Below are 57,671 nucleotides of genomic sequence, written 5' to 3'. Positions count from 1 at the left end.
TATACGAAATCACGCTCCTGGAAGAACTTGTGAATAGCGTATGCACAAAGAGAACGCACTCTAAATACAGCCTGGAATGTGTTTGTACGTGCACGAAGATGTGTCTGTGTACGAAGGTATTCCATTGTGTGTCTCTTTGGCTGGATTGGATAATCTGGTGTAGACTTTCCTTCAACTACAACCTTTGTAGCCTGGATTTCAAATGGCTGCTTAGCCTCTGGTGTAAGTACTACAGTACCTGTTACATATACTGCTGCACCTACATTTAAATGACGAACTTCATCGAAGTTATCAATCTTATCCTGGTTGAAAACTACCTGCACTGGGTTAAAGAAAGTACCATCTGCAAGTACTAAGAATCCAAATGTCTTTGAATCACGCATGTTGCGAACCCAACCAGAAACTGTAACTTCCTTGTCACCGTATTCCTTGAAGTTTCTAGAAAGAGTTCTTATGTCTGTTGTTTTAACGCTCATAATTTTCTCCTTTTCATTCATAAAAAAAGCCCCACCAAGCAGTACTTGATGAGGCTCTCTAATTCTTACTTATTTGAAACAACCATCAAATCTCATCAACGCAATAAAATTAAATCCCCTGATTATTATTCACGGAATTATTATTATTGTTATTGAGATTATTAAGCATAGATGTGAATGCCATGATTGTCTCCTTTTCTTTATTTGAGTAAAGTATAGTTATTTACGATTTTAATGTCAAGCTTTTCATGTCAATAGTTAAGTTTTTTCTGCATTCTCATATTCTCACTTAAAAATCGGAAATGAGGTTAAGTGTGAGAAAAATTTTTCAAAATAAACTTAAGTTAGATTAAATAATTTTAGGTATTCTTAAGTTTATTTGGAGATTTTCATTTCTTCACTTAACAAATTCTCCCGACTCCTCAGATTTATATAAGTGAAAATGATTTTTTGCTATTTCACACTTAACTCTGTTAAGTTTTTAAAATTTTTTTCTAGATTCACTTAACAGCATTTTGCAATTTTAAGTGAAAAATCTATTATGGTATATACACTTAACTCCATAGTGAAATTCCCTTGCGAAGATTTTTAGCATTTGTATAATTAAATAGGTAAGAAAAAATTAGGGGTGACATATTAATATGAATAAAAAAGAAGTAAATGAAATAAAAAGACGCTTCAAAAAGGATTCCGTTAACTTCGACAAGATGGTTGGCTGCTACGTTGATGCCAACAAGGAAATCGTGCTCACATTCAAGGAGACTTTCCTTAATCTTGAGGATGAGGAATTCCACAAATATCTTGAGATTGCTAACAAGGCCATGTCTGGAACTATTGGCAACAACTTGCTGGAGCTTCCATTTGATCCTGAATCAGAAATCGAAGGCAGCGGTCATGATTTGTTAATGAGACTTCGCGAGACAGGTCTTAAGGATGAGAAGCTTCTTATTGAATATTACAATCGCATTATTGAATCTTATGATTATGTAGGAAACTATCTTATCGTGCTTTTCCACGATACATATGATGTTCCTATGAAGACCAGCGATAACTTAGCCTTAGATGAATCAGAGGAAGTATACGAATACATCATCTGCGCTATCTGCCCTGTTCAGCTTTCAAAGGCTGCCCTTGGTTATCGCGAGCAGGAAAACCGTATTGGCGCTAGAGACAGAGACTGGGTTGTAGGACCTGTTGATACAGCCTTTACATTTCCTGCATTTACAGAGCGTTCTACTGATTTACATGCATGCCTGGCATACACTAAGAACACTAAGGAGCCTCATGTAGAATTCTGGGAAAACTGCATTGGCTGCGGCACTAGAAAGACCACTACTCAGAAGAAGAATGCCTTCAACAACATGCTGAACCAGGCGCTTGGCGAGGAAACAGAGGAAACTCTTGAGACAAAGCTTGATATTCAGCAGAACCTTTCAGATTTCATTACTGTTGAGGCCGAGCGTTTAGGACCTGAAGAGCCAATCATTCTTGAACCACAGGATGTTGCAAATATCCTTACTGATTCTGGACTTTCAGATATGAAGGTTGAAAAGATTCAGGCTAATTTCGAAAACTATTTTGAAGAGCAGCTCCCACTTGCTGAGGAAATCTTAGATGAGAAGGCTCTTAAGAATAATGAAATAAGAGTTGAGAAAAATGTTCTTAAGGAACGTGTTGTAGACCTTACAAAGCAGCTTAAAGAAGCCACAGGAGAAACAGCCGATGGCAAGATACCTGACATTGTTGTAAAAGTATCTGAAAGCAAGGCAGCTAATGTTACTACAGCTTACGTAGATGGTAAGAAGTGCGTATGCGTACCAATCGAACCTGACGAAACATTCATGCTTAACGGGGAAGAAATATAAAAAAAAGGCACTATGTTACCTACATAGTGCCTCTCTATATTTATTATAAATTATTTTTCTAACTCATCAAGATGTGGAATAGCAACCTCAGGCATAAGCTCGTTAGACATATCCTCTAAGATATGGTTAAGAGTTGCGATCTCTTCCTTAGAGAAGTGTTCCTCAGAACGCTCAGCTACTGTGCTTACGTAGCCTGTTGAAAGATTGAGATAATCAAGATACTTGTCAGTAACGTGAAGATGGTATTCTCTTCTATCTGTTGTTGACTGTACCTTCTGAAGATATCCCTTTTCAATTAAGCAAGCAACCTTATATGCTGCATTAGGTGATGAAATACCGATGAAATCAGCAAACTCTTTAACAGTAGGATTGTTTAAGCAATATATAATTTCTACACAGAATAATTCAACTATAGTAAGTGATGTTTCTCTTGAGTGTAGCTTGTTAAACATCTCCTGATAAAAGTGAATTTTGAATTTGGTATAAACCTCTGTAAGATTTTTTTCTAACATTATTATACTCCTATCTTTCTTTAATTTAATTCCCACAGAATACTATACTCAATTTATTCACTGATGGCAAAGGAAATTTCAGCTTTTGCAACAATTTTTTCGTCGATTGTGGCAATAGCCTCACCAAATCCTATTGGCCCCTTCCTTGCTGTAAGGGTGCATTCGAGGTTTAAAACATCACCCGGCTCAACCTGCCTTTTAAACCTCGCATTTTTAATTCCGCCGAAGAATGCAAGCTTACCTTTATTATCTTCCTCAGTCAAAAGCGCAACAGCTCCCACCTGAGCTAATGCTTCTATTATAAGTACACCTGGCATAACAGGGTGACCTGGGAAGTGTCCCATGAAATGCATTTCGTTTGCGCTGACGCATTTGATGCCCTTGGCATATTTTCCTGGCTCACATTCCACTATCTTATCTACCAACAAGAAAGGATAGCGATGTGGCAAAATCTCCTGAATCTCTGAATTACTTAACTGCATGTAGTCTCCTAGTCCGGCGTTACGTAAACAATCATTAATACAAGCCGTCGCGAGATTGGCTCCTTGCTTGTATTAATAATTGTTTACTACGCCTCATCTAAATTCTCTACGCTTCGTATTTACGAAGTACGATTGATGCGTTGTGGCCTCCGAAGCCGAGGGCGTTGGAAAGGGCCACTTTGATATCCGCCTTGCGTCCAATATTTGGAACGATATCAAGGTCGCAGGCTTCGTCTTTTTCAAGGTAATTAATAGTTGCTGGTACAAATCCATCCTTAAGGGCAAGTGAGGTAATAATGCCCTCTACGGCACCTGCTGCACCAAGAAGATGGCCTGTCATAGATTTTGTTGAGCTTACCATAAGCTCATAAGCATGGTCGCCAAAGGCCTTCTTAATAGCCAGTGTCTCACCTGCATCATTAAGACTTGTAGATGTTCCATGAGCATTAATGTAATCTACATCCTTCATCTCAAGGCCAGCATCCTTTACTGCCAGAGCCATGCATTTAGCACCGCCTTCACCCTCTGGGTTTGGTGCAGTGATGTGGTATGCGTCACAGTTAGAACCGTAGCCTACTATCTCTGCATAGATTTTAGCTCCGCGGGCCTTAGCGTGCTCCAGCTCCTCAAGCACAAGGATGCCAGCGCCTTCGCCCATTACGAATCCATGTCTTTCTTTATCAAAAGGAATAGAAGCTCTGTTAGGATTTTCGCTAGTGCAAAGAGCCTTCATAGACTGGAAGCCTCCGATGGCAAGTGGCATAACTACGCCTTCTGCACCACCACAAACCATGACGTCCTCGTATTCATCTCTGATTCTGTGGAAGGCATCACCGATGGCGTTGTTAGAGCTTGCGCAGGCTGTAACAACACAGGTACACATACCTTTAAGACCATACATGATGGCAATCTGACCTGCTGCCATGTTACTGATAGACATAGGGATAAAATAAGGAGAAATCTTTCCATAGCCCTTCTCTTCACCCTTGCTATGTTCCTCCGCAATAGTAGATAGTCCGCCGATTCCAGATGAAACAATACAGCCTACTCTGTCTGCATTTTCCTTTTCCATATCAAGTCCTGAATCCGCGAAAGCCTCCTTGGCTGCTGCACATGCATACTGAGTATACACATCCATACGTCTGGCTTCCTTTGGTCCAAGTACCTCAGCTGCATCAAAGTTCTTTACCTCGCCTGCAAGCTTTACCTTTAATTCACTTGTATCAAAATGAGTAATAGGAGCGATTCCACATTTGCCTGCCTTTACAGCATTCCATGTTTCCTCTACAGAATTTCCCAAAGGATTTACTGTTCCCATTCCTGTGATTACAACTCTTCTTTTCATTTTACATTCCTCCAGTAACCTCAATCACCTGTCCAGTGATATAAGAAGCCTTCTCTGATGCCAGAAACTCTACTGCATTTGCCACATCCTCTGGCTGGCCAAATCGATTTAGTGGTATTCTCTTTAAATAATCCGCCTTAACATTTTCTGGCAGTTCATCTGTCATTGCTGTCTGAATGAATCCTGGCGCTATCGCATTTACGATAATTCCCTTACCACCATATTCTCTTGCAACTGACTTCGTAAATCCGATAATTCCAGCTTTGCTAGCAGCGTAATTTGTCTGACCTGCATTACCATTAACACCTACAATAGATGTGATGTTGATGATACTTCCATGGCGTTTTTTCATCATATCCTTTATAGCAGCCTTTGTGCAAAGGAATGTACCCTTAAGATTGATGTCGATAACCTTATCAAAATCTGCCTCACTCATTCTGATAAGAAGACCATCTTTAGTAACTCCTGCATTGTTTACAAGTACATCCACAGGACCAAACTTTTCTTTTACTGCTGCAAACATTTCTGCTACGTCTGCTTCGTTGCTAACATCGCATTTGATGGCGATTGCATTTACGCCGTGCTCTTCGCAAAGCTTAACTGTTTCTTCTGCTGCATTTTCATTTCCTGAATAGCAGATGGCAATATCAAAGCCTGTCTCTGCAAGCTTATCTGCAATCACTCTTCCTATCCCACGACTTCCGCCCGTAACAAGTACTGTACTCATGCTCTTAACTCCTTTATGGTGTTTTCAAAATCCTCAACTGTGTCGATGGAATATACCTTTACATCATCAACTGTCTTATTTATAAATTTACTTATTGCCTTGCCTGGGCCGATTTCGATGATAGTATCAACACCTGCATCTACCATGTATTTGATAGAATCCTCTAAATATACTGAGGACTGAACCTGCTTTTCTAAAAGTGCTGGGATAGATTCCTCATCTGTCTTCTCTCTACCTAGACAATTAAATACAATCTTTGATTTTTCTTCGTTAAATGAAATGTCCTTAAGCTCCTTAGCCAGTTTGTCTCCTGCAGGCTTCATAAGCTTTGTGTGGAAAGGACCGCTAACCTTTAATGGAACGATTCTTTTTGCGCCAGCTTCCTTAAGATAAGCACTGGCTTTATCAACTGCAATGGCATCTCCTGAAATAACAATCTGACCTGGGCAATTGAAGTTTGCCGCCTGAACAATCTTTTCTCCCTTAAGCTCTGAATTAGCCTTGTCGCAGCACTCCATAACTGACTCTCTGTCAGCGCCCATAACAGCTGCCATTTTTACATCTAAGCCTTCAGATGCTTCCGCCATGTACTTACCTCTTTTTGCGATAAGCTCTAGTACCTGATTTTCATCTAAAGTCTCTGATTCATACAGCGCTGAATACTCTCCCAAGCTAAGACCGCAGGTGTAATCCGCATTTATTCCTGCTTCCTTTAAAAGCTTAGTAACGCCGATTGCAAAAGCAACCATAGCTGGCTGTGTATACTTAGTCTGAGACAACTGCTCCTCTGGTCCTTCAAAACACAGCTTTGCAACATCCATATCTGTAACTGCGCTAACTGTTTTTGTAGCACCATCAATTGTCTTTCTAAAGCTCTCATATTTCTCATAAAAATCCTGGCCCATCCCCACTCTCTGAGAACCTTGGCCTGCATATACAATTCCTAACATATTCTCAAACCTCTAATCCGCCTGTACTATCCAAGCTATAAAAAATTATCATTCGCCCCGCTTTCGCTCATTACGTAACGTTGCCACACTAAGTTCGCGCAAGCGCTCACTAAGTGTAGACGTTACTCGAAGGGCTCATTGATAACTTTTTATAGCTTGGCTAGTTCAGGCTCATCTAACCTTTCATAAATATCTAATAATTTACAATTCAATCGATGCAGCTTTAGATAACGCGCTCTTAGCGCCGGTGACCATTTCGTCTAGTATTTCTACTACAGGACGCACAGCTGTAAGCTGACCGCAAACCTGTCCAGCCATTACAGAACCACGAATCATATCGCCATCGCAAACGGCACGTCTAAGACCCCCAAGTGTGATGTGCTCCAATCGCTCTCTGTCTGCTCCCTGGGCTTCAAGCTTAAGATATTCTCTAGCCATTTCGTTTTTGATGATACGAACTGGTGCACCCTGGGAGCGGCCTGTTACTGTAGTGGCATTATCCTTTGCCTTAATTAATGTCTGCTTATAGTTTTCGTGTATCGGACATTCTTCAGATACAAGCAAACATGTACCTACCTGAACACCGCAAGCACCTAACATCATTGCTGCTGCCATCTGCTTGCCACTGGCAATACCACCTGCTGCAATAACAGGTACATCCACTGCAGCTACTACCTGTGGAAGCAATGTCATGGTAGTCATGTCTCCCACATGGCCGCCTGATTCTCCGCCTTCTGCAATGATCGCATCAGCACCAGCACGAACCATTATCTTGGCAAGAGCAACTGAGGCAACAACAGGAAATACCTTAGCTCCCATTTCCTTCCATGCCTTCATATACTTTCCTGGGTTACCGGCACCAGTTGTTATGAACTGTACCTTTTCCTCTACAAGCATCTTTGCGATGTTATCCACATCAGGGTTCATCAGCATCAGATTTACACCAAATGGCTTATCTGTTTTGCTCTTGCAAATTCTTATTTGTTCTCTCAAGGCTTCTGCATCCATGCCGCCACTGGCTACAAGGCCCAGCGCCCCAGCATTTGAACAAGCTGCTGCAAATTCTCCTGTAGCAATGTTTGCCATGCCGCCTTGGATTACACTATATTTAGTTCCTGTTAAATCTCTAAGTTTCATCTCTACCTCTAAGTCCGCATATGCCTATCTAGAATTAAAAAATTATCATTCGCCTCGCTTTCGCTCTATACGTAACGTTGCCACACTAAGTTCGCGCAAGCGCTCACTAAGTGTAGACGTTACTCGAAGGGCTCATTGATAACTTTTTAATTCTATCTAGTCATATGCTCATTTAAATATTTTAAGTACCTATGTAATCCACCTACGCTTTTACGGATTACATCTCCAGCACTACCGCGCCCCAGGTGCGGCCTGCTCCGAAGGCGCATAGAAGTACTTTGTCGCCTGGGTGTATGCGGCCTTCTGTCAGAGCTTCATCTAATGCTAAACCAACGCTGGCTGCTGAGGTGTTACCATATTTTTCTATATTTACAACGAATTTATCCATAGGCTGCTTTAGCTTTTTGGCTATGGATTCAATTATTCTAAGGTTGGCCTGATGCATCACATAATGGTCGATGTCATCATAGGTTAAGCCTGCCTTTGCTACCACTGACTCTATTACCTTTGGTACTGTTGCCACTGCAAATTTATAGGTAGCCTGTCCATCCATGTGGATATATCCATTTGGTGTTTTGATGTTAATCATGTCCTCATCTCCATCAACACCAATCACTGAGGAATATAAACCATCGGAAAGTTCTACTACAGCAGCTGCTGCACCATCGCCAAACAGCACGCAGGTTCCTCTATCAGTCATATCCATTTTCTTGGATAATACCTCAGCCCCTACTATCAATCCGTATTTGGCATCTCTTGCCATCAATAGAGCTCTCATAGTTTCAATACCAAATACAAATCCGGAACATCCTGCTCCCAAATCAAAGGCGATAATGTCTTTGCTAAGTCCAAGCTTCCCCTGAACAAGGCAGGCAGCAGATGGTGAATAATAATCAGCAGATACTGTGCATACAATAACTGCCCCAATTTCATTCTTATCAATTCCAGCTTTTTCAATAGCCTGTCTTGCAGCTTCAACTGCCAGGCCTGTGTGATTTTCATCATCACTAACATGATGTCTTACGCTCATGCCAGTTCTTTGTTTTATCCATTCATCGCTTGTATCAACAATGCGAGCCATGTCATCATTAGTAACTTCCTTCTTTGGCACAGCCTTTCCTGTTGAAAGTATTCTAATTCCAGTCATTTATACAACTTCCATTTCCTTTTGATTTTCTGTGGCAAGCAGTGCTTCATCAAAGTATCTGAATTTATCATATCTAGCATCAGCAAGCTCTTGTCCTGACAGCTTATCAAGCTCCTTTAAGGCGGATTTAATCTGAACATCTACCGCTGCCATCAAATCATCTTCACTTATGATTCCATCAATTACTCCAAAGCCATACAAATCCTTAGCTGTGAGCTTCATTACTTCTGCAGCTTCATCTCGTCTGGCACTGTCGTGCCAAAGAATAGATGCAAAGCCCTCTGGAGATAGTACAGAATAGATGGCGTTTTCCAGCATGTAAACCTTGTTAGCAACAGCTATTCCAAGTGCGCCACCACTGGAGCCTTCACCTGTAACTATTGTTATTACTGGCACCTTAAGTGCGCTCATTTCTGCAAGATTTGCGGCAATGGCCTGAGCCTGACCATACATTTCAGCCTCAAGCCCAGGATATGCACCTGGTGTATCAACAAAAGTGATGATTGGGCGATTAAACTTTTCAGCCTGCTTCATGATTCTTAGGGCCTTTCTGTAGCCCTCAGGACCAGGCATACCGAAATTACAGGCCATGTTTTCCTCAACCGTCTTGCCCTTTCTGTGTCCCAGTACAGTTACCGGTCGGCCATGAAACAATGCTATTCCGCCATAAATACTTCCGTCCTCTTTCCCCAGAAAATCTCCCTTTTGCTCAAAGAAATCTGTAAAAAGATTATCGATATAATCTGTGATTTTTGGTCTATCCTTATCTCTTGCGATAAGTACCTTTTCTATAGCACTCATAATTATCTCCTGGAATAAACATTCCCATGCAAACGCAGCAATTTTGCCAACTGTTCCTTCATATCTTCACGTCTTACAATCTTATCTACAAAACCGTGCTCCTGAAGGAATTCTGCTCGTTGAAAGCCTTCAGGCAGCTTCTGACCTATTGTCTGCTCTATAACTCTTGGGCCTGCAAAGCCTATCAAGGCCTTTGGCTCTGCAAGAGTGATATCACCTAGGGTTGCAAAGCTGGCACTGACGCCGCCTGTAGTAGGATGAGTTAAAACTGTAATGTAAAGACCTCCATCATCCTTGAAGCGTTTTACCACTGCACTGGTTTTTGCCATCTGCATCAGGCTTAAGATTCCCTCCTGCATTCTGGCTCCTCCACTGGCAGTGAAAACAATAAATGGAAGATGGTTTTCATTTGCATATTCCAAAGCCTTACATAATGTTTCTCCTAGCTCCATTCCCATGGATGCCATCATGAACTTTTTGTTCATTACTGCAATTACTGCAGGCCAGCCATCTATTTCGCAGGTTCCTGTAATAATCGCATCATGGCAACCATTTTCGCCTCTAAGGCTTTCCTTCTTCTCAACATATCCATCAAAATCAAGTGGATTAGTTTCAGGAAAATCAAATTCGAACTGCTCAAAAGTACCTTCATCTGCAATATCTTCTATTCTGTCAAAGGCATCATATTCCTTCACAGGCTTTATGGCTGGTTCTAACAGCTCTGTAGGGTTTTCTCGCAAATCCTTATATCTATTAAATTTGCTTTTTCTTCTATCTACTATACTTATCATTATTCTTCCTCATCGGCTGTTGCCGCTTTGTCCCAGGATAGGATTTCCTCTAAATGATTTTCGATGAAGCTGACGTTATAATTACCTTTTACAAAATCTGGATGATGTAAAAGCAGATAATCAAAATCACCATTTGTAGTAATACCTTCTGTTACAAGCTCTAAAAGCGCTCTTCTCATTCTTCGTATTGCTTCTAACCTTGTTGGGGCGTGGACAATGATTTTTGCCATCATTGAATCATAGAATGGACTTGTTTCGTAGCCGTTATAAAGAAGAGTATCTACTCTTACTCCTGGACCACCTGGCACATTCAGGAATGTTATTTTGCCTGTGTTCGCCATAAAACCTTTTGCTGGATCCTCCGCGTTGATGCGGCACTCCATTGCGTAACCTCTTAAGCTAACATCCTTTTGTTTAAGCTTAAGTGGTTCATGGAAGGCAATTCTTATTTGTTGTTTTATAAGGTCGATACCTGTTACTGCTTCCGTAACGCCATGCTCCACCTGGATACGTGTGTTCATTTCGATGAAATAATAATGGTTCATTTCATCTAATACGAATTCCACCGTTCCTGCATTGGTGTAGCCTGCCGCTTTTGCTGCCAAAACAGCTGCCTTACCCATGGCTTTTCTTAAGTCGTCATCTATAAACATACATGGGCTTTCCTCTATCAGCTTCTGATTCTTACGCTGGATAGAGCAGTCGCGCTCCCCAAGATGAATCACATTGCCATGTTCATCTGCTAAAATCTGAAACTCAATATGCCTTGGATTTAGGACAAGCTTTTCAACATACATTTCATCATCGTTAAAACATGCTTTAGTTTCTGCAATGGCCTCTTCATAGAGTTTTTTCAAATCTTCCTTTTGATAAACCCGCCGCATTCCACGTCCACCGCCACCTGCCGATGCCTTTATTAATACTGGATAGCCAATCTTTTTGGCTATGTGTTCCAGTTCCTTATAATCCTTAACCGGGCCATCAGAACCTGGAACAACTGGGACTCCAGCTTTCATCATCATCTTTCTAGCCGCCGCTTTGTTTCCAAGAGCATCCATTGCTTCAGCCGTTGGTCCGATAAAAACAATTCCTGCTTCATTACACTTTCTTACAAAATCTGAATTCTCTGATAAGAATCCAAATCCTGGATGAAGTGCATCACAGCCTGTAACCTTTGCTGCCGTAATAATTGCATCCATGTTTAGATAACTGTCAGCTGCCTTTGCAGGGCCTACGCAGATGCTTTTGGTTGCAAGCTTTACATGTAAAGAATCCTTATCAGCAGTTGAATAAATAGCTACTGTTTCGATATTCATTTCCATACAGGCTCTGATGATTCTAACTGCAATCTCACCACGATTAGCTATCAAAATTCTTTTAAACATATCTAATCTCCTATGAGAAACAGTGGATCTTCAAATCCAACTACGTCCTGATTCTTTACATAGATTTTTTTGATTATGCCATCCTTTGGTGCAGTGATTTCGCTCATCATCTTCATTGCCTCTATCAAACAAAGAATCTGACCTTCTTTAACCTTATCACCGACCTGCACATAAGCGCTGGCCTCTGGAGTAGGTGCTGCATAGAACACACCAACAAGTGGGGCTAATACCTTAGTTCCATCCGTTGGCTCCTGTGGTGTTTCAGGCTTTACTTCCTTTACCTGATTAGTAACTTCTGCTTTTGGAAGGCTTATTTCCATTTCAGATGGCTTTTTTAATTTGATTTTTACTCCATCCTGCTCAAGAGCGAAATAAGAACTTCCGCTTTCGTCAAAGGCTTTAAAAAGCTCTTTTATTTCTTTTAATTCCATGATTATTTATGTGCCTCAAGATAATTAACAATGTCTGCAACTGTTTTGATATTTTCCATAGCTTCTTCTTCGATTGTGATGCCTGTCTTTTCTTCAACTGCAAGAGAAAGCTCTACTGCATCTAAAGAATCTGCTCCTAAATCCTCAAAAAGATTTGCTTCCATAGTTACCTTTTCTGCTGCACAGCTTAATGTGTCAATGATTACTTCCTTTACAATTTCAAACATAATTATTCTTCCTTTCTTTTTGTCTAAAACTCATTAGCTAAATTTATTTATCTAACTTTTTAATATAATAACCATTTTTGATTTAATGTCAACGTTTTTAGTAAAGTTTTTTAGATAAAATTTCTCAACATGGTAGTTATTGCACTTTTTTATTTGGTTTAGAGTAACATTTTTATAACATAATTAGAGTATATTATTATTCGGTGTAATATTGACATTACGCTCATTTCGTGGTAAATATTAAAATTGCGTAGTTTGATTATGCTAACGCATTAATTAAGGATTTTTTATGTTAGAAGTTTTACAGATATATTGGCCTAAGTTCATTACAGCAGCTTGGTTCCCTATTTTAAATTTGATACTGGTTTGGTACTATAAGCAAGAGAAACTCTATCTTTTCGAAAGAATTCTTTCAGGCTTTTTTGTGTCGCCTTCTTTTGTTGCCATCATTGGACAAGAGCTTTGTATATATATATATAAATTTATACTTTCTTGCGGATTTAACGATAAGCACTATACCTTTTTTATTATTTTTAACATCGCTATGGATGCTTTAACAATAATAATAGGAGGTATGCTTTTTTCCCGTCTTACTCAACTTAATAAATTTCTTGGTGCTACCATATATATGCAATACGTCTGCATTGAAAGACTTGCAATGGTAATATCTATTTCTTATTTCAGCTATATTGCATGGTACTTATTACTGCAATTTATAGTCGGCTTTTTCACTATAAAAGACATGCCATATATGTTTAATTCAGAATCAATAAAGTGGAAGAATATTTTCTTTTATCTGGTTGGATTATTCTATGTTTTAGATATGCTATATGGAGCTTTTTTCCTATTTCCAGAATTAGCTAATGATGTAATTAATATTGGCACTATTTTTTGGTTAGATACACTTGCCTTCATAAACAGTGCCTTTGTTTTGGGTTACCAAAAAGTGGCCATATCTGTTGCTCACGAATATGATACAAACATAAAATATTATGAGCGTCTCCAATCTGGTCAGGAAAATATCATTATCAGATTAACAGAAATATCTGAAGCTAAATCAGGTGAAACTGGCCAGCATGTACGTAGGGTTGCCGAATATAGTAAGCTTTTAGCTTCAACTATGGGAATGAATACAAGCGATATAGAAAACATTAAGATTGCTGCAATGATGCATGACCTTGGAAAGCTTCTAATCAGTCACGACATTATTGAAAAGACTGACAAGCTTACAGAAGAAGAATATGAAATCATGAAACAGCATGCAAAATATGGTTGGGATATTCTTTCTAATTCTGAGGGTGAAATTATTGCAATGGCTCGTGTGATTGCTTTAGAGCACCATGAAAGATGGGACGGACAAGGATATCCACAGGGTCTTAGAGGCGATGATATATCCATTTATGCGCAGATTGTTTCTGTCGCAGATGTTTTTGATGCCCTTAGTAGTGAACGTGCATATAAGCCTGCATGGGACTTAGAAAAATCTAAAAATGAAATCATCAAACAACGGGGCGAGCAATTCTCGCCCGCCGTTGTTGATGCTTTTATTAAATGCTTTGACGGCATTAAAGCCATCCATGAACAATACGAAGATTAATACGATATTTTTATACTGTAAAATCTATTGTATCAATAACTTCTTTAAGAGTTTTTGCTGATTCCTGAAGAGCCTTGATTTCGCTTTCATCCAATGAAATAGGAACCTTTGTCTCTAAACCATCAGCGCCTACAATAGCTGGCATTGAAAGACAAATGCCATCAATTCCGTATTCGCCGTGCATCATTGATGATACAGAAAGAATAGATCTTTCATCTCTGATAATAACTTCGCATATACGTTTTACGGCAACTGCAACACCATAGTATGTTGCATGCTTTCTTTTGATAATTTCATATGCTGCGTTCTTTACACGCTCTGCGATAATCTTTTCTGATTCATCATGATTGAAATGACCTCTCATTTCGCAGAAATCATTTACTGGAATACCAGAAACGTTCGCACTTGAGAATGCAGCAATTTCACTATCGCCGTGCTCACCAATAATGAAAGCATGAACTGAACGGCTGTCAATTCCTAAATGCTCTCCAAGCTCTGTCTTAAGTCTTGCTGAATCAAGAACTGTACCAGAACCGATTACTCTGTTTTCAGGAAGTCCTGAAAGCTTAAGTGCTGTAAGTGTAAGAATATCAACAGGGTTTGCAACAATAAGAAGGATTCCTCCGAAATCTCTCTTTGCAATCTCTGGAATGATTGATTTGAAAATACCTACATTCTTATGAACCAGATCAAGTCTTGTTTCTCCTGGCTTCTGTCCTGCGCCTGCTGTTACTACTACGATAGCTGCATCTGCAACATCATCATAGTCGCCGGCATAAATTTTGATAGGCTTTGTAAATGGTGTTCCGTGACTAATATCCATAGCCTCACCCTCTGCCTTTTGATAGTCTGCATCAATAAGAACCATCTCTGAAAATAAACCACTCTGTGATAATGCGAATGCTGTTGCTGAACCAACAAAACCTGCTCCGATTATCGCTACTTTTCTTGGATTTACTTCTACTGCCATATTACACCTCCTTGGCCTGCAAGTTAAAACTTGCACATCTTACTACTATACTTGCATTATAAACATATTTCAATACAAATTTATTTTATTGCTTCAATCAGGGTGTCTAATTGAGACTCGTTTTCGGCACTTAATGTGGATTTGATGGTTACCACTGGTTCAACAAATTCAATGTTTTTCATTGGCTCTAAAATAGCCTTCATACATTTTGCCGCCTGTGGCGCCCATGTGCCATTTTCTACGAAAGCTACCTTTCGGTTTTGGTATGCCTTTGCTGTAAGATGATGTAGGAAATCCTGCATTGGTGGGAATAATCCTCCATCATAAGTAGCTGCAAGGCAAACCATCTTATCCCAATAAAATGCCTGTGCAACAGCCTCAGACATACTATCTCTTGTAATATCGATAAACTGTGTTTTTACACCTGCCTGCTGCAGCTTTTCATTGAGCCTTAATGCTGCTCTTTTTGTGTTGCCGTGGATTGATGCTGATACGATAAGTACTCCTTCCTCCTCTGGCTTATAACTGCTCCATGTATCATAAAGATTAATATAATAACCTAAATTCTCTGTCAAAATTGGTCCGTGCAAAGGACAAATTTTTTCTATATCAAGTGTAGCAGCTTTTTTCAACAATGCCTGAACTGAAGCGCCATACTTACCAACAATATTTAAATAATATCTACGTGCCTCATCTATCCATGGTTCTTCTGTATCTAATGCTCCAAACTTTCCAAAGCCATCAGCTGAAAATAGAATCTTTTCTGTTGATTCATATTCAACCATAACCTCTGGCCAATGAACCATCGGTGCCATTACAAATGTAAGCTGATGCTCACCAAGTGAAAGAGTATCTCCCTCTGCCACAACATGCTTTCTGTTTTCGAAAAGCTCAGCCTCTACGAACTGTGCCATCATAGGAAATGTCTTTGCATTTCCCACCAATGTTGTTTTAGGGTATTTCTCCAAAAATGCCTTTAAAGAACCGGAATGATCTGGCTCCATGTGAGATACCACCAAATAATCTGGTGTACGTCCATTAAGTTCCACATCCAGATTATTAAGCCATTCGTCTGTAACACGTGGGTCTGCTGTATCCATAACAGCAATCTTTTCATCCAAAATTACATACGAATTGTATGATACCCCGTTAGGCACTGGATATTGGCTTTCAAACAAATCTATGGTCTTATCATCGCAGCCAATATATTTAACTGAATCAGAAATTTCGATTTCCATTTATTTATTTCCTCCTTACTCACTCTACTTCTATCTTACCAAATACTGAATGTATACACTATTAAAAATTTGTGAACAAAAGGCCTTGGCGTATCTGCCAAGGCCCTTTGCAGGATATTATCATTCTATTTTGAAATTTAAACTTCCATAATCTTTTTGAATGCTGGTATGATTTGTGCGGCAACAACTGCCTTTACCAAATCAAGTGGAATAAATGGTATGAATCCTGTTAAAAAAGCTGTCTTAAAATCGTAGCTCATAGAATGCTGTAAATATAACATTCCGATTACATCTATAATAAGCACACCGATTATGGCGCAGATTGTATACCAAATTCGATTATATTTCTTTCCTCGAATAAGTGGCAGGACAATTAGAACAACCACAAATGCCCATGTATATGCGCCGTATGGGGCTATAAGATAACCTATTCCGCTACCACCCCCAATGAATACAGGAAGGCCAACAGCACCAAGTAAAAACCATACTAAACCGATTAAAAATGATTCTGTCTCAGGGAACAAAAGTGCAATTAAGAAAACCACAAAGTTCATAAGAGTAATCTTTGGAGCCATTGGAAGTGGTGTTGGGATGCTTAAATAAGCAGACACGCAAAGAATGGCTGCAAACAATGCACAGATTACCATACGCTTTGTGGAAAGCAACTGCTTTGAATTTGTTTGATTAAAAGTGTTATCCATTATATCTTCTCCTTGTGCATTAAATTTTAGCATTTATAGAATAATCAATCCGTTACCGAATGTCAACCTATAAATCGTATCAGGTTGACAAACTTGTTAATTAGGTTAAGATTATAAAAGAATATTATATGTAAAATGGAGAATAATACTATGGAAATCAAAGAACTAACAAACAAAATTATGGCTGGGGGCAGTATTACAAAAGAAGAAGCACTTACTCTCGTTGATGCTCCATTAGAAGAACTATGTGCAGGGGCTGATATGCTTAGAAAGCACTTCAATGGTGACGAATTTGATATGTGCGCAATCCTCAGCGTAAAGGGAGGTCGTTGCTCAGAAAACTGCAAATTCTGTGCACAGTCCAGCTGCTCTTCGGCTAACATCGAAAGCTTTGCAGTAAGAGATGCTGACTATGTATCTGCCGATGCTAAAAGATATGATGGCTTGGGAGTAGCCAGATACTGTCAGGTATCCTCTGGCCGCCGTCTTAACAAAGCTGAAATCAATCAGATTGCAGAAAATATCAGACGTATTGTAAAGGACACAAATCTTAAACCATGCGTTTCACTTGGTCTTATTGATAAGGAGGATTTGGAATTACTAAAAGAAGCAGGCCTTAAGCGTGTTCACAACAACATCGAAAGCAGTCCTGAATTCTTTAAAAATCTTTGCAGCACTCACACCACAGATGACAAAATCAAAGTTATGAAAATGGTTCATGAGGCTGGCTTAGAGCTATGTAGTGGCGGTGTTTTTGGTGTAGGTGAAAGCTGGGAGGATAGAATTGATATGGCATTTGCCCTTACAGATATTCAGCCTGAATCAATCCCTATCAACATGCTAAAACCAATCAAGGGCACTCCTATGGAAGGCCGTGAAATGCTTGATGAGGATGAGCTTCGCCGTATAATTGCTATCTTTAAATTCATTCTTCCAAAGTCATTTATAAGATTTGCCGCTGGACGTGACGTATTAGAAGATTCCGGTATGAAATGCTTCACTGGTGGATGCAATGCAACCATCACCGGAAACATGCTTACAGTCAAAGGCGTATCTATGGAAGAGGATTTAAAAAATATAAGAAACTTAGGGTACAAATTAGCGTAATATGCAAAAGAAAGAGTGGTAAACAAATAGTTTACCACTCTTTTTAAATACTATTATTTAGAGAGTCTTTCTACAATCTTATCAAGCGTTTCGCTAGGGACTGTGCCATCACGATAAAGCTGATTGATTGTGCTTTCGCTTCCGAGTAAGGCTGTAGCATCAAGCCATGTGCCTTTTTGAAACTCTTCATCAAATACAGCAAATATTTTTCTGTTTTTTAAAAGCTCTGAAAGCGGGTATTCTCTATAATCCATATCAAATATTATCAGATTTAATCATTAAGATTAAACACGTGATAAGTACTCTCCTGTTCTTGTATCAATCTTGATTGTCTCGCCGTTCTCAACGAAAAGTGGAACGTAAACAACTGCGCCTGTTTCAACTGTAGCTGGCTTTGTAGCACCTGTAGCTGTATCACCCTTGAAACCTGGCTCTGTATCTGTAATCTGAAGCTCTACGAACATAGGTGGCTCAACTGAGAAGATAGAACCGTTGTGAGAAAGCATCTTAACGATTTCGTTCTCCTTAACAAACTTAAGAGCGTCACCAATCTGATCAGCTGTAAGAGCTACCTGATCGTATGTCTCAACATCCATGAAGTTGTAAAGCTCACCATCATTGTAAAGATACTGCATATCCTTGCGGTCGATACGAGCTGCTGGGAACTTCTCTGTAGGACGGAAAGATGTTTCTGTAACACCACCGTTCTTGATGTTCTTAAGCTTTGTACGAACGAAAGCTGCACCCTTACCTGGCTTTACGTGCTGGAATTCGATAACCTGATAAACCTGATTGTCCATCTCGATTGTCATACCGTTTCTGAAATCACCGGCTGTAATCATTATAAAATCCTCCTTTAATGACTCCTCTGAGCCTTCTAAACCTAAATCATTTGGCAAATTGCCACACTTGTATACATGATTTTACCCCAAAATCAATTTCATTTCAAGACATTTATATAATTCATAGCTATGATACCATAGATTCGGAGGTATACCATGGAAATCGAAAGAAAATTTTTAATTAAAGAATTACCTGATCTATCAAAGTATGATTATGTTGAAATAGAACAGGGTTATCTTTGCACACACCCTGTTGTTAGAATCAGAAAAAAGAACGATAAATACATTCTTACATATAAAGGTAGCGGCCTTATGGCCCGGGAGGAAATAGAGGCAAATCTTACTGAGGAGGCCTATCGCCACCTGGCAGAAAAGATTGATGGACACCTTATCACTAAGCGTAGATATCTCATCCCCCTTGACCCATATACTATCGAATTAGACGTATTTTCAGGTCATATGAAAGGGCTGATTATGGCTGAGGTGGAATTTCCATCTGTGGAGGAGGCTAACAGCTTTACTGCACCTGGTTGGTTCGGGGAGGATGTTACCGATGACAGACGCTATCATAATTCAGAAATGATTTACGACAATCCACTAAAATAAAATTGGGGAACCAGCCTAAACTGGTTCCCATTTTTTTACATATAATTCTTTGCGTTTGATCTATCTACCTTTTCAAATGGTACCCAGATGTATATTCCATCATCTGTTAAACCATCTAAGCCTTCTGCTGTTCCCTTCGTAACAAGAGCCTTAACACACTTGATTGCCATCAAGCCCTGCCCAGTTGCTGACTGGAAAACAGAAAACTGCATCTTGCCATCTACCATAGACTGGCAACCACCAACTGTGGCATCTACGCCAACTACAGGAATCTTATCAAGGTCATAACCGTGGCTGGCAAGATAATCTGCTGCACCCACTGCCATGGAATCGTTGTTGCAGAATACTGCGTCAAATGGCTGCTTTGTCTTTTCAACAATGGCCATCATATCCTTTGCTATTCCTTCGTCCCAGCTTGCACTATCATCGAATGTGATATTTACTGTTACACCATTTTCTTTGAAATATCTATATACAGCAACAGAACGTGCAATAGCTGCATTATGAGTTAATGGACCTCTTAGCATAACAACGTTTATGCTGCTAGGCTTTCCTAAGGCATTCCAAACATATTCTGCCTGATATGTACCGGCATCCTGCTCATAGCTGCTGACAACCATGTATTTGTCCTTTTCAAGGAATTCCTCGTCAGGAGCACCATTTACATAGATAATAGGAAGATTGCCTGCTGCAACCTCTAGCTGTAATGCTGTGCTTCTATCTACTGGCAAGCAGATGATTGCATTATATCCACTGCTTACAGCCTGTCTAATCTGCGCAACCTGTTCATTAACGGAAGCACATCCCTCACCTATATCAAAGGTTACGCCTTCAGCTGCAGCATTTTCCTGCAGAGCCTGCTTAAGCAGTAACTTGAAGTCATCATCTGGAGGAGCTGTGTAAAATACCTTTACACTCTTTCCTGATCCTCCTGAGCTGCCACCACTGCTACCACAGCCCGAAAACATCATTCCTATTCCAAGCACAACTGTCAAAAGAAGTATGGTTAATTTTTTTAAATAATTATTTGCTCTCATTATTCATCCACCTCCTCTTTAACAATCTTGAACTGCTGTACATAATCTGTAAGCGTCTGAGAGGTGTTTGCAAGCTCGTGAGAGTTATCTGCAACATCCTGACTGCTTGCTGTGATTGACTGAGCCTGCTCAACCATGTGCTTAGAAGTCTCAAGGATTTCATCTGCACTGGCTGCCTGCTCTTCTGATATTGCTGCAACGTTTGTTGATACCTCATCAACCTTCTGCACATCCTGAATCATCAAATCAAGCAGCTCGTTTGATTTTTCAATATTCTGATAAATCTTATCGAATGTTTCTACCGCTGTATTAATCAGCTCACTGTTTGCTTCGATGTTCTTAGCGCTATTTTCAGCCTGTTCCACAACCGAATCAATGGCCTTTCCTACATCATTGATAAGGCTTGCGATATTGTCTGCACTAGCTGCGGAATTCTGTGCAAGCTTTCCGATTTCTGTTGCTACAACTGCGAAGCCCTTACCAGCTTCACCAGCACGTGCTGCCTCAATTGAAGCGTTAAGTGAAAGAAGATTTGTCTCATCTGCAATCTCTGCAATAAGACCTACAATCTTTGTAATTTCTTCTGACGCCTTACCTACCTCGTTGATAGATTCAACCAAAGCATCATTACTATTCTTAATTCCTTCCATAGCTGTTGAAAGCTGTTCCATATCGGCACGACCCTGCTTACTAATTTCAACAGTTTCTTTCATGCTTTCATTTGCCTGGTCAGAATTTTCTCTTGTATCAGAAACTACCATTGCCAAGGTAGTTGCGTTTTCTGCAATTTCATTTACAGCAAGTGCTAACTCATCAACAGTATTTTTCAGGTTAACCATAGCATTCTCCTGAGACTGTGATGCATCAAACATGTCACGGCTAACCTTATCACTGTTGTCAGATTCAATCTTAAGCTTGTCAGATTCGTCGCTGATGCTGGAAAGCATCTTTCTCATCAGAACTACGAACCTACCAACCTGTTCACCCATGACACCGATTTCATCATTAGATTCCTTAGCAACCTCAATTGTGAAATCACCATCAGACATTGCTGAAATATTTTTGGTAATGCTAGAAATTGGTCGGATAACTCTTCCAATGATTACACTAATCATTATGCTAATCAAAATAACTGCTACAGCACCTATTCCTATTAGAATTAATCCTAGCTTTTGAATATCTGCCATAATAATGCTGTTTGCTATATAAGAAACAAGCACCCAGTTTGTTCCAGATATTTCGCTAAAAGCAACTGTGTATCCAGCAATCTCTTCTGTACTGTAATCACCTGCTGCAATCTTCTTGTAGGCACCCTTCAGGATTGGGTCGCTACTGCTATCACTAATAGTAGTAGAAACCAAATCGTCATCTCTATGTGCAAGAATCATCATATCATCTGTATCTACCAAGAATGAGCTAGCATTCTTCATTTTTACACCAGAATTAACGATGATAGAAATCTGATCAAGAGTAACATCTGCTGCTGCAACTCTTAAATCTTCGCCACCGTCATTTACAATACCTGATGCCGAAATAACATACTGACCTTCTTCGTTTTTATATGGTCTTCCGTATGCCATGTTTACCCTTGACATACCTTCTATGAACCATTGTTGTTCTGTTGGATTTGAAATTGATAAATCAGCGCCACGGCCATGTACTACCTGACCTGATTGAGATGCTACATATACACTGTTAGGTGAATTATCATTGGTTCCAACGTATGTGGAAAGGTATTCAACCAAGACTTCATCATCTGGATGCATACCTTCAATTCCCTTTTTGATAGCAGCAAAATTTTCTAGATTTTCGTTTAACCATGAGCTGATATTATCAGCCTGGTTTCCGATAGAACTTTCCAGATTTGACTCTGCCATTTTCTGCATACTATTTTTTGATAGTATTGAAGAAATGGCAACCAGCACGATAATCATTACGATAACGGCTGGAATGATAAGTAAGAGAAGCTTATCCTTAATCTTCCTTACCTTCGCCTTCTTTTCCTTCACTTCACTTGCCATAGTACCCCCCATCAAACTCAACTATAACAAACTATAGTTTATTTTATTATCTGCGAAAACGTTGTGTTTCGTATTTCGCTCTGGTGCGAACGCAAACCTTTAGCTCTTGAACTCTTGTATCAATATCGCCATCATCGATAACAACATCAATTGATGATGCCATATTGTCAATTAACAGATTATCAAAATCCATAATTGGTGTTGCTACTAAGATCTTGTACTTCTCCTCGAATGAATCTGTGTCTAAAAACTCTAGTAGAATTGGGTTTACCTGCTGTTCCATTTCTTTTTCCATATATTATGCCTCCTATATTGTGTTGTCTATTATGTCATTTTAAAAAACATTTGTGTAATAAATATGTCTAGCTAGTGTTTTATCCCCAAAATCTACAATAATTACTCCATAACTTGTTTCTGGCTTAAGCTCATAGTTTAATAATAATTCATTAAGAGACTTTGCATAGCCTCTTGGATGACCAACTTTGCCATCACCACTAGTGCTTGTAAAATTGAAAAACCAGGTGTTTTCATCTGCCTCACAGTTTTCCAATCCATCTACTACTGCTTCATATTTATCTTCTACTGAATACTTATATCTATCCTGAACCCATAATCTATAGTTATCAAAAACATATAACTCATATGGGATATCAGCTGCAACTCTATTGTCCTGCTCTGCCCAAATCATATTAATTCCTGTGGTGCCACTGGCCATCTCATCGTTAAAACGAGTAGCAAGAACAGCTCTCCCTCTAACGTCTCCCAATGTTGGGATTTCGTCTTCTGTATACCAATAATCCTTATTGGCTTTAATCTCAGCTAATAACTCCTTTTGAATGTCACTAGTTGAATGATTATCATCTTCTATTTTAATATTTACTATTACTGTTTCTGTTGGATGCTGCTGTAAGAAATCATATAAATCATTAGCCACATCTTCAAAATATATATACTCAGAAAATAGATTGCCCGCCTTGTGGCAATTAGCGAATTTATGCACAAGCTTAAGCTTGCCATCACTTTTCTTATCATCTATCGCAACTCGTAAATCCAGATATCTGTAACCATCTTCAAGCTGGGTGCTAATATCTGTATCCTGGCAACGCATTACATAACCTAACATAACGTTTCTAGCGCAGGAATTATGGGTACCAGGTATGGTAATTTGAGACAAATAAACATCATCATTAATGTGTCCCATCCACTCTGTTGTATCAGCATATGGCAAGGTTGTATCAATTGCCACATTGCTTACATTGTTGTCATCACTTACAAAAATTGCAATTAAAATCACTACGATAATTGCAATCATTACTCCACAGATGATTCTAAATATGCGTCCTTTGTCCATATGCATGCCCCCATTCTGTTGTTTTTCTTATATTTATATTTATTTTAGCATTAATTAGTGACAAAGTCTTTTAGTTTCTTTAAAATAAGAGCTATGATTGAACGAAAAAGATTACTATCAATAGGTTATTACAAAAAAGCTCCCTCTTTCACAGGGAGCGATAAAAACAAATGTTATAAGATTGAGAAATTTTTAGAAGAAGGTTCAGAAGAGCCTGTTTTCAAGGCCACAATGTGGCCAGGACCTTACAGCTCAGAAAACACTCCCGACGAACTAAAGATTTCTAATACAGCTCCATTTACAGAAGAGGGCCTGCAGGAGCTGGTAGACTGGATGAACGCTACGACAATTTAACTGTCCTCTTATTTTCGTACATATCTGCGTCGGCTCTTTTTACAAGTGATCTAAAGTTAAAATCCTTTGAGGGGTCATAACATGCGTCACCTATAGCTACGCTGATATCATAAGCGTAATTTCCATTCACGTTTTCAGTGTATATTTTTGTTAAGAATATACTCTTTAGTCGCTCTAGGTTCACTGAATGCTTGTAAGATATAATACAGCAGAATTCATCTCCACCAATACGATAGCAGTTGCCATACTTTCCGTATACATCATTAAAAATCTTCGCAACAATTGTAATGTATTCATCACCGGCCTCATGACCATAAGTATCATTACACTGTTTTAATCCATTGGCATCTGCCACTACCGCTATTAAACCATCTAAATTATTCTCACTTCTTGCTTGTCTTTCAAATGCGTTTCTGTTTAAAAGCCCTGTCATGCTATCTGTAAGCGCAAATACCTCTAACTGCTTAACCTGTTTACCCTTTGCAATTATTTCATTGGCTTCATTTATCATGTCCTTCGCAAGGATAGCTACGAAAAAGAAGAATATATAACGTCCTATTCTATCTGCATCCCCTGGGCCCTTATAATACTGCTTAATATCAACAACAACAGATATCATAAAAACGCCCAGTCCAACAGCGCATATCTCAATATGCTGTGTCATGCGATGTTTTGCAATTTGTGTAATCATTCCTACAATCAGATACAATACCGCAATGCAAATCATAGCTTGCACAAAAACTAAAGTTTCACGATATTCAGCAATCTTTAAGAAATGAAGTGCGGTCAATACTATAAACTGAAGCATCGATGCGCATATAATTAATCTTTTAATTACCTTACTGTAAATGTTAAGGTAGCTGTCAAAAAACATAATAAATGGTGGAACCAACAACATTAAACAATAATATGGTATTAGGGAATTTAAAATCTTGTTTTGAAATATCAGATTCGCAAAATTTGTCTCATTAATAGACCAAATACCACAAAAGTTTGTAAAGGAACCTAAATACAGTAATTCCTTCGAAAGCTTTTGTCTTTTATGCATAAAGGCATAATAAATAAGAATTATAAGACTCATGATTACAATCAAAAGACTGATAAAGAATCTAGGCATAGATTCTAACAATATGGAATTATACATTGAGTTTGGACTTCCAATATAAAACTCCGTAGGTTGGTCTGAGACAACATTATAAACAGGCTTCAAAACAACTGTCACAAAATGCATATTATCATTTATGTCTACAAAATTATATTTGGAACCAACTGAAGATGTCCAGAAACCACCTGGTTTGGTAAATGAGTAAATTTCCTTGCCTTGACTATAGGCTTTGACTGTCTGATGCGAAGTTAGAAACATTAATCCCGTTTTATGATAATCATAATTTGAAAGATTAAAAAAATATTCTTTAGAACCATCGGCTAATAAAGCCTCTGAACTAGGTTCTATTCTATCCATTGATATAGTTAGGTTATCTTGTGTATCAAAATAGCAAGCAATTAAAACCATTGCGGCGCTAACAATTAGTACCCTATTTACTTGTGTGATTACTTTGTCCATGAAGGATTTCATATAATCCAATATAGCTCCTTGTTGCGTTATAAAACTATGATATTTTGTTCTTGTTCACACTTTAGTAACAATTTTATCATGGTTTTTTCACTAACACAACTATTAGTTTCACACCAAGAAAGTCGCAATGTACCTATATAATGCATCAGTACCTTCTATGTAGCTACTATGGTTTTCGCCTTCAAGTATCAGCATTTTAGAATTACTTATATTTTCAGCTATTCTTTTGGTTTCTTTTTCCTTTATGCAGTCTTTTTCTCCTGCAATAATCATAGCTGGAACCGTAATTCTGTTTAACTCAGAAGGATCTATATCCGGTTCAACAAGCATCATACGAGTTATTGGATCATTTGTCTTTTTATACTCTTTTTTTATTTCTCTTAAATCCCTATGGTGAATACCTGCAGGATTTAGATTAGCTCCACAACAAACAATGGATGAAAGCAGTCTGCTTGCCTTAATTGCTACTAAAAGTGCTATTATTCCTCCGTCAGAAAAACCTATTAATGCAGGCTTTTCTATATTAAGGGCTTTTATAAGATTAATGACATCATTTGCCATATCGGTATAGTGATATTCCTTTGGCGTAGCACTTTCTCCATGGCCTCTTGTGTCCATGGCATACACAGTATGATATTTACTCATGGTTTCAGCAAGAGCATCAAAAATATGATGATCCTCATTATTTCCATGAATAAGAATAACCGGCTTCCCCTGGCCGGTCTTCTCATAACATATAACCTGTGAATTAAGCTGAATGTACATAATCTACCCTCATTACCTTCTCTTTAATTTAAAGTAATCTATTTGTCTGCGATTACTTGTTTCATGTCATATAAACCTGCTGGCTTTCCTGCTAAATACTTAGCAGCCTCTACCGCACCTTTTGCGAAAACGCTCTTAGAATAAGCTGTATGCTTGATTGTGATAACTTCATCAAGACCAGCGAATATAACTTCGTGCTCGCCTACAATGTTGCCACCTCTTACAGCTGAAATACCGATTTCGTTCTTTGGACGCTTTTCTCTTCTGTCTGCTCTGCCATAGCAATATTCGTAATCCTCTTCAAGAGCCTCGTTACATGCATCTGCAAGAGCAAGAGCTGTTCCACTTGGCGCATCAAGCTTTTGGTTATGATGCTTCTCTACTATTTCAATATCAAAGCCTGCATCTGCAAATACCTGAGTAGCCTTCTTACATAGATCAAAGAGTGTATTTATCCCCAATGACATGTTTGCTGAGCGAAGTATTCCACATGCTTTGCTGGCCTTATCCACGTGAGCTATCATTTCGTCTGTAAGACCTGTTGTACATAAAACTATGTTCTTTTTGTTAGCTTCACAATAATCAAGCAAGCCATCAACTGCAGCTGCATTAGAAAAATCTATAATTACATCAAAATCTACATCTACTTTATCTATAGAATCGAATACTGGATAATCATTGTCTATTTCGTTAAATTTATCTACTCCTGCAACGATTGTGATGTCGCTATCATTCTTACACAAATCTGTGATAACTCTTCCCATGTGTCCGTTGCATCCATTCATTACTGCTTTAACCATCTTAATCACCTCTACTTCACGTTTTAATAAAAGTTTATTAAAACTCTCCATAAAATACAAGAGCCAGAGATTATTTCTCTGACTCTAATTTTAATACATTATCGGCTATTTCAAATAAGCCCTGGGACATGTTTTGTCCTGTCAAAATAACATTTGTAATAAGGGATTTACTTTGAAGAGCACTTATAATATCCTCTTCATCAACTATGCCCTCATCTATAACTCCTAAAAATTCATCCAAGATAAGCAAATCACATTCTCCAGTACCAAGTACCTTTTTAGCATAGTTTAAACCATTGAGAATGTTGATTTTCTCCTCTTGTTTCTGTTCTTCGGTAAGATTTTCAAATCCTTCCTTCGAACGCTCAAATCTGAAAAGCTTGATTTCAGGTTCAAGCTTTTCAAAATAATCTGTATTAGTCTCTGATTTAAGAAACTCTATAATAATGCATTTCTTACCCTGCGACGCAAAGCGTATTGCATTTCCAAGCGCTGCTGCGGATTTACCCTGTCCGTTTCCGTAGTAAACTTGTATAGTTCCCTTTTCCATGACTCTCCTACTTTCTGATGCTAGCTCTCTTTCTCATTAATGGATCAAGAATTCTCTTTCTAATTCTGAGAGATTCAGGAGTTACCTCCAAAAGCTCATCTACATCGATAAAATCAAGTGCCTGCTCAAGACTTAAGATTCTAGGTGGTACAAGTGTAAGTGCTTCATCTGCTGATGATGAACGAGTATTTGTAAGATGCTTCTTCTTACATACATTAAGCTCGATATCTTCAGCACGTGAGCTCTGTCCGATAACCATACCAGAATATACCTTCTCGCCTGGTCCAATGAATAATGTACCACGCTCCTGAGCTGAGAATAAACCATAAGTAACTGACTCACCACTTTCGAATGCAATAAGTGAACCCTGCTTACGATAAGCAATGTCTCCCTTGTATGGCTCATAGCCTTCGAAAATAGTATTGATGATACCATTACCCTTTGTATCTGTCATGAATTCTCCACGGTAGCCAATAAGACCACGAGCTGGAATCTTGAATTCAATACGTGTATATCCACCTGTGATAGGTGTCATGTTCTGAAGCTCACCCTTACGCTGTGAAAGCTTCTCAATAACTGCTCCTGTAAATTCATCAGGAACATCAACATAGGCGCGTTCCATTGGCTCAAGCTTACGTCCCTTTTCATCTGTATGATAAAGAACCTCTGCCTTTGAAACTGCAAATTCAAATCCTTCACGTCTCATGTTCTCGATAAGAACTGAAAGGTGAAGCTCACCACGTCCTGATACCTTAAATGAATCAGGTGAATCTGTATCTTCTACTCTAAGTGAAACGTCTGTATTTAATTCCTTCATAAGACGCTCACGGATGTGACGTGATGTTACATACTTTCCTTCCTGACCAGCAAGTGGGCTATCATTTACAATGAAGTTCATTGAAATAGTAGGCTCAGAAATCTTCTGGAATGGGATAGGATTTGGTGCATCAACTGCACAAATTGTATCTCCAATGTGGATATCTGAAATACCAGATATAGCTACGATTGAACCAATCTTTGCTTCATCTACATCCACTTTATTTAATCCATCATATTCAAAAAGCTTTGAAATACGAACCCTGTTATTCTTGTTCTCATCATGAGCATTAACAACGATAGCGTCCTGGTTAATCTTGATAGAACCATTCTCAACCTTACCGATACCGATACGTCCAACGTATTCGTTGTAATCGATTGTTGAAATAAGAACCTGTGTAGGTGCATCTGGATCACCAGTTGGAGCTGGAATGTAATCTACGATTGTCTCGAAGAGAGCTGTCATATCCTTAGGCTCTTCATCAAGGCTTCTCATTGCATAGCCTTCCTTAGCACTTGCATAAATGAATGGGCAATCAAGCTGCTCATCAGATGCATCAAGGTCCATGAAAAGCTCTAATACTTCGTCGATAACTTCATCTGGACGTGCCTCTGGTCTATCGATTTTGTTGATACAAACGATAACAGGTAAATCCAAATCAAGAGCCTTCATAAGAACGAACTTAGTCTGTGGCATTGCGCCTTCGAAAGCATCTACAACAAGTACAACACCGTCAACCATCTTAAGTACACGCTCTACCTCGCCACCGAAATCGGCATGGCCTGGTGTATCGATAATGTTAATCTTTGTGTTCTTGTAGTAAACTGCTGTATTCTTTGAAAGAATTGTGATACCACGCTCACGCTCAATATCGTTTGAGTCCATGACACGCTCGGCAACTTCCTGGTTTTCTCTAAATACACCAGACTGCTTTAAAAGCTCATCTACAAGTGTAGTTTTACCATGGTCAACGTGCGCAATAATTGCAATGTTTCTAATATCTTCTCTACTCTGTACTGACATAAAATTTCCTTTTCTACTGCATAACTCTAGGTACCGTAAAAACCCCTGGTCCTAGTCCGCTGGTAGGTAACAAGTGGTTCTGTAGTTCCTCTTGCTCGCGCTTACCAACGTTGAGAGCCACTTGTTACCTACCAGCTCACTTAACACCGTTACCTACTAAGTTTACGATACGTGGCTACTCAGCCTTGGCGAGCGCGAGCAGGGAAGTATCGTGCCGAGTGTGGGAGGGTCCCACGCCGGCGGGTGGGGCCCACACTCGAGCACGAGGGGTGCCCTGCGGGAGCACGGAGTACTATGATGCCACGTTCAAAACTCTACGATTACTTAGTAGGTACGAGTTCGGTTTTGCCGCCCATGTATGGCTGAAGTGCCTTAGGGATGGCTACGCTACCGTCTTCGCGAAGGTTGTTCTCCAAGAATGCGATAAGCATACGTGGTGGAGCAACAACTGTGTTGTTAAGTGTGTGTGCGAAGTACTTTGTACCGTCCTCTGCCTTAACACGAATCTTAAGACGACGTGCCTGTGCATCGCCAAGGTTAGAGCAGCTACCAACTTCGAAGTACTTCTTCTGACGTGGTGACCAAGCCTCAACGTCACAAGACTTAACCTTAAGATCAGCAAGGTCTCCTGAACAGCACTCAAGTGTACGTACAGGAATGTCTAAGCTACGGAATAAATCAACTGTGTTGTTCCAAAGAATATCATAGTACTTCTTTGAATCCTCTGGCTTGCAGACAACAATCATCTCCTGCTTCTCGAACTGATGGATACGGTAAACACCACGCTCTTCAATACCGTGTGCACCCTTTTCCTTACGGAAGCATGGGCTGTAGCTTGTAAGTGTATAAGGTAAGTTGGCTTCATCATTAAGAGTGTCAATAAACTTACCAATCATAGAGTGCTCTGATGTACCGATAAGGTAAAGGTCTTCACCTTCGATTTTGTACATCATGGCATCCATTTCTTCGAATGACATAACACCAGTAACTACGTTTGAACGAATCATGAAAGGAGGAACGCAGTATGTAAATCCTCTATCGATCATGAAATCACGTGCATATGAAATAACTGCTGAGTGAAGACGAGCAATATCTCCCATTAAATAATAGAAACCATTACCTGCAACCTTACCAGCTGCATCTAAATCGATACCATTGAAACGCTCCATAATATCTGTGTGATATGGAATCTCAAAATCAGGAACAACTGGCTCACCAAACTTTTCGATTTCAACATTGCAAGAATCATCAGGACCAATTGGAACAGATGGGTCAATAATGTTAGGAATCTTCATCATGATTTCCTCAACCTTATCAGCGAGCTCCTTCTCAACTGGCTCTAACTCCTTAATCTTCTGCTTAAGCTCAGCTACTTCAGCCTTTGCTGCCTCAGCCTCATCCTTTTTACCCTGAGCCATAAGAGCACCAATCTGCTTAGATGCCTTGTTCATTTCTGAACGCATGTCATCAGCCTGCTGCTGTGTGGCACGTCTCTTGTCATCAAGCTCGATGACCTCGTCAACGAGGCCAAGCTTGTGCTCCTGAAATTTCTTTTTAATGTTTTCTTTTACTGCGTCTGGATTCTCACGTAAAAACTTAATGTCTATCATTTCAAATCTCCTAATCTAAACTTAGTTCTTCTTTGCAAACTTAACCTTAAGGATATACCAAAGCTGTGTTGCAATGAAGATAGATGAATATGTACCAGCAATTACACCAGCAAGAAGTGGTAATGCGAATTCTCTGATTGATGAAACACCAAGGATGAGTAGCATAAGTACCATGATTGCTGTAGTGATTGATGTAGAAATACTACGTGACAATGTCTGTGCTAAAGAACTGTTACAAAGTTCTGCAAGGTTCTCAGCTGTTTCTGATTTGATTGCCTTGTGATTCTCTCTGATACGGTCAAATACAACGATTGTATCGTTAACAGAGTAACCAATAACTGTAAGCATACATGCAATGAATGCTGCACCAACTGAAATACGTGCAAATGCGTAAAGTGCAAGTACAATAAGTACATCGTGGATAAGGGCGATGATTGCAGATGATGCAAATCTAAGATCCTTAAATCTGAACCAGATGTAAACAAGCATGCAAAGTACTGCAACGATAACAGCGATAGTAGACTGGCTACGCATCTCTCCTGAGATTGTAGAACCAATACTCTGTGATGTGATTGATTCTTCTGTTACGTTGAACTTGCTTTCAAGCATTTCGTTAAGTGATGTTCTCTCTTCAAGTGTAAGTGTACGTGTCTTGAAGATTGCCTGGTTGGTTCCATCAACTGTAGTTGTCTGGATAGTTCCTTCGCTTACACCAAGTGTATCAGCGATTTCTGGAACAACCTTGTCATCAAGCTGATCAAGTGTATATGTCTCGTTGAAATCAACTGTTGTAGATGTACCACCTAAGAATTCAAGAGAGTAGTTAAGACCGCTACCGTCCTTAGCCTTGAATACACCCATTGTGATAAAGCCTGCTGCAATGATTACAACTGAAATTGTAATAAAGATAGCCTTCTTTGATACGAAATCAAACTTAGTAGGCTCCTTAGCCTTACCGTATGCCTTTGGAGAACGAACGCCAAGTGCATAGAATGAATTCATAAGAATTCTTGTAATAACAAGTGCTGTAAACATTGATAAAACAACACCAAGTGCAAGTGTAATTGCAAAGCCCTTAACTGTACCAGAACCAAGAATTCCAAGAACAGCTGCTGCAATAAGTGTTGTGATATTACCATCTAAGATAGCTGATAAAGCCTTTGAGAAACCTGTCTCAATAGCTGAAATAACTGGACGACCAGCTTTGATTTCTTCACGGATACGAGCGAAGCAGATAACGTTAGCATCTACTGCCATACCGATTGAAAGAATCATACCTGCAATACCAGGAAGTGTAAGTGTAATATCAAATGCCTTAAGAATGCTGATAAGCATTGCTGTGTAAAGTGCAAGTGCAAGTGAAGCAACTACACCAGGTACTAAGTACATTGCAATAAGGAAAATCATTACAACAACAAGACCAACGCCTGCTGCAATAAGTGATGTACGAAGTGCGTCAGCACCAAGTGAAGCACCAACTACCTGTGACTCTAATTCTTCAAGCTCGATGTCAAGTCCACCGATACGAATATATGAAGCAAGCTTTTCAGCTGCATCATAATCTTCCATTCCTTCGATTACGCAGTTACCATTTGTGATAGCCTGGTTAACCTTTGGAACTGAAACAAACTGACCATCATAGTAGATACCGATTGTTTCGCCAGAAGCTACTGCTGCTGTTGTTGCATCAGCAAAAGCCTTTGTACCTTCATCATCGAATGTAAGCTGAACTACATATTCTGTAGCACCAGTTGTCTGGTTTGACTGTGAACCAGCCTGAGAGCTCTTAACATTCTTACCTGTTGCGATAACAGAACCGTTATCGATAAGTGTCTGAATGTCACTGTTTAAAACATAACCTGGAGCCCCATTTTCATCTGTGCCGTAAGTATAGTTTTCATTTCCTTCGCTATCTCTCTGAGCGATGAAGTAAAGTGTACCTGGAGTACCAAGCTCCTCTAAAAGAGCATTAGCATCTGTAACACCAGGAATTTCTACTGTGATACGATTATCGCCAACGCGATAAACGTTTGCCTCTGTTGTTGAGCTTTCTTCGCCCAAATCATTTTCGATACGCTGCTGAAGCTTAAGGATTGTATCCTGCATCTGCTCATCTGTAGGAGTTTTACCAACTGCCTGATATGTGATAGATACACCGCCGTCTAGATCCAAGCCTAGCTTTAAGCTGTCATCATTTTCTTTGATTGTGCCTGTAAGTACGATAGCTGCATAGTAACCAAGTAAACCAAGAATTACTACGAACGCTACTAGCCAGGCAATACCCTGTCCCTTTTTTAAACGTTTCATATTTATTCTCCTATTCTATTAATAATGTGCTCTAATCTGCTTTAGTTTCCATTTCACTTGCGTGAACCTTAAGAGCAATAGCACATTCAATACGTTTTTTCTGAAGCTCACAGCCAACATGATAGTTGCCAAGGATGCTTCCTGTGAAGTTGTAAGCATTAGCTGCACATCCGCCACTGCAATAGAATCTTGCGAAGCAGTTTCTGCATTCTTCCTTTGCGTAAACGTTGCAATGCTTAAACTCGTTGACGATATCTGTCTTCTGTACCCCATGCCAAACATCGCCAAGGCAGAAATCAGTGTTACCAACAAACTGATGGCAAGGATAAAGCTCACCAGTAGGTGTAACTGCTAAGTATTCTGTTCCTGAACCGCAGCCAGATAATCTCTTATAAACACAAGGGCCACCTTCCAAGTCAATCATGAAATGGAAGAAGTTGAAATCTTCGTCTGTACCCTGACGTCTCATCATTTCTGCTGCAAGGTTATCATATTCTTCGAAGAGCTTTGGTAAATCCTCTTCGCGAATAGCGTAATCGTCTGTTTCCTGTGCAACTACTGGCTCAACACTAATCTGTTTGAAGCCTTCGTTTGCAAGGTGGATAACGTCCTTTGAAAAATCAAGGTTATTTCTTGTGAATGTACCTCTGATATAGTATTTATCCTGATTACGAGATTCTGCTAACTTCTTGAACTTAGGCATAACAAGCTCGTAGCTTGGAGCACCCTTTCTGAATGGACGCATGAGATTGTGAATCTCTGGTCTACCATCACAGCTAAGTACTACGTTACCCATTTCCTTGTTAACAAATTCCTGAATTTCGTCGTTTAATAGAACGCCGTTTGTTGTAAGAGTGAAACGGAAGTTTTTATCATGTTCCTTTTCAAGAGAACGACCGTAAGCAACTAAATCCTTAACAACCTGCCAGTTCATAAGAGGCTCACCACCGAAGAAGTCTACCTCAAGGTTGCGTCTGCTTCCTGAGTTAGCAACAAGGAAATCTAATGCCTGCTTACCAACTTCGTAGCTCATAAGCTCACGCTTACCTGTGTGGTATTCACCTTCCTCTGCGAAGCAATATTTACAAGCAAGGTTACAGTCGTGAGTGATGTGTAAGCACAATGCCTTAACAACTGTTGGACGTGCTGTAAAATCTACTATACGAGGCTCGTAATTATCCTCTGTGAATAATGAACCATCTTCAATTAACTTGTTAATTTCAGAACGAATCTCATCGATTTCACTAGCTGGAATCTCAGAATGGTTCTGTTTCATAGTTGCTGTTGCAGATTCCTCACCCTGCTCCTGCCAAAGGCCAAGATATTCGTAGGTAATTTCATCTACAACGTGGATAGCTCCACTATTAATATCTATAACAACATTGTAGCCGTTGTTTTTAAATTGATGTATCACTAAAAAATAAGTCCTTTCATAAACGCACAATGACCGTTCACCCTTTTTCAGGGAGACCGGTCTTGTGGTTGAATATTAAATTTTTACAAGATTAGTTCTTGTGCTCACAGCTCTGGTTACCAACTGTGCAAGATGTCTTACAAGCTGACTGGCATGATGTCTGGCACTCGCCACATCCACCTTCTTTAACTGTGTTCTGTAATCTCTTAGTATTAAGTGTCTTAATATGCTCCATATTAGTTCTCCTTTTCTTTATTTGCTCCATCGAGCTAATAAGCTAGAGTAAATTATACTACAGCTTGGGGAAAATATAAAGTGTTTCCTATTCAGCAACAACGTTTGAAGAATTTACAACAGCATTTTCAATACAGAAATCTTTTGCTTTTTCTGTAAGATAAGCTAATCTGAAATATTTTTCTCCGCTATAGCCCTTTACTGAATAATCATCATAGAAGCTTGTTTCATCCTTGTAGCCCATCTGAGTATAAAGATTAGAAATAAAATCACTATAATCCTTTTCATCAACCTTCATTCCCTCAGTCTTTGCAATAGCTTCAAGGATAAGCTCTGTCTTTGTTGATTCCTTGATGTTTTCTGTGAGCTTAGCTATTTCTTCATCATAGTCATATCCCATAGATGCGATGTAGTCCTTAAGTGTTGTGCCATATGCCTGATACTGACGATCCTGCATAGCAATGATAAGGTCTACTCTTGCCTGAAGTAAATCATCTGGGATTTCAGCAACCTTGCTGTTGTTGATAATTGCATTTAATACAGCTGTTTCTGTATCGTTCTTAAGGTTGCTTTCAAGCTTGCTCTGATAGCTTTCCTTTAAAGAATCCATGTATTTATCAACTGTGTCATATCCAAACTTTTCAGAAACAACATCATCTGTTAATTCCTTCTTAGAAGAAATAGGTTTTGCGATGTAGTTAACCTGGAATGTAAATATAACTGTCTGTCCAGCTAAATCAGCATTGCCATATTCCTTTGGGAATGTAACCTCATATGCTACCTCTTCGCCAACCTTGTGACCTACGAGGCCTGCTGTGAATCCATCGATAAATCCCTGTGTTGTACCAGCTGTACAGTTGTTTGCAACATCAAGTGTCTGGTCTTCTGCTGAACCACCATCAAAGGCTACACCATCCTGAGAACCTACGTAATCTACGTTAACGATAGAATCCTCTTTTACTTCCTTCTGGCTCTTGTCCTCTGCGAAAATACCAGCCTGAGCAATAGTATCCTCAACATATTTATCGAAGCCTTCATCTGAATATTCGTATTCGCCCTCAACTGTAACTTCAATACCCTTATAGTCACCTAATGTAACTAATTCATCAACATCGTATTCGATTTCATCTGACTTTGATGCTTCAGTTTTTGTGTCCTTTGTGGCGTCGTCCTTTGATTCAGACTTACCGCATGCTGTGATTGAAAAAACCATAGCTGTTGCCAAGGCAAGTGCTAATAATCTATTTTTCATTGCATATCCTCCGTGTTCACACAAATCTTGCCTTAGTTTAACACAAAGCATGCATAAAATCAAAAATCTGAGGAGGTTCTTTCGTATAAAATAGACATATCTTTAATCTTTTCAGAAAGCTCTTCTGTAAGCTCATCTGGCAATAAACGCCACTGCCAATTTCCACTCTTTGTTCCAGGCACATTGATGCGATTGTATTTTCCAAGACCAAGGAAATCCTGCATCTGTGCTACAAAAAGCACTGCAACAGAGCTCATTCCGCCTCTAATCATGCCCCAGTTAAAGCCTTCTGAACGTGAAATACCAAGATATTTCTTTGCGTAATCTCTGTCCTTTTTCTTAGCTGCTTTGTACCATTCCATAACAGTTGCATTGTCGTGAGTACCTGTATAGCAGATGCAATTTTTGTTATAGGTATGTGGCTGATAGTTGTTAGCTTCCCCTGAATCAAACGCAAACTCAAGTACCTTCATGCCTGGCCATCCGCTGTCTTCAAGAAGCTGAACTACTGTAGGTGAAGGCTCACCTAAATCCTCAGCGATGAATTCTATGTTCTTAAACTTCTTATTAAGAAGGCCAACTAAATCCATTCCAGGGCCTTTTTTCCATTTACCGTTTTTAGCAGTCTTATCTCCTGCTGGAACTGCCCAGTACTCATCAAAGCCTCTGAAGTGATCGATGCGAAGGACGTCATAAAGCTTTGCTGCGCCTTCGATACGACGAATCCACCAAGCGTATTTATCCTTCTTAAGTGCCTTCCAGTTATAGCATGGATTACCCCAAAGCTGTCCATCTGCACTGAAATAATCTGGTGGAACTCCTGCAACCTCTACCGGATAGTTTTCCTCATCCAGGCTAAAGAATTCTGGTTCTGTCCACACATCACAAGAGTCAAGCGCAACATATATAGGTAGATCTCCGATAACTTCAATTCCTAAATCGTTGATATATTTTTTAAGCTTTGCCCACTGCTTAAAGAAAAGATACTGAATGAATATAAAGAATTCTATATCCTCTTTAAGCTCTTTCTTATATTTGTTAACAGCTTCTTCTTTGTGCATACGAATGTCTTCCTCGGGCCACTCCTGCCAGCTCTTCTGACCGAAATGTTTCTTTAAAGACATAAACAAAGCGTAGTTTTCAACCCAAGGATTTTCCGCCTTGAATTCTTCGATTTTCTTTTTAGCTTTTGTATAGCCATTTGTTTTGGCTTTTTCTAGTACTCTAAATCTGCTGATATAAATCTGACCGTAATCTACATATCTTGGATTTGTTCCCCAGTTTTCCTTCTCAATATCCTTCTTTGTAATAAGCCCCTCTTTTACAAGCTCATCTAAATCGATGAAATATGGATTTCCAGCGAAGGTAGAAAAGCTTTGATATGGGCTATCACCGTAGCTGGTTGGACCAAGTGGAAGCACCTGCCAGTATTTCTGTCCGGATGCCTTCAAAAAATCTGCGAAATCGTATGCAGCCTTTCCAAAAGTTCCAATGCCGTAAGGGCTTGGCAAAGATGATATAGGTAGTAAAATACCACTACTTCTTTTCATATTTGTAATCTCCTATACATTCTATAATTTTTATTTAAGAGTTTCTCCTGCTCTTAATAAAGGTTTTAAGGTAATGTGCTTATTAGGCTTTCCTTCTTCAATAATATCCACAAGCAGATTAACTGCTTCGCGTCCCATTTCCTCCATTGGCTGACAGAATGTGGATAATACTGGATTCATATATTCTGAAGCTTCAATCCCATCAATGGCAATCACTGCCACATCTTCTGGAACGTTTTTGCCTGCTTCTCTAAGGGCTTTCATGGCACCCATAGCCATATTGTCAGATATAGCAAATAATGCTGTGAAATCTAAATCCTTCTTAAGCCACTGTTTCATGCCTTCATAAGCATCTGTAATGTTGTAGCTATTTATTTCTATGATAAGATTTTCATCAAGCTCTATACCATGATTTTGCAATGCTCTTTTAAAGCCTGCAAATCTAACCTGACTGACTGAACCGTCACATGCGCCTGATAATAAAACAGCTATTTTTTTGTGACCATGATTGAACAGGGCCTCTACAGCTTCATATGCTGCCTGGTTATCATCAATACATACGCTGGAATAATCTGAATCTGCAAGATTTCCGTATTGATTATTAAAGGTAAGACATACATATGGAATATTAATGCATTGCATTTTTTCCTTTGTATAATCCAGCTTACCTCCTAAAAAGATAAGCCCCTGCAAATGCTTTTCCCTTTCCATCATGGCAGCTGTCATTATTTCATCATCTGTGATTCCAATCTGCTGCATAACCATGGTGAAACCAGCCTTCTCAATAAGGCTACCCATGACAGTAATTATTTTTGTGTAAAAGGGATTGGCCATTCCTCTTACCACCACGCCGATATTATCCGATGTGGATTTGCCTAACTCCCTGGCGCTTGTGTTAGGTATGTAGTTGTACTTATCAACAACGGCAAGAACCCTTTCCTTTGCTTTTGCACTGACATCTGGATGATTGTTAAGAACTCTTGATACTGTACTTACACTGACATCAGCAAGCCTTGCAATATCTTTTATTGTCATACTATTACCCGAATTACCATTATTTTTATTTCATCTGGAAACGTTACTGGAAACGTTTCCAGTATTGATAATTTAATCATAATCTAAAATATAGTTTTCGTCAATTACAGTTTTCTGTTATTTTTATAAAAATCTTTTAAAATTATCACAGATTTTTAATAACTTGAGAGTATAGTTATTCTCACTTACTGATGTAAGTTTGGATGTGAAAGGAGTTTGGTTATATGAAAGTGTTAAAGAAGTTTTTTAGTGTAGCACTTGCTCTCACATTTGTTTTTTCTGCTTCATTGTTTTACGCTCTTCCAAATGTTGAAGCAAAAGGTGGCTCTCAAGTCGTAATCGCTGGAGCCTTAATTCAAGGTGCCAATGTTGTAGTTGCTTCATCAGGAACTGTAGCTTCAGATGATGGACAATATCATCTCGTTGCCTCTAATGTAAATCAGGCTGCACCTGTTGGTACAGATGTAGCACAGGTTCCAGTTTCTGCTGCAGCTAATTTTTCTATACCTTTAGCAAAGGATACTGCTAATTCAATGCTGTTTAAGAAATTCACTGTTTGTGTAATAAGTGGTGGTGCATTAAAGCCAGTTTCAAACAGCATGTTTATTACAAATCCTGAAGCTTGCGCAAGCTTCGCTCCCGCAAGAATGGATTACGGTAAAAAGGGTGTTCTTCCTGATTTACTAAAATCTGTTGCTGATTTAAACCAGCCTGCAGATTTAGGTGCCAAGCAGGTTAACATTAATTTCCCACTTTCCCGACTTAATGCTTTAGCAGGCTTTGACTATTCTGTTCGTAAATACAATAGTCTTGGCATGCAGGTTAATTTTATAATCCTGGTTGATAACAACACACCTGCAACCTTTGTAAATCCATATTCTATGGACGCTTTTGGTGGTCATAACAACTATGGTCTTAACGCCCATACAGATGACGGTGTTAACGCACTTCAATCTGCAGCATCATATCTTGCAAAGCATTATTCAGGCATCGGTTATGGTCAGGTTGATAACTTTATCATTGGTAATGAGGTTAACGCTTGGTACTTATGGAATTATATGAATTGCGGTTCTAATGAAGTGTTTATGAAAGAATACGCTAACGCCTTTAGAATCATGTATAACGGAATTAAATCTGAAAATGCTAACGCTAATGTTTATGCCTGCATAGATCATCAGTGGGCACGTGCAGAAGCTAGCTACTATGTTTCTGGAAAATATTTTCTTACACAGTTAAATAGCCTTATTAAGAGCGAAGGAAATGTTGATTGGAGAGTTGCCATTCATCCATACAATGCACCTCTTTACGCAGCCGGTGCATGGACTACAGGCAAAAACGTTTCTCACAGCCAGAATTCTCCATATGTAACTATGGCAAACCTTGATGTATTAACTGATTTCTTATGTACTCCTGATATGCTTTCTCCTACAGGAGCAGTTAGAAGTGTTAAGTGCTCCGAGGTTGGCTATTCCAGTGCAAACGGAGAGGCTGCTCAGGCTGCAGATTTAGTATACGCATATCTTTCAGCAGAAAATAACCGCTATGTAGATGGACTTGTTATTTCAAGAGAAAGAGATCACGAATTTGATATTTCACAGGGAATGCTTTCTGGACTTACAAACCTAGATGGTTCTCATAAGATGGGATATGAATTCTACAAGAATGCCACTGATCCTAATGTAATTGCACAGGCCAGCCAGGCTGCAGGTGTAGATTTAACAAAAATGATTACACCTAGATAAAAAACAGCCACAGAGTTACGGAAACAAGCATTATGAATTCACCGCTCAGCTATATGCTTCGCTTGTGAATTATAATAGCTTGTTACCTACTCTGTGGCCTTCTTATTTCCATGTTTAATTACAGCTTTACGGCTGCAATCTCTTCTTCCAACCAAGCGATTACTTCATCTAAGCCTTCGCCTGTTTTTCCACTTACAAAGAAAATCTTAGCATTTGGATTAAGCTTAAGAATTCTTTCTGTAACCTTTTCCTTACTGAAATCAAAATATTCAAGTGTATCAATCTTGTTGATAAGCACTACGTCACTGATTTCAAACATAAGTGGGTACTTAAGTGGCTTATCATCTCCTTCTGGAACTGACAAAAGCATTAGATTCTTGTTGGCACCAACATCAAATTCTGCTGGGCAAACAAGGTTACCAATATTTTCAAGAATAAGTAAATCAAAATCCTTTGTGTCATATTCTACCAATGCACGACTAGTCATATCAGCATCGATATGGCAAAGTCCCATGTTGTGAATCTGGATAGAATCTACACCTGTAGCATCTGCTACACGCTGGGCATCGATACTGGTTTCAATATCAACATCCATCTCTCCAATTTTGTATTTATCCTTCATTCTATTTATGATAGCGGAAAGTGTTGTTGTCTTTCCTGAGCCTGGACCAGACATTACATTAAGGAAGAATGTGCCCTGCTCCTTCATCTGATTTCTGATAGCTTCGGCTGCTGCATCATTTTCTGCAAAAACGCTTTCGCCGATTTCAATTACTTTAACTTCACCCATTTTTTATACTCCTAAAAATAGTCACGGGCCATCTGACCCAAGATTATTATATCTCATACCTGTACTAAAAAACCACCTTTATTTCAGTACCCACTCCCAGTTCGCTGTCTAATATAAGCTTTGCATGATGCAATTCCACTATGTGTTTGACAATCGAAAGACCAAGTCCTGTTCCACCCGTTTCCTTTGACCTGCTCTTATCAACTCTATAGAATCTTTCAAATATCTTATCCTGATCCGCGGCAGGAATACCTATTCCATCATCTTTAACAGAAATGGTTGGGGAAGTATCCACATAGACCTTAACCCAAACATTGCCACCTGGATTATTGTACTTGATAGCATTTTGCACTAAATTATACACAACTTCCTTTAAGCATTCTTTATTTCCAAAAACACTACAGCTATCCCCTTCCATCGTAAGATGGATTTTGGATTTGTCAGCTATAATAGAAAGGGTGTTCATGCATTCAGCTACAAGCTGATATAAATCCAAGCTTTCAAAGGTAAGATTTGCATTACCATCAAGCTTTGACAGGCTGATGATGTCATCTATAAGCCTTAACAGTCTGTCTGAGTTATTCCTGATTTCCTTTATAAAATGAGCGGATTCTTCAGGCTTTACGGTCCCACTTTCTAAAAGCTCTGCATAGCCCGAAATAGCTGTAAGAGGAGTCTTTAGCTCGTGAGAAACGCTAGCAGAAAAGTCCTGTCTGGCTTTTGCCGCTGCTAAAACATCAATATGCTGACTGCGGATTTTATCCATGATTGGAACCAGCTCTTCATATTCTGGTGTATAAGTACTATCATCAACATGATCAGCCATGTTTCTTACAGGGCCAATTATCTTGTCAGACACTACCCTCGCTGCGATTATGCAAAAAACAATTATTCCCATGGACACAACTACGAACACAACAAGCTCCAGCCATGAATCTTCATTCATTCTTCTTTTGTTAATCAGTAGATATAGCGTCTCTACATCAAATGTCATAGCAATAATTGTAATGATTGCTATTGTCAGCATGCTTAACTGAATTCGTTTTCTCATTTAATGAAATCCCCCATTTTTATCACTGTAGATATTATTTAATTCTAGCATACCAAAAATGTATTATAAATATTAATAAAAAGTGTATAAAAAAAGCCAGCATCAAAATGCTGGCTGAACTTTCGGGGAGTGCGACCAAAGTTACCCTTGGTCGCTGAGTTATGAAAAATTTGGTATTAGCTTTTCGCTAGTACGTTAAAGACTATAACATGGAATTCAAAATTTAGCAATACCTTTTTCACATTTTTTTCACAAATTTTATTTTTTCCACAATTTTAACGGTTTCGCTTGATTCCTTTATTTTAGGCGCTTTGCCACAATTATTTAACATAGTGGTTTCTAGTTATGCCACAGTTGGCCTTTGATAAAATCTATGAATTCGGTAACGATTGGACTTATCTTTCCGTTCTCATTTGTAAGGATTCCGAATTGGATTTCCCCACCGTCACTTTTCAATCTAAGGCCAGGTCTGACGCCTGAATCATAGCTGTTAAAACTATCGGCACTAAGGTTAGCTAATGAATTTTTTTCCAAAAATGCATGCATAACATAATCACTGTTGGTGATAACAGCAATGTCGTCCTTTATGGTTACAGGCTCGCCATTTTCGGTGTGCCACATTCCATTTCTGAAATAATCATCCTGCTCAGACTGAATAAATTTCATGTTGTGAATACTATCAACAGTCTTCTCAAGCTTGCCCACTGTGTCATCAGGCTGAAAATATACCATGCCATCAACAGATTTAAGTTTTTCAAATGTAAGCTGATATTTTTTAAGCTCGTATTCAAACTGCAATCTTATTTCTGGGAACACGTATACAAAACCTACCTCATCTTCCATAAGACGTACCCTATTTACAATGTTAGATGTGGTATCAGCATGGAATGAGTAACAAACATCCTCATCCTTGTGAAGCTCATAAAACTGAGAAAAACAATTAGCCAACCATGAACTATGATTGGCACTGATTTTAACCATATTTTTTTGATGCTTAATACTATCGGTTTCTAAGGATGCAAAATCCAACACTAGCTTGCTGGCACGACTGTGAAAACGGGTGCCTTCAGGTGTGAGGGCTATGCCCTTTCCCTCTCGCTTAAATAGCTTATATCCAAGTTCATTTTCCAAGGCTGCTATAACCTTGCTTACGCTGGATTGTGTTGTATAAAGTACTCTGGCTGCTTCGCTAAAGGATTTAACATCTGCTGCAACAACAAAGTACTTTAGCTGCTTAATTTCCATATTTCCCCCTTTGCTATTATTTAATAGCTTTTATACTAAACATCTTGTCTGGAATATAGAATTCATCTCTTTCCACAAAGATGCGTTCTCCAAAGGTTTTGTCTGTAAGGATATCTTTAAATCCTATTTCTTCCAATACCTTAACATCCCACTCTGGTCTGTCTAATGTACTGATTGTAAGCATGTGATAAATGTCGTGACACTCTTCCGCTAATTCCTTTGAAACATTTTTGTGTGCAATGTTTTCAGGACTAGTAAGGTTGTGAGCACCCTTTGCATATTCTGCGTCGAAGTTTAAAAGTACTCCACCCTTTTTAAGGACACGATACCAATCCTTGTATGCATCAATAGGATGTGGCAATGTCCATGTAAGATTACGTGTGATTACAACATCAAAGCTTTCATCTGCAAATGCAACATTTTCAGCATCTCCAACCATAGCCTTAACATCGTTAGAGTCTAATCCGTATATACGAATCATCTCGTTTGCCTTTGTAATCATTTCTTCGGTAAGGTCGATGCCTGTAACCTTGTGTCCCTCTCTACCAAGGATTACTTCGAAGTAACCTGTTCCGCAGCCTAAATCTAATATATTAAGACTCTTGCCTGCTGGAAGTAGCTGCTTAATTTCTTCCAACCATTTTACTGACTTTTCACTTTCTATTTCGTCATGTCTAAGTTCGAAAAAGCTGTCTGCTCTTTTTGTCCAATAGCTTTCTACCTTATCTTTAATATTTCCTGCTTCATCTTCAAATGCGATATGATGTAACTCGCCCATTATTTATACTACCCTTTCACTGTTTTTACCAAAAACATTGGTGTTGAACAGTAATTAATCTTTTCCTTTTCGGAATATAAAATACTGCCTATATCTTCCACGCTGCTCACCGAACCTGCGTGTATGCTGTTAAGATATTCCACGTCCCATGCAGGTCTTAACTGATGTGTCAGTGGCATATCGAAAGCAATCTGCTCCATTGTATCAAAATTTGCCCCAATATTATAGTCCTCAAGGCTGGACAATTTAACGTTTTCGCGGTCTTTCATGTATTCCTTACGCTTATTTTCATCGATTAAATAAGTGTACCAATTTGCATCAAAAACCATCATCAAACCATTAGGTTTTAAAACCCTAATCCAGTGGTCGTATGCCTTATCTGGATGAGGAAGATTCCATGTGAGATTTCTGGAAAAGACAACATCAAAGCTTTCATCTTCAAACGGAAGATTCATAGCATCCCCTTGCATAAAGTTAATCTTATCTGCAAGTACACCTGCGTTTTTCTTTGCCTCTTCAATCATGGACTGGGCAAAATCGAAGGCAGTCACATTGTAGCCTTCCTCTGCAAGAATGATAGAAATAAAGCCTGGCCCAGCTCCTACGTCCAATATATTAATATCAGAAGGTGTCCTGTCAGGGAAATTAGTGCTGATTTGGTCGCAAAGATATTCCTTCCAGGTTCTGTGCTGAATACCCTCAAGCTCCTCTTTGTTAACATCAGAATAGCCTTGAGCTCTATTTAACCAATATTCTTTATTTATTGATTCTAAGTTGTCTTTATTTATCTGCATCATTATTTTCCTAAGCTTTTTTAACCTTATAACTTTACCATAAAATAGCCCATAATAAAAGGCTATACTGCGCCCCAATACTGCAGCATAGCCTATTATCCAGGTCTAAATATTAGTTAATGTCAAGATCAACAGTTACCTCATAGTAATCACATGCATGAGCTGTCCAATTTGAAACATTAGACTTAGAAATCATGTTCATCTGAAGGAATGAACAGAATACGTATGCATTGTCATCTAAGATTTTCTGCTGAAGCTCGATTGCAAGCTCTGCTCTCTTGTCTGTGTCGAACTCTGTTGAAAGCTGGTTGATTAAATCAGTTACCTCAGTGTTCTCGTATGCACCAAAGTTGTAATCCATTCCTGGAACACAGCTTGTTGTGAAGAAGTACTGTGGATCACCTGAAGGTGCTGTAACAAGGGCTGATGCATAGATATCGAAGGATGACATATCTGCAAGGAAGTCACGTCTGTTTGCTGTACAGTTGATATCTACATTCATACCGATTTCCTTAAGTGTAGACTGAACTGATTCTGCAAGAAGTGGAAGCTCCTGACGGCTAGGGTATGTAAGCCAACGAATAACAAGCTTCTTACCATCCTTTTCACGGATTCCATCACCATCTGTATCAACCCAACCTGCGTCCTCTAAGATTTTCTTAGCTTCCTCAGGATTATAAGTTTCTGTCTTAATGTTCTCGCCACCAAACTTGCTAAAGCCTTCTGGGAATGCGCCGTTACCAACTACACCGTGACCATCAAGAAGTGTTGCTACAAAGCCTTCCTTATCGATGCCCATCGCGATTGCCTTACGTACAGCGTCATCCTTGATTACAGGACTTGTCATGTTCATAGAAGCAAAGAATGCTCTAGATGTCTGGATGCTAGAGAACTGGAAGTTGTCGTTTTCAAAGTTTGGATATGCCTCGTAAGCCATACCGTATGCAGCATCAATATCTCCTGAAAGAAGTGCTGCTGAAAGTGTATCACCATCAGAGATTGTTCTGATTGTTAAGTTTTTAAGCTTTGGTGTTCCATTCCAATAATACTCGTTTGGAACAAGTGATAAATGGTCATCTGTAACAAGCTCTGTAGCCTTGTATGGGCCAGTACCAGCAACGATACCATTGTCAAAATCTGAAGCATCTACATCGATGATACAAGCATATGGATCACCAAGGTAGTTCATTAACGCAGGATTTGCTTCTGTTGTTGTTATTTTAAGTGTAAGACCGTCAGCTTCAATGCTTTCAATCTTTGTATCAAGTGGTGCTCTATCGTGGTTCTCAAGAAGGTGCTCGAAGCACTGCTTTACAGCCTCTGCATCCATATCTCTACCTGAAGAGAACTTAACACCATCACGAAGTGTGATAGTCCAAACCTTGTCACCATCGTTTTCCCAAGAAGTAGCAAGCCATGGCTCAAGCTCCATTGTATCTGTGTAGTGAACAAGTGTCTCGCCAACTCCGTAACGGATACATGGCCAACCATTGTAAGTTACATGTGGGTTGATTGTCTCTTCCCAGTTTTCAGCATTGAAGGTTGTATCTCCAATTACCATACTCTTTTCTGTTGCTGTTGTAGCTGCTGCATCTTTATTTGAAGATGTGTCAGCAGATTTACCGCATGCGGCAAACATTGTCATTGTCATAGCACAAATAAGTGCTAATGATAATAATCTCTTTCTCATTCTAATACTCCTCTTTCTTACTATATTTGAAAACCATTTGGTTTACAAAACTGATTCAATAAGTCTTTTTGTGTAATCGTTTTTTGGATTTTTGATTATCTCGTCAGGGATGCCCTGCTCCACAATCTCTCCATCGTGCATTACAAGCACTCTGTCACAAAAATCCTGCACAAGGGCCAAGTCGTGGCAGATAAATAATATTGAAAGCTTTTTGCCCTGACTTTCTCTTAGGCTTCTAAGCAAATCTATTATTTCCTTTTGGATAGTCACATCAAGTGCAGATGTGGCCTCATCGCAAATCAGGATTGTTGGGTCAATGGCCAAGGCTCTTGCTATTGCCGCTCTTTGGCACTGGCCGCCGCTAACCTCATGTGGAAAACGTCCTGCAAAGCTTCCATCAAGTCCACATTTTTCCAAGACCTTTTCTACTGCTGCAGCCGCCTCTTTTTTACTAAAGCCATTATTCTTAAGGCTTTCTGCAATTCCATCTCCTAATGTGCACCTAGGATCAAAGGATTCTATTGGAGACTGGAAAACCATCTGCAGCTTTTTATAAAGGCTTTGCAGTGCCTTTCCTTTGATATGTGTAATATCCTCTCCATCAATAGTGATAGTTCCATCTGTTGGTTCTATCAATCTGGTAATCATATTAACTGTGGTACTTTTACCACTGCCGCTTTCACCAATGATTCCAAGGCATTCTCCTTCATATAGACAAAAATCTATATTAGAAACCGCAGTGAATTCCTGCTTATTCTTGCCTTTAAAGGTTTTGGTAAGATTATTTACTTCTAATACTTTTTTCACTCTCTCACCTCTTCAGCTTTGGCACAGCGGACATAAGCTTTTTAGTGTATTCCTCTTTTGGAGAATTTAACACCTCATCCTTTTTGCCATACTCTATTATCTGGCCATCCTTCATAACTATCAGATTGTCTGCCATAGCATTGATTACGCCGATGTTGTGGCTGACGATAATCATGGAGGTTCCAAACAGCTCTCTGACCTTTAGCATCTCATCTATAACAAGCCTTTGGATTGAAACATCTAAGGCTGATGTTGGCTCATCTGCAAGGATGACCTTTGGATTCAAAAGCATGGCTGCTGCAACTCCTACACGCTGCTGCATGCCGCCTGACAATTCAAAGGGATAGCTTTTTAGGATTCTTTGAACATCACTGAAGCCGATTTTTTCAAAAAGCTCTGTTGCCTTTGTTCTGAAATCATCCTTTGAAATCTTTTCATGGGAACACATGGCTTCATACAACTGGTCTCCTACAGTTCTGATAGGACAAAAGGCTGACCCTGAATTTTGGAAAATCATACCTATTTCTGGGCCATTGATTTTCCTCATCTGTTTTTCAGATAAATCTGGGATATCCATTCCCTTAAACCAAATATCACCTCTTGTTACAAGGCCTCCTTTTCCCAGAAGGTTCATGGCTGCCTTTATAACAGTGGTTTTTCCAGAGCCGGATTCACCAACGATTCCAAGAATCTCCCCTTCCTCCAGCTTTAAATTTATATCCTTTACTACCGTATTTCCGTTATAGGAAATATCTACATTTTCATAGGAAAGTACACTCATTAGCTTCTCACCTCCCTATTCTTTGGGTCCGCATAATCGCGAATGGTATCACCTAGCAGATTAAATATCATGACCGAAATAAAGATTGCGATACCTGGTGCAAGTGTTACCCATGGCACAATTGTAATCAGACTTCTTGTGTCACTCATCATGCTTCCCCACTCCGCTGTAGGTGGCTTTGCACCAAGTCCAAGGAAGCTAAGTCCTGCAAGCTCCATCATCATGGTTCCAATATCAAGCATTGAAGTAACAAGGATTGGTCCCATAATATTAGGAAGAATGTGCTTGAAAATAATCTTTATTGTTGAACTCCCCGATAGTTTCGCAGCTCTAAGATAAACTGTTTCCTTTTGAGCTAAGGTCTGGCTTCTGGCGATACGGGCATACTTTGGCCATGATATTGCAGCTAAAGCGATGATTGCATTCTGCAAGCCACCACCTAATACTCCTGCAACTGCAAGGGCAAAAACAAGTCCTGGAAATGCCAAAAACATATCTGAAATACGCATTAAAATTACATCAATCCATTTACCAAACCATCCGCAGATGACGCCGATGGCTGTTCCAAATGCAGTGATTATAGCCACAAGAAGAAGTGTGGAATAAATGCTGGTTCTACTTCCGATGATTACACGGGAAAGCATATCTCTTCCGTATCTATCTGTACCCAGCAAATGCTCCATAGATGGCGCTGCCTTGGCATTTGATAAATCCTGAAGATATGGGTCGTATGGTGTAAGATAACTGGAAAATATAGAACCAATCAAAAGTAATACTGCCAAAGTTCCAAATATGATTAATCTGGTTTTTACTGTTGTTCTTTTTATTTTTTGTTTTCTGATTGTTGGTGTACTCATTATTCTGCCACCCCCAATCTGATACGAGGGTCCAGTAAGTGATACAGCAAATCTGTCACAAGATTTACCATTACATAGATAATGGCCATCCACACAACATAAGCCTGTATCATTGGATAGTCACGCATGGTGATGGCGTCTACCGCAAGCTTTCCTACTCCATCCCACATAAAGATGCTTTCGATGATGGCTGTACCACCAAGCAAGCTTCCTATTGAAAGAGCAAGCAGTGTAATTATTGTAAGCATGGATGCCTTTATTACACTCTTCCAAAGAATGATACTGTTTCTAACACCTCTGGCTTTTGCACCTACTACATAATCCTTGTTCAGTTCCTCAAGAACTGTTGCTCGAACCTGTCTCATATATTTTGATGACATGGCAATAGCAAGTGTAAGGGTAGGCATAATAGCACTTTGGATACTGGTGCCGCTTGATATAACTGGAAGTATTCCAAGCTTTATGGCAAGCAGTTGCATCAACAATAGGGCTATGAAAAAGTTTGGCATTGAATTGCCTACAAAGCTAAAAAAGCGCAAAAAGTAATCAGTAAATCTATCGTGTCTTACTGCTGCAATGATTCCAAGTGGTATTGATATTAAGATAGTAAGTAAAACTGATAAAACTGTAAGAAGAATTGTTGCTGGAAGCTTAGAAATAAATGTATCAAATACATCCTTGCCTGATACATAACTAACACCCATATCGCCTCGGACCAGTCCGCCAAGCCATATAAAATACTGCTCTATAAACGGCTTGTCCAATCCCAGCTCTGCACGCTTGGCATTAATTATTTCAACAGATACAGCCCCTTTGTCAGCATACATTTCTGTGATAGCATCACTACCTGCTATCTGCATCATGGCAAATGACAGAAATGTTATTCCAAGTAGGACTGGTATCAATTGTATTAATCTATCAATAACATACTTCATTTATAATCCTCTAGACATAAAAAAAGCTTTACAGAAATATTCTGCATAAAGCTATTTTCTTTTACAACCATTGATTTAATATAATATCTTTTTGTCCTTCAATCAATGATTTAATAATTATTCAGCTATTCATATTCATCCATCATCTATTCCATAATGGAATATCACTACATAAATCTTTCCATTACCTCTGTTGTATGCATAGATAATATTCCTGCACCGAAGGCCTCCATGATTTCTGTGTAGCTATCATCAATGAACATGATTTCATCCATGTTATAGCCATCACGCTCAGCAATCATCTTCATGATAAGTACTTTCTTATGACGACTTTCTGTTGAAATCAAATCTCCGTGATGCTCAAAAACTCCTGGGTAGCACTCTCTTAGGCGATTGTATTTCGAATTGTATTCAAAGGAATTGCTGCATTCTGTCAGCCCATAAATTTTAACACCCTGATTAAAATGCATATCATCGATTAGATTTTTAACGCCTCTTGGAGCCTGACATTTAATGTAAGCATTATTGTTAATATTATATTTCAACCAATCATTGGCATCCTCAAAGCCAACGATTCTTTTTCCTGCTTCGTTGTACATTTTAAGGCAAAGCAATGTGTTATCAACATCCCCGAAAAGAACCTTTATCTTCTTAAGTTTTTCCTTCATTTCCATTTTTACCTCACTGAAATTATTTTTTGGAATTGATAGCTTCTAATACCTTTTTGGAAATCGCCTGAAGACCTTTCAAACCGCTTTTTTTCAAATCAGTTAATGTTAATGCACCTGTTGATTCAAAAATTGAGAATAGAGTTTCCACAAATTCATCAATTTCTTTATCACTCATTTTATATACGTTTTCTTTTAGAATCGCATCTAATAGCATTGCTGACTTACTAATTTCTTTTGTGGTAGTAAGCTTTTTACCTACCATACACCAGGTTGCCAGATTGTGCTGCGCAAGTCCTGATGCTGTACTTTTTACAACTGTAGGTGTACAAACAGGCTCCATTAAAAGACCAACTACAGTTTCTTCTGGAACAATGCTAACAACCTTTGGCAAGATATCCTTTATATCCTTGGATTCAGATACCTTCTTCATAAATCCAGGTCCATCATTACTGTAAACCCTCACTACCCTGCTTTTAATTGGAAGACCACATTTAGCAACTGCATATACCGCCAAATGTCCTCCTTTAGAATGACCTCCTACAATCAACTTTTGATTATTATCTTTGGCAATTCTATTTAAATAATGAACAGCTTCCTTTTCAGCTTGAACCTCTGAAATGGCAAGCTTGAAATCCTCTTTCCATCCAACAATGGAATCGTCAGTTCCTCTGTATGCCACATAGCTGGTACCATTTGGAAGCAGGAATTCCATAGCTGCAAACTGTAAGGTTTTCTTAACATCTGTTTTACTAACGTAATTACGAACCTTAACGTTTTTATATCTAGCTGTTTTTGCTATAGCCTTCAGCGTAAGTGGTGCGTCCTTAAGGATTGAACCATCTCTAAACTTTTTCTTTTTGTATACCTTAGCGAAATACTCATCAGATATTTCCTTTAAAGTTTTTTCCTCAGTGGCACTTGAAAATAAACCATCCATTTCCACATAAGATACACAAGATAGAACCAAGTTATCCACAACATTGAAGCTATCTTTGCTAAAGCTCAAATCCCCTCGCCATTTAATATAATCTGATATTGTACCCATAGTTTCCTCCCCATTTATTTACATAACTCAACATTAATTATTTTACATCACTTTTTTTACTCTGTCCGCAGATTTATTAAGTTGTCAATAAATTTTCACAAACCAAAAAAGAGATAGGACCTAAATCCTATCTCTTAAAAGTTATTATTTTACTGTTACATCGATTGTGCTACCGATTGTTCCTGCTCCCTGAATTCCGAAGTCTACTGAAGCACCTGGCTCAATAGAAGAATTCCATGACATTGGTGTGATTACATAATAATCTCCATCCTCAGCTACATCTACGCACCAGCTAGAATCAATTCTAACATCCTTCTTAGCAATCTTAACTGTCCAACCATTAACCTTTGATGAAGAATCGTTCTTTACCTTGATTAATACCTGGTATCCGTTGCCCCAGTTGTTGATTGTATAATCTACCTTTAAGCCATCTTTTACTACAGGTTTTGGGTCTGGAGTAGGCTGTGGCTGTGGTTCTGGCTCTGGTGTAGGTTGTGGTTCTGGCTCTGGTGTTGGCTCCTCGGTTGGAACCTCTTTACCATTGATTGTTGCTGGTGTTCCATCAACGTGCTTCATAATAGCGCTGATAATTTCTGGATCACACCACTGAAGTGAATTTCTATCAATGTATCTGTGGCACTCACCGTCTGAACCTGCAGCATTGTTCTGGTAAATGTTGTTATCCCAAAGAATCATTGCTACATTCTTATACTGAGCAGCCTTGCCCCAGTAATAATCAGCCCACTTTACACGCTCAGCTGTGTTATTTCTGTTTGTTGCACTTGTCTCTCCAACGATAACTGGTGTTCCCTTTGAAATGAACTTTGAGTTCAAATCATTGAAGAAGCTATCAATATCATATGGATTATCAAATCTTGTTGTGTAGCTGTCACTTGCAAGAGCAAATGTATAAGGAATGTAAGCATGTACTGAAAGGATAAGTCTGTTGCTTGCAGAATCCTTTGGTAATCTAAATGAATCTGTCATGCAACCTTCAATAGAAGCATCATATCCTGGAACCATGACGCATCTTGTAGCGTTGTTTCCACCTGTTGCACGGATTGTATCAAGAGCAACCTGATTGTAGTCGTTGATACATGCTACAGCTTCTCTGATGTCAGAGCTTGGATTATTTCTTGGGAACCACCACTCTTCGCTGTGTCCAACAAGTCTTGGCTCGTTCATTGTTTCAAAAACAAGATGGTAATCATAATCCTTAAACTCTGTACCAATCTGTTTCCATACTGCTTTGAAATAAGCCTCTGAACGGTTCTTATTTGCATTGTTTGGTACATAGAAGCAATAATCATTGTTAATATCATGATGAGTATTTATGATTACATACATATCATTTGCGATACAGTAATCAACTACCTCTTTAACTCTGTTCATGAAGAAATCAGGAATCTGATAGTTAGAACCTGTTGTGTACTGGCCCCAAGATACAGGAATACGAATTGTATTAAATCCTGCTTCTGCAACAGCATCGATTAATGCTTTTGTTGTCTTAGGATTTCCCCAATATGTTTCATTAGATACTGTATATGGGAAATTAGCCTTCTGGCCATAGGAATCCAAACTGTTTCCTATATTCCAACCAACTCTCATATCAGAAACTACTTCTGCAGCTGTCTTATTTGTTCCTGAAGCCGCTTGAACTGTTTTTGCAGGAACAGCTGTTACAACAATAATTAATGTGAGAAATACTGCTAATACTTTTTTTAGTGTATGCATTACCATACGTCCCCCTTCTTATTTTCATAAGTAATGTCGCGACATATGTATAATACTTAAAACCATATGCATTAGTCAATATTTTCGTAATATTTGTGGAATAATATACATGCGCAGTTTTCTGCGTATCTCAGCCATTTTTTTACTTATTTTCGTAATTCCCACTAATTTTCATTTTGCGTTTTAGTAAAAAATGTCATATTTTTGTAATATTCCTCCAAAATCTAGTTATTACACTATTTTTGGATTATGTGCACTTTTAACAAAATCAATGTTTTTTATTTATTATAAATTTTTATCCATTATTTTTGAGTTTCCTAGCATTATTATTGCAGTTTTTATCCAAATAACAGATGCATAAAACCTTTATATTTGGGCAATTATTTTACGTACAAAGATAAAAGATTGTAGTACAATGATACATGCAACAAATTATCAAGGAGAATTTATATGAAAAAGAATAAAAGAAGAAAGAGAAAAAGAATTATCTCAGTCACACTAATTATAGTAGCATTGTTATTAATTATCGGATGCGCTGTATATATTGGCTATAACAAAGTGGTGCAGTCTACTGAATCTAATGTTTCTAATTCAAGTGTTTCTAATTCAAGTGTTACAAATCCAGCAGATTCTAATTCAAGTGACACAAAATCAGATGCCTCTGAATCAGGCCAAGTTAACAAAAATAGCTCTGCAGCAAGCACAGATTTTAAACTTTCAGATGATTTAGCTGGAGCAATTGCTCTATTAGCTCAAAGCTACAATGAATTTGATTCAACTTCAGTAGAAGGTGAAGCTTGGCAAGAGTTCTTTACTAGCCATTTTTTAATGAACTCACATTATGGCTTCGAATATCTTAATGACATAACAGAAAAAAACTCAAATATAATTGATGAAGAACAGGCTGAGTATATGTCTTATTCTCTTACTGGTGTCAAATCAGATTTTACATTTGCTGAACCTTTAGATTACAATAATGCAGCTTCATTTTTTAACGATGCATATTTAGAAAGCTACACCTCAGAAATGTTAGATGATGGTGTGCTTGTTCATGCAGTTATCACCACTGTTTCAACAACAATTGAGAATGATGAACCAGTAGTTTCCAATACATCTTACAACGTAGATGTAAAGCTGGTAAATAATTCTTCTAGCTGCTTTGATGGATACAGCATTTCATCACTTAAGTGTATTCAATAAAAAATTGTCGCGGCAAATATATGCCGCGACTTTTTTCTACTTATTCCTATGTTTACTTTCATTAAAACTATTGTAACAGGCAAAACATAGCCCAATAATAATCCAATGCAGGAATTATAACTTGTGCATCTGTATTGGATTTACCATCCCTTACAAATTCAGGGGTTATCTCCCATTTTTCGTCATTATTGAGCTTTAAATGTAATAGGCAATATCCTAGTGATACTGTATGTGGCATTACTCCCTCGGTGTAGTATTTAACAATTAATTCTGGCTTTCCATCAGTTTCTGAAACTACAAATCCGCTAGCTAAATCTGATCCTATTTCTTGAGTGCCAGATAGGTTTTTATCTATCTCCTCTTCTGTAGCTGATTCTAAATAAATGCTTTTTACTTCTGCCTTATCTAAGGAATAGAATTTTTCATCATTATAATAAAATTCTACATTTCCATTATCCCATTTTTCTTTAAAAGGAGACTCTTCTATGTCATCTTGATAAGCTATTTCTACACCTTCAGAATTATATACATGAGGATAATAAGCCCCATCCCCACCATTGCAAGGCAATTGCTCAATACTAATTGTCTCTTCCTTTCCATCACCGTTTAAATCATATTTTTCAGTATATCCATCCTTCATAGATTCATGCTCATGAGGATCTATAAAATATTCGGAAATATCTTTTATGGAATCGATACTTAAATTTGATACACCATTAGATAAATCACCATCAACTGTTGATGTATTAATACTATTTGCACCACAGCCTAATGTATTAATACAAACTACTGCAATTAATGACAACGCTGTTACTGTCCTAATTTGTTTTAACATATTTCCCCCTAATATTTATTTTTATATATATTACACATTGTATTACTACATGAGGCTAAATACAACGTAAAAAAAGAGATAGCACAAAGTCCTATCTCTCAGAGTATAGACAAAGAGGCGGAACATTTCGTTCCGCCTTTAGAAGCTTAATTTATTGGTGAGCTCTCGCAAATGGATGTAGGAGCAGTAGCTGTCGATGTATAGCTAACAATTGAACCATCCGGTTTCAAAATAGCTAATGTTGTAGTTATTCCGCAACCATTGGTATCAAGCTGTCCTGTCATTGCATATGCGTGATAATAATATGTCACGCCATTAACAACCATTTTATCCTTGAATCCCCAACCATCAGACGCAATATATGCACTCCAACTAGCTTCGTTATCGTATGTACGAAGAGTAAGCCCATTTCGACTAATTATGTCGGTTACGTTGGCATAATTGCCTGCACGTAAAAGAGCATCTAATGTCTTACAATTCCAAGAGTTACCATAAGTTGTATACATAGAGTTATTATTGAGGTCATAATTGAAATACACACAAGGCATTCCCATCATCTCAAAACTACCGCCATCATAATAAAACTGTGTTATGGTTGGCATATCGCCTCTTAAATCAATGAATCGCTGTATGTGAACAAGTCCATCAGAGCTGTCTGCGTCTGTTATATCAGCTTGTGCTCTGTTTTCATACGCCCAACCACCCCAAGGGTCTTCGATGCTTCCGTTATTCGCTGGTTTTGAAACTGTAAGACCCATTAAGTTGGCAGCCTGTTCAAGGTTCATACCTGAAATCTGATTGGCATTATACTCTTTGCCATTGTAAGTGAATGTGCTGCCCTTGATTAACGCCTGCATTAAAGCTGGGTCATTAACTGTAGAAATTGCAACAGCCTTAGCTTCCTTTGCTGACTTCTTCTTTCCCTTTGCTTCTGAGGTGATTGTGCTTGTAGCAACAAGCCCCATAATCAAGCAAAGTGATAATACTGCTGTAAAAATACGTTTAATCTTTTTCATTCCCTACTTCCTCCGGACCATAGTGGTCTATTTAAAATACATTTGTTGAAATACAATTTCTAAACGTTATATTATCACTCACACATGTATTTATCAACTCATTTATAACTTTAATCAATAATCGAACAGCTTAAATAATTATTTATGATTTAGAACACTTCCTCCTTTCTTGTGATACTCACTGATACTCATTTTCTGTAAATAGAAAAAAGCGTTGAATCTTCATTGATTCAGCGCTTTTTAAAAAATTATTTTGCGTGCATGAGAGGGCGCTGACGTCCAGTGGACGTCGTTTAGCGCCGACCGAGCCGGCAGGCGAGAGTTCGAACCTGTTCGAATTCGACCTGCCGGTGAGTTAAAAGAAAAAAGAGATAGGAAAAACCTATCTCTTTTTCTTTTAATTAAGCGTGCGTGAGAGGATTCGAACCCCCGACACCTTGGTCCGTAGCCAAGTGCTCTATCCAGCTGAGCTACACACACACAATATTAAAAATGCCGTAGACCGGAATCGAACCGGTACGATGTCGCCACCACGGGATTTTAAGTCCCGCGCGTCTGCCAGTTCCGCCACTACGGCATAGCCAAAAGGCTAATGGGACCTACAGGGCTCGAACCTGTGACCCCCTGCTTGTAAGGCAGATGCTCTCCCAGCTGAGCTAAGATCCCA

General features: G+C 38.9%; 56 protein-coding genes and 3 tRNA genes (1 of these 59 running past the window's edge). 7 read left to right on the top strand and 52 right to left on the bottom strand.

Annotated elements, in window-relative coordinates; all coding sequences use genetic code 11:
- Positions 1–476, bottom strand: the start of a protein-coding gene (gene asnS / locus G611_RS0104985; protein WP_028242696.1) for an asparagine--tRNA ligase. 925 nt of this gene lie to the left of the window's left edge; the window shows 476 of its 1,401 coding nt (coding positions 1–476); the start codon lies at positions 474–476; the stop codon falls past the left edge of the window.
- Between the two features lie 641 nt (positions 477–1,117).
- Here asnS and G611_RS0104980 point away from each other — a divergent pair.
- The gene (locus G611_RS0104980; protein WP_028242695.1) at positions 1,118–2,341 is read left to right on the top strand and encodes a DUF4317 domain-containing protein; all 1,224 of its coding nucleotides are present in this window, start codon (positions 1,118–1,120) and stop codon (positions 2,339–2,341) included.
- A gap of 50 nt (positions 2,342–2,391) precedes the next feature.
- Here G611_RS0104980 and G611_RS0104975 read toward each other — a convergent pair whose 3' ends face one another.
- The 12 genes from G611_RS0104975 to acpP form a co-directional block, all read right to left on the bottom strand.
- Complete coding sequence (locus G611_RS0104975) at positions 2,392–2,853, bottom strand: MarR family winged helix-turn-helix transcriptional regulator (protein WP_028242694.1); 462 nt, start codon at positions 2,851–2,853, stop codon at positions 2,392–2,394.
- Positions 2,854–2,906: 53 nt separating this feature from the next.
- Positions 2,907–3,335, bottom strand: coding sequence for a 3-hydroxyacyl-ACP dehydratase FabZ (gene fabZ, locus G611_RS0104970; protein WP_028242693.1), 429 nt, complete (start codon positions 3,333–3,335; stop codon positions 2,907–2,909).
- 106 nt (positions 3,336–3,441) lie between these two features.
- Positions 3,442–4,680, bottom strand: coding sequence for a beta-ketoacyl-ACP synthase II (fabF, locus tag G611_RS0104965; RefSeq protein WP_036948230.1), 1,239 nt, complete (start codon positions 4,678–4,680; stop codon positions 3,442–3,444).
- A gap of 1 nt (position 4,681) precedes the next feature.
- Positions 4,682–5,407, bottom strand: a complete 726-nt coding sequence (gene fabG, locus G611_RS0104960; protein WP_028242691.1) for a 3-oxoacyl-[acyl-carrier-protein] reductase — start codon at positions 5,405–5,407, stop codon at positions 4,682–4,684.
- Positions 5,404–6,357 (bottom strand): ACP S-malonyltransferase, encoded by a 954-nt coding sequence (fabD, locus tag G611_RS0104955; RefSeq protein WP_028242690.1) that lies wholly within the window; start codon positions 6,355–6,357, stop codon positions 5,404–5,406. Before fabD ends, fabG begins: the two co-directional genes overlap by 4 nt.
- Positions 6,358–6,558: 201 nt before the next feature.
- The gene (locus G611_RS0104950; RefSeq protein WP_028242689.1) at positions 6,559–7,494 is read right to left on the bottom strand and encodes a nitronate monooxygenase; all 936 of its coding nucleotides are present in this window, start codon (positions 7,492–7,494) and stop codon (positions 6,559–6,561) included.
- A 217-nt stretch (positions 7,495–7,711) separates the two neighbouring features.
- On the bottom strand, positions 7,712–8,641 hold the full coding sequence (locus tag G611_RS0104945) for a beta-ketoacyl-ACP synthase III (RefSeq protein WP_028242688.1): 930 nt from the start codon (positions 8,639–8,641) through the stop codon (positions 7,712–7,714).
- Positions 8,642–9,442: an acetyl-CoA carboxylase carboxyl transferase subunit alpha gene (accA, locus tag G611_RS13930; protein ID WP_051195076.1), complete on the bottom strand. Its 801-nt coding sequence runs from the start codon at positions 9,440–9,442 to the stop codon at positions 8,642–8,644.
- A gap of 2 nt (positions 9,443–9,444) precedes the next feature.
- Positions 9,445–10,233 (bottom strand): acetyl-CoA carboxylase carboxyltransferase subunit beta, encoded by a 789-nt coding sequence (locus G611_RS13925; RefSeq protein ID WP_051195075.1) that lies wholly within the window; start codon positions 10,231–10,233, stop codon positions 9,445–9,447.
- On the bottom strand, positions 10,233–11,618 hold the full coding sequence (gene accC, locus G611_RS0104930; protein ID WP_028242687.1) for an acetyl-CoA carboxylase biotin carboxylase subunit: 1,386 nt from the start codon (positions 11,616–11,618) through the stop codon (positions 10,233–10,235). Before accC ends, G611_RS13925 begins: the two co-directional genes overlap by 1 nt.
- 2 nt (positions 11,619–11,620) lie before the next feature.
- Positions 11,621–12,049, bottom strand: a complete 429-nt coding sequence (accB, locus tag G611_RS0104925) for an acetyl-CoA carboxylase biotin carboxyl carrier protein (protein WP_028242686.1) — start codon at positions 12,047–12,049, stop codon at positions 11,621–11,623.
- A 2-nt stretch (positions 12,050–12,051) separates the two neighbouring features.
- Positions 12,052–12,276 carry an acyl carrier protein gene (acpP, locus tag G611_RS0104920; protein WP_330362024.1) on the bottom strand — a complete coding sequence of 75 codons (225 nt, stop codon included), beginning with the start codon at positions 12,274–12,276 and terminating at the stop codon, positions 12,052–12,054.
- Between the two features lie 289 nt (positions 12,277–12,565).
- Between acpP and G611_RS15180 the strand changes: the two genes are divergently transcribed.
- Entirely contained in the window at positions 12,566–13,873 is a 1,308-nt protein-coding gene (locus tag G611_RS15180) for an HD-GYP domain-containing protein (RefSeq protein WP_051195074.1), read from the top strand.
- Between the two features lie 10 nt (positions 13,874–13,883).
- Here the strand turns inward: G611_RS15180 and G611_RS0104910 are convergent, their stop codons facing one another.
- The 3 genes from G611_RS0104910 to G611_RS0104900 form a co-directional block, all read right to left on the bottom strand.
- Positions 13,884–14,843: an L-lactate dehydrogenase gene (locus G611_RS0104910; protein WP_028242684.1), complete on the bottom strand. Its 960-nt coding sequence runs from the start codon at positions 14,841–14,843 to the stop codon at positions 13,884–13,886.
- Between the two features lie 80 nt (positions 14,844–14,923).
- Complete coding sequence (locus G611_RS0104905) at positions 14,924–16,081, bottom strand: FprA family A-type flavoprotein (protein WP_028242683.1); 1,158 nt, start codon at positions 16,079–16,081, stop codon at positions 14,924–14,926.
- Between the two features lie 137 nt (positions 16,082–16,218).
- Entirely contained in the window at positions 16,219–16,782 is a 564-nt protein-coding gene (locus G611_RS0104900) for a biotin transporter BioY (protein WP_028242682.1), read from the bottom strand.
- A gap of 150 nt (positions 16,783–16,932) precedes the next feature.
- On the opposite strand from G611_RS0104900, the gene bioB reads away from it, so the two are divergent.
- Positions 16,933–17,889, top strand: coding sequence for a biotin synthase BioB (gene bioB, locus G611_RS0104895; protein WP_051195073.1), 957 nt, complete (start codon positions 16,933–16,935; stop codon positions 17,887–17,889).
- A 53-nt stretch (positions 17,890–17,942) separates the two neighbouring features.
- On the opposite strand, the gene G611_RS0104890 is transcribed toward bioB, so the two are convergent.
- The gene (locus tag G611_RS0104890; RefSeq protein ID WP_028242680.1) at positions 17,943–18,143 is read right to left on the bottom strand and encodes a hypothetical protein; all 201 of its coding nucleotides are present in this window, start codon (positions 18,141–18,143) and stop codon (positions 17,943–17,945) included.
- A gap of 30 nt (positions 18,144–18,173) precedes the next feature.
- Positions 18,174–18,731, bottom strand: a complete 558-nt coding sequence (efp, locus tag G611_RS0104885) for an elongation factor P (RefSeq protein WP_028235667.1) — start codon at positions 18,729–18,731, stop codon at positions 18,174–18,176.
- A gap of 156 nt (positions 18,732–18,887) precedes the next feature.
- On the opposite strand from efp, the gene G611_RS0104880 reads away from it, so the two are divergent.
- A complete protein-coding gene (locus G611_RS0104880; RefSeq protein WP_028242679.1) occupies positions 18,888–19,337 on the top strand; it encodes a CYTH domain-containing protein in 450 nt (149 codons plus the stop codon).
- Positions 19,338–19,372: 35 nt separating this feature from the next.
- Here the strand turns inward: G611_RS0104880 and G611_RS0104875 are convergent, their stop codons facing one another.
- From G611_RS0104875 to G611_RS0104860, 4 genes are read right to left on the bottom strand one after another with little or no spacing between them, the layout of a single operon-like run.
- Complete coding sequence (locus G611_RS0104875) at positions 19,373–20,374, bottom strand: substrate-binding domain-containing protein (protein ID WP_036948224.1); 1,002 nt, start codon at positions 20,372–20,374, stop codon at positions 19,373–19,375.
- Complete coding sequence (locus G611_RS0104870) at positions 20,374–22,395, bottom strand: methyl-accepting chemotaxis protein (protein ID WP_155942247.1); 2,022 nt, start codon at positions 22,393–22,395, stop codon at positions 20,374–20,376. The genes G611_RS0104875 and G611_RS0104870 overlap by 1 nt, the downstream gene beginning before the upstream one ends.
- Before the next feature lie 46 nt (positions 22,396–22,441).
- A complete protein-coding gene (locus tag G611_RS13915) occupies positions 22,442–22,690 on the bottom strand; it encodes a hypothetical protein (protein ID WP_051195072.1) in 249 nt (82 codons plus the stop codon).
- A 39-nt stretch (positions 22,691–22,729) separates the two neighbouring features.
- Entirely contained in the window at positions 22,730–23,746 is a 1,017-nt protein-coding gene (locus tag G611_RS0104860; protein ID WP_028242676.1) for a phosphatidylinositol-specific phospholipase C domain-containing protein, read from the bottom strand.
- 93 nt (positions 23,747–23,839) lie between these two features.
- Between G611_RS0104860 and G611_RS0104855 the strand changes: the two genes are divergently transcribed.
- Positions 23,840–24,100, top strand: a complete 261-nt coding sequence (locus G611_RS0104855; protein ID WP_028242675.1) for a hypothetical protein — start codon at positions 23,840–23,842, stop codon at positions 24,098–24,100.
- Here the strand turns inward: G611_RS0104855 and G611_RS0104850 are convergent.
- The 12 genes from G611_RS0104850 to G611_RS13900 form a co-directional block, all read right to left on the bottom strand.
- On the bottom strand, positions 24,087–25,562 hold the full coding sequence (locus tag G611_RS0104850; protein ID WP_196801539.1) for a GGDEF domain-containing protein: 1,476 nt from the start codon (positions 25,560–25,562) through the stop codon (positions 24,087–24,089). The genes G611_RS0104855 and G611_RS0104850 overlap by 14 nt on opposite strands.
- A 222-nt stretch (positions 25,563–25,784) precedes the next feature.
- Positions 25,785–26,441 (bottom strand): alpha/beta fold hydrolase, encoded by a 657-nt coding sequence (locus G611_RS13910; protein ID WP_036948221.1) that lies wholly within the window; start codon positions 26,439–26,441, stop codon positions 25,785–25,787.
- A gap of 38 nt (positions 26,442–26,479) precedes the next feature.
- Positions 26,480–27,241: a 4-hydroxy-tetrahydrodipicolinate reductase gene (gene dapB, locus G611_RS0104840; RefSeq protein ID WP_028242673.1), complete on the bottom strand. Its 762-nt coding sequence runs from the start codon at positions 27,239–27,241 to the stop codon at positions 26,480–26,482.
- 70 nt (positions 27,242–27,311) lie between these two features.
- Positions 27,312–27,791 carry a cob(I)yrinic acid a,c-diamide adenosyltransferase gene (locus G611_RS0104835; RefSeq protein WP_028242672.1) on the bottom strand — a complete coding sequence of 160 codons (480 nt, stop codon included), beginning with the start codon at positions 27,789–27,791 and terminating at the stop codon, positions 27,312–27,314.
- 7 nt (positions 27,792–27,798) lie between these two features.
- A complete protein-coding gene (gene typA / locus G611_RS0104830) occupies positions 27,799–29,631 on the bottom strand; it encodes a translational GTPase TypA (RefSeq protein WP_028242671.1) in 1,833 nt (610 codons plus the stop codon).
- Between the two features lie 320 nt (positions 29,632–29,951).
- Entirely contained in the window at positions 29,952–31,241 is a 1,290-nt protein-coding gene (serS, locus tag G611_RS0104825; RefSeq protein ID WP_028242670.1) for a serine--tRNA ligase, read from the bottom strand.
- A gap of 21 nt (positions 31,242–31,262) precedes the next feature.
- Positions 31,263–33,548 (bottom strand): protein translocase subunit SecDF, encoded by a 2,286-nt coding sequence (locus G611_RS0104820; protein WP_028242669.1) that lies wholly within the window; start codon positions 33,546–33,548, stop codon positions 31,263–31,265.
- Between the two features lie 31 nt (positions 33,549–33,579).
- Positions 33,580–34,962, bottom strand: coding sequence for a thioether cross-link-forming SCIFF peptide maturase (gene scfB / locus G611_RS0104815; protein WP_028242668.1), 1,383 nt, complete (start codon positions 34,960–34,962; stop codon positions 33,580–33,582).
- 91 nt (positions 34,963–35,053) lie between these two features.
- The gene (scfA, locus tag G611_RS13905) at positions 35,054–35,197 is read right to left on the bottom strand and encodes a six-cysteine ranthipeptide SCIFF (protein WP_033151787.1); all 144 of its coding nucleotides are present in this window, start codon (positions 35,195–35,197) and stop codon (positions 35,054–35,056) included.
- An 87-nt stretch (positions 35,198–35,284) separates the two neighbouring features.
- Positions 35,285–36,448, bottom strand: coding sequence for a trigger factor (gene tig / locus G611_RS0104805; RefSeq protein ID WP_028242667.1), 1,164 nt, complete (start codon positions 36,446–36,448; stop codon positions 35,285–35,287).
- A 59-nt stretch (positions 36,449–36,507) separates the two neighbouring features.
- Positions 36,508–37,998 (bottom strand): 4-alpha-glucanotransferase, encoded by a 1,491-nt coding sequence (gene malQ, locus G611_RS0104800; RefSeq protein WP_028242666.1) that lies wholly within the window; start codon positions 37,996–37,998, stop codon positions 36,508–36,510.
- Positions 37,999–38,028: 30 nt separating this feature from the next.
- On the bottom strand, positions 38,029–39,033 hold the full coding sequence (locus G611_RS13900; protein WP_036948214.1) for a LacI family DNA-binding transcriptional regulator: 1,005 nt from the start codon (positions 39,031–39,033) through the stop codon (positions 38,029–38,031).
- Positions 39,034–39,257: 224 nt separating this feature from the next.
- Between G611_RS13900 and G611_RS0104790 the strand changes: the two genes are divergently transcribed.
- On the top strand, positions 39,258–40,775 hold the full coding sequence (locus tag G611_RS0104790; RefSeq protein ID WP_028242665.1) for a DUF5722 domain-containing protein: 1,518 nt from the start codon (positions 39,258–39,260) through the stop codon (positions 40,773–40,775).
- Between the two features lie 118 nt (positions 40,776–40,893).
- On the opposite strand, the gene hypB is transcribed toward G611_RS0104790, so the two are convergent.
- From hypB to G611_RS0104725, 13 genes are all read right to left on the bottom strand, one after another.
- Positions 40,894–41,565, bottom strand: a complete 672-nt coding sequence (hypB, locus tag G611_RS0104785; RefSeq protein WP_028242664.1) for a hydrogenase nickel incorporation protein HypB — start codon at positions 41,563–41,565, stop codon at positions 40,894–40,896.
- A gap of 64 nt (positions 41,566–41,629) precedes the next feature.
- Positions 41,630–42,616: a sensor histidine kinase gene (locus tag G611_RS13895; RefSeq protein WP_051195071.1), complete on the bottom strand. Its 987-nt coding sequence runs from the start codon at positions 42,614–42,616 to the stop codon at positions 41,630–41,632.
- Positions 42,617–42,955: 339 nt separating this feature from the next.
- A complete protein-coding gene (locus G611_RS0104775) occupies positions 42,956–43,861 on the bottom strand; it encodes a LysR family transcriptional regulator (protein WP_028242663.1) in 906 nt (301 codons plus the stop codon).
- 16 nt (positions 43,862–43,877) lie between these two features.
- Positions 43,878–44,639, bottom strand: a complete 762-nt coding sequence (locus G611_RS0104770) for a class I SAM-dependent methyltransferase (protein ID WP_051195070.1) — start codon at positions 44,637–44,639, stop codon at positions 43,878–43,880.
- Positions 44,640–44,647: 8 nt separating this feature from the next.
- Positions 44,648–45,436, bottom strand: a complete 789-nt coding sequence (locus tag G611_RS0104765; RefSeq protein WP_242824256.1) for a class I SAM-dependent methyltransferase — start codon at positions 45,434–45,436, stop codon at positions 44,648–44,650.
- 109 nt (positions 45,437–45,545) lie between these two features.
- Positions 45,546–47,123, bottom strand: coding sequence for an ABC transporter substrate-binding protein (locus G611_RS0104760; RefSeq protein WP_028242660.1), 1,578 nt, complete (start codon positions 47,121–47,123; stop codon positions 45,546–45,548).
- A 42-nt stretch (positions 47,124–47,165) separates the two neighbouring features.
- Entirely contained in the window at positions 47,166–47,930 is a 765-nt protein-coding gene (locus tag G611_RS0104755) for an ABC transporter ATP-binding protein (protein WP_028242659.1), read from the bottom strand.
- 4 nt (positions 47,931–47,934) lie between these two features.
- The gene (locus tag G611_RS0104750; protein ID WP_028242658.1) at positions 47,935–48,711 is read right to left on the bottom strand and encodes an ABC transporter ATP-binding protein; all 777 of its coding nucleotides are present in this window, start codon (positions 48,709–48,711) and stop codon (positions 47,935–47,937) included.
- A complete protein-coding gene (nikC, locus tag G611_RS0104745; protein ID WP_028242657.1) occupies positions 48,711–49,568 on the bottom strand; it encodes a nickel transporter permease in 858 nt (285 codons plus the stop codon). Before nikC ends, G611_RS0104750 begins: the two co-directional genes overlap by 1 nt.
- A complete protein-coding gene (gene nikB, locus G611_RS0104740; protein WP_028242656.1) occupies positions 49,568–50,503 on the bottom strand; it encodes a nickel ABC transporter permease in 936 nt (311 codons plus the stop codon). The genes nikC and nikB overlap by 1 nt, the downstream gene beginning before the upstream one ends.
- Before the next feature lie 167 nt (positions 50,504–50,670).
- A complete protein-coding gene (locus G611_RS0104735; RefSeq protein ID WP_028242655.1) occupies positions 50,671–51,177 on the bottom strand; it encodes a hypothetical protein in 507 nt (168 codons plus the stop codon).
- 16 nt (positions 51,178–51,193) lie between these two features.
- Positions 51,194–52,219, bottom strand: coding sequence for an Mbeg1-like protein (locus tag G611_RS13890; RefSeq protein WP_051195069.1), 1,026 nt, complete (start codon positions 52,217–52,219; stop codon positions 51,194–51,196).
- A 144-nt stretch (positions 52,220–52,363) separates the two neighbouring features.
- Positions 52,364–53,953 carry a cellulase family glycosylhydrolase gene (locus G611_RS0104725; protein ID WP_028242654.1) on the bottom strand — a complete coding sequence of 530 codons (1,590 nt, stop codon included), beginning with the start codon at positions 53,951–53,953 and terminating at the stop codon, positions 52,364–52,366.
- 450 nt (positions 53,954–54,403) lie between these two features.
- Between G611_RS0104725 and G611_RS0104720 the strand changes: the two genes are divergently transcribed.
- A complete protein-coding gene (locus G611_RS0104720; protein WP_028242653.1) occupies positions 54,404–55,153 on the top strand; it encodes a sigma factor regulator N-terminal domain-containing protein in 750 nt (249 codons plus the stop codon).
- A 67-nt stretch (positions 55,154–55,220) separates the two neighbouring features.
- Here G611_RS0104720 and G611_RS0104715 read toward each other — a convergent pair whose 3' ends face one another.
- The 5 genes from G611_RS0104715 to G611_RS0104695 all read right to left on the bottom strand — a co-directional run bounded on the left by G611_RS0104715 (position 55,221) and on the right by G611_RS0104695 (position 57,670).
- Positions 55,221–55,988, bottom strand: coding sequence for a hypothetical protein (locus G611_RS0104715; protein ID WP_028242652.1), 768 nt, complete (start codon positions 55,986–55,988; stop codon positions 55,221–55,223).
- Between the two features lie 146 nt (positions 55,989–56,134).
- Positions 56,135–57,004, bottom strand: a complete 870-nt coding sequence (locus tag G611_RS0104710; RefSeq protein WP_028242651.1) for a hypothetical protein — start codon at positions 57,002–57,004, stop codon at positions 56,135–56,137.
- A 406-nt stretch (positions 57,005–57,410) separates the two neighbouring features.
- Positions 57,411–57,484 (bottom strand) — tRNA-Arg (locus G611_RS0104705).
- Between the two features lie 13 nt (positions 57,485–57,497).
- Positions 57,498–57,581, bottom strand: a tRNA-Leu gene (locus tag G611_RS0104700).
- 16 nt (positions 57,582–57,597) lie between these two features.
- Positions 57,598–57,670: transfer RNA gene (locus G611_RS0104695), tRNA-Val, on the bottom strand.
- Position 57,671 lies beyond the last annotated feature (1 nt).

The organism is Pseudobutyrivibrio ruminis AD2017, from assembly GCF_000424305.1.
Classification (GTDB): Bacteria; Bacillota; Clostridia; order Lachnospirales; family Lachnospiraceae; genus Pseudobutyrivibrio; species Pseudobutyrivibrio ruminis_B.
Note: the sequence above shows the minus strand (reverse complement) of the source record. Positions and strands in the feature narration are given on the sequence as shown.

Coding starts and splice junctions, on each gene's coding strand:
- G611_RS0104735 (WP_028242655.1), bottom strand. CDS start 51,177: ATGGAAATGAAGGAAAAACTTAAGAAGATAAAGGTTCTTTTCGGGGAT.
- hypB (WP_028242664.1), bottom strand. CDS start 41,565: ATGGGTGAAGTTAAAGTAATTGAAATCGGCGAAAGCGTTTTTGCAGAA.
- bioB (WP_051195073.1), top strand. CDS start 16,933: ATGGAAATCAAAGAACTAACAAACAAAATTATGGCTGGGGGCAGTATT.
- G611_RS0104975 (WP_028242694.1), bottom strand. CDS start 2,853: ATGTTAGAAAAAAATCTTACAGAGGTTTATACCAAATTCAAAATTCAC.
- G611_RS0104715 (WP_028242652.1), bottom strand. CDS start 55,988: ATGTTAAAACAAATTAGGACAGTAACAGCGTTGTCATTAATTGCAGTA.
- G611_RS13895 (WP_051195071.1), bottom strand. CDS start 42,616: ATGAGAAAACGAATTCAGTTAAGCATGCTGACAATAGCAATCATTACA.
- G611_RS0104775 (WP_028242663.1), bottom strand. CDS start 43,861: ATGGAAATTAAGCAGCTAAAGTACTTTGTTGTTGCAGCAGATGTTAAA.
- fabG (WP_028242691.1), bottom strand. CDS start 5,407: ATGAGTACAGTACTTGTTACGGGCGGAAGTCGTGGGATAGGAAGAGTG.
- fabF (WP_036948230.1), bottom strand. CDS start 4,680: ATGAAAAGAAGAGTTGTAATCACAGGAATGGGAACAGTAAATCCTTTG.
- G611_RS0104750 (WP_028242658.1), bottom strand. CDS start 48,711: ATGAGTGTACTTTCCTATGAAAATGTAGATATTTCCTATAACGGAAAT.
- G611_RS0104860 (WP_028242676.1), bottom strand. CDS start 23,746: ATGGACAAAGGACGCATATTTAGAATCATCTGTGGAGTAATGATTGCA.
- G611_RS0104950 (WP_028242689.1), bottom strand. CDS start 7,494: ATGAAACTTAGAGATTTAACAGGAACTAAATATAGTGTAATCCAAGGC.
- G611_RS0104875 (WP_036948224.1), bottom strand. CDS start 20,374: ATGAGAGCAAATAATTATTTAAAAAAATTAACCATACTTCTTTTGACA.
- G611_RS0104980 (WP_028242695.1), top strand. CDS start 1,118: ATGAATAAAAAAGAAGTAAATGAAATAAAAAGACGCTTCAAAAAGGAT.
- efp (WP_028235667.1), bottom strand. CDS start 18,731: ATGATTACAGCCGGTGATTTCAGAAACGGTATGACAATCGAGATGGAC.
- G611_RS0104760 (WP_028242660.1), bottom strand. CDS start 47,123: ATGAGAAAGAGATTATTATCATTAGCACTTATTTGTGCTATGACAATG.
- scfA (WP_033151787.1), bottom strand. CDS start 35,197: ATGGAGCATATTAAGACACTTAATACTAAGAGATTACAGAACACAGTT.
- nikC (WP_028242657.1), bottom strand. CDS start 49,568: ATGAGTACACCAACAATCAGAAAACAAAAAATAAAAAGAACAACAGTA.
- G611_RS0104725 (WP_028242654.1), bottom strand. CDS start 53,953: ATGCATACACTAAAAAAAGTATTAGCAGTATTTCTCACATTAATTATT.
- G611_RS0104820 (WP_028242669.1), bottom strand. CDS start 33,548: ATGAAACGTTTAAAAAAGGGACAGGGTATTGCCTGGCTAGTAGCGTTC.
- G611_RS0104835 (WP_028242672.1), bottom strand. CDS start 27,791: ATGGAAAAGGGAACTATACAAGTTTACTACGGAAACGGACAGGGTAAA.
- tig (WP_028242667.1), bottom strand. CDS start 36,448: ATGAAAAATAGATTATTAGCACTTGCCTTGGCAACAGCTATGGTTTTT.
- dapB (WP_028242673.1), bottom strand. CDS start 27,241: ATGGTTAAAGCAGTAATGAATGGATGCAACGGACACATGGGAAGAGTT.
- G611_RS0104890 (WP_028242680.1), bottom strand. CDS start 18,143: ATGGATTATAGAGAATACCCGCTTTCAGAGCTTTTAAAAAACAGAAAA.
- G611_RS0104905 (WP_028242683.1), bottom strand. CDS start 16,081: ATGGAAATCGAAATTTCTGATTCAGTTAAATATATTGGCTGCGATGAT.
- G611_RS15180 (WP_051195074.1), top strand. CDS start 12,566: ATGTTAGAAGTTTTACAGATATATTGGCCTAAGTTCATTACAGCAGCT.
- G611_RS0104945 (WP_028242688.1), bottom strand. CDS start 8,641: ATGACTGGAATTAGAATACTTTCAACAGGAAAGGCTGTGCCAAAGAAG.
- G611_RS0104790 (WP_028242665.1), top strand. CDS start 39,258: ATGAAAGTGTTAAAGAAGTTTTTTAGTGTAGCACTTGCTCTCACATTT.
- G611_RS0104870 (WP_155942247.1), bottom strand. CDS start 22,395: ATGGCAAGTGAAGTGAAGGAAAAGAAGGCGAAGGTAAGGAAGATTAAG.
- G611_RS0104900 (WP_028242682.1), bottom strand. CDS start 16,782: ATGGATAACACTTTTAATCAAACAAATTCAAAGCAGTTGCTTTCCACA.
- accC (WP_028242687.1), bottom strand. CDS start 11,618: ATGTTTAAAAGAATTTTGATAGCTAATCGTGGTGAGATTGCAGTTAGA.
- G611_RS0104720 (WP_028242653.1), top strand. CDS start 54,404: ATGAAAAAGAATAAAAGAAGAAAGAGAAAAAGAATTATCTCAGTCACA.
- malQ (WP_028242666.1), bottom strand. CDS start 37,998: ATGAAAAGAAGTAGTGGTATTTTACTACCTATATCATCTTTGCCAAGC.
- G611_RS13890 (WP_051195069.1), bottom strand. CDS start 52,219: ATGGGTACAATATCAGATTATATTAAATGGCGAGGGGATTTGAGCTTT.
- G611_RS0104710 (WP_028242651.1), bottom strand. CDS start 57,004: ATGAAAAAGATTAAACGTATTTTTACAGCAGTATTATCACTTTGCTTG.
- accA (WP_051195076.1), bottom strand. CDS start 9,442: ATGAGTGCTATAGAAAAGGTACTTATCGCAAGAGATAAGGATAGACCA.
- G611_RS13915 (WP_051195072.1), bottom strand. CDS start 22,690: ATGGAAAAAGAAATGGAACAGCAGGTAAACCCAATTCTACTAGAGTTT.
- G611_RS13925 (WP_051195075.1), bottom strand. CDS start 10,233: ATGATAAGTATAGTAGATAGAAGAAAAAGCAAATTTAATAGATATAAG.
- G611_RS0104880 (WP_028242679.1), top strand. CDS start 18,888: ATGGAAATCGAAAGAAAATTTTTAATTAAAGAATTACCTGATCTATCA.
- typA (WP_028242671.1), bottom strand. CDS start 29,631: ATGTCAGTACAGAGTAGAGAAGATATTAGAAACATTGCAATTATTGCG.
- G611_RS0104850 (WP_196801539.1), bottom strand. CDS start 25,562: ATGGATAGAATAGAACCTAGTTCAGAGGCTTTATTAGCCGATGGTTCT.
- G611_RS13910 (WP_036948221.1), bottom strand. CDS start 26,441: ATGTACATTCAGCTTAATTCACAGGTTATATGTTATGAGAAGACCGGC.
- nikB (WP_028242656.1), bottom strand. CDS start 50,503: ATGAAGTATGTTATTGATAGATTAATACAATTGATACCAGTCCTACTT.
- G611_RS0104770 (WP_051195070.1), bottom strand. CDS start 44,639: ATGGGCGAGTTACATCATATCGCATTTGAAGATGAAGCAGGAAATATT.
- fabD (WP_028242690.1), bottom strand. CDS start 6,357: ATGTTAGGAATTGTATATGCAGGCCAAGGTTCTCAGAGAGTGGGGATG.
- accB (WP_028242686.1), bottom strand. CDS start 12,049: ATGGAATTAAAAGAAATAAAAGAGCTTTTTAAAGCCTTTGACGAAAGC.
- G611_RS13900 (WP_036948214.1), bottom strand. CDS start 39,033: ATGACAATAAAAGATATTGCAAGGCTTGCTGATGTCAGTGTAAGTACA.
- acpP (WP_330362024.1), bottom strand. CDS start 12,276: ATGTTTGAAATTGTAAAGGAAGTAATCATTGACACATTAAGCTGTGCA.
- serS (WP_028242670.1), bottom strand. CDS start 31,241: ATGATAGACATTAAGTTTTTACGTGAGAATCCAGACGCAGTAAAAGAA.
- G611_RS0104910 (WP_028242684.1), bottom strand. CDS start 14,843: ATGGCAGTAGAAGTAAATCCAAGAAAAGTAGCGATAATCGGAGCAGGT.
- G611_RS0104765 (WP_242824256.1), bottom strand. CDS start 45,436: ATGATGCAGATAAATAAAGACAACTTAGAATCAATAAATAAAGAATAT.
- G611_RS0104855 (WP_028242675.1), top strand. CDS start 23,840: ATGATTGAACGAAAAAGATTACTATCAATAGGTTATTACAAAAAAGCT.
- fabZ (WP_028242693.1), bottom strand. CDS start 3,335: ATGCAGTTAAGTAATTCAGAGATTCAGGAGATTTTGCCACATCGCTAT.